The organism is Erythrobacter crassostreae, assembly GCF_019204045.1.
Classification (GTDB): Bacteria; Pseudomonadota; Alphaproteobacteria; order Sphingomonadales; family Sphingomonadaceae; genus Erythrobacter; species Erythrobacter crassostreae.
The window spans coordinates 845739-903409 of the sequence record NZ_JAGSPC010000001.1; the positions used below are offsets into that span (position 1 = coordinate 845739).

General features: G+C 57.2%; 50 protein-coding genes (2 of these 50 cut by a window edge). 23 read left to right on the forward strand and 27 right to left on the reverse strand.

Going from position 1 to position 57671, the window contains the following annotated elements:
- Positions 1–306 carry the 3' portion of an alkaline phosphatase gene (locus KCG46_RS04220; RefSeq protein WP_218404061.1) on the forward strand. 1137 nt of this gene lie to the left of the window's left edge, so the window shows 306 of its 1443 coding nt (coding positions 1138–1443); its start codon lies off the left edge, out of view; the stop codon is at positions 304–306.
- A 215-nt stretch (positions 307–521) separates the two neighbouring features.
- Here KCG46_RS04220 and KCG46_RS04225 read toward each other — a convergent pair whose 3' ends face one another.
- The 5 genes from KCG46_RS04225 to pabB form a co-directional block, all read right to left on the reverse strand.
- Entirely contained in the window at positions 522–1199 is a 678-nt protein-coding gene (locus KCG46_RS04225) for a LolA family protein (protein WP_218404062.1), read from the reverse strand.
- A 111-nt stretch (positions 1200–1310) separates the two neighbouring features.
- Positions 1311–1478 (reverse strand): 50S ribosomal protein L33, encoded by a 168-nt coding sequence (gene rpmG / locus KCG46_RS04230; protein WP_108789883.1) that lies wholly within the window; start codon positions 1476–1478, stop codon positions 1311–1313.
- 157 nt (positions 1479–1635) lie between these two features.
- On the reverse strand, positions 1636–2052 hold the full coding sequence (gene arfB / locus KCG46_RS04235; RefSeq protein WP_218404063.1) for an alternative ribosome rescue aminoacyl-tRNA hydrolase ArfB: 417 nt from the start codon (positions 2050–2052) through the stop codon (positions 1636–1638).
- Complete coding sequence (locus KCG46_RS04240) at positions 2045–2791, reverse strand: RluA family pseudouridine synthase (protein ID WP_218404064.1); 747 nt, start codon at positions 2789–2791, stop codon at positions 2045–2047. Before KCG46_RS04240 ends, arfB begins: the two co-directional genes overlap by 8 nt.
- Positions 2788–4593: an aminodeoxychorismate synthase component I gene (gene pabB, locus KCG46_RS04245; RefSeq protein ID WP_218404065.1), complete on the reverse strand. Its 1806-nt coding sequence runs from the start codon at positions 4591–4593 to the stop codon at positions 2788–2790. The genes KCG46_RS04240 and pabB overlap by 4 nt, the downstream gene beginning before the upstream one ends.
- A 107-nt stretch (positions 4594–4700) precedes the next feature.
- Between pabB and KCG46_RS04250 the strand changes: the two genes are divergently transcribed.
- Both KCG46_RS04250 and KCG46_RS04255 read left to right on the forward strand, forming a co-directional pair.
- Positions 4701–6275 (forward strand): helicase HerA-like domain-containing protein, encoded by a 1575-nt coding sequence (locus KCG46_RS04250; protein ID WP_218404066.1) that lies wholly within the window; start codon positions 4701–4703, stop codon positions 6273–6275.
- A 6-nt stretch (positions 6276–6281) separates the two neighbouring features.
- Positions 6282–6677, forward strand: coding sequence for a ribose-phosphate pyrophosphokinase (locus tag KCG46_RS04255; protein ID WP_255551757.1), 396 nt, complete (start codon positions 6282–6284; stop codon positions 6675–6677).
- 22 nt (positions 6678–6699) lie between these two features.
- Here KCG46_RS04255 and KCG46_RS04260 read toward each other — a convergent pair whose 3' ends face one another.
- The 7 genes from KCG46_RS04260 to KCG46_RS04290 all read right to left on the reverse strand — a co-directional run bounded on the left by KCG46_RS04260 (position 6700) and on the right by KCG46_RS04290 (position 13780).
- Complete coding sequence (locus tag KCG46_RS04260; protein ID WP_218404067.1) at positions 6700–7791, reverse strand: glutathione S-transferase family protein; 1092 nt, start codon at positions 7789–7791, stop codon at positions 6700–6702.
- 46 nt (positions 7792–7837) lie between these two features.
- The gene (locus KCG46_RS04265; protein ID WP_369410162.1) at positions 7838–9271 is read right to left on the reverse strand and encodes a sensor histidine kinase; all 1434 of its coding nucleotides are present in this window, start codon (positions 9269–9271) and stop codon (positions 7838–7840) included.
- Complete coding sequence (locus KCG46_RS04270) at positions 9268–10011, reverse strand: response regulator (protein WP_218404068.1); 744 nt, start codon at positions 10009–10011, stop codon at positions 9268–9270. Before KCG46_RS04270 ends, KCG46_RS04265 begins: the two co-directional genes overlap by 4 nt.
- A 97-nt stretch (positions 10012–10108) precedes the next feature.
- Entirely contained in the window at positions 10109–10813 is a 705-nt protein-coding gene (locus KCG46_RS04275; protein ID WP_218404069.1) for an EF-hand domain-containing protein, read from the reverse strand.
- Between the two features lie 288 nt (positions 10814–11101).
- Complete coding sequence (locus KCG46_RS04280; RefSeq protein WP_218404070.1) at positions 11102–11497, reverse strand: cupin; 396 nt, start codon at positions 11495–11497, stop codon at positions 11102–11104.
- Positions 11494–11877 carry a VOC family protein gene (locus KCG46_RS04285; protein ID WP_218404071.1) on the reverse strand — a complete coding sequence of 128 codons (384 nt, stop codon included), beginning with the start codon at positions 11875–11877 and terminating at the stop codon, positions 11494–11496. Before KCG46_RS04285 ends, KCG46_RS04280 begins: the two co-directional genes overlap by 4 nt.
- An 85-nt stretch (positions 11878–11962) precedes the next feature.
- Complete coding sequence (locus KCG46_RS04290; RefSeq protein WP_218404072.1) at positions 11963–13780, reverse strand: aminopeptidase P family protein; 1818 nt, start codon at positions 13778–13780, stop codon at positions 11963–11965.
- A gap of 133 nt (positions 13781–13913) precedes the next feature.
- Here KCG46_RS04290 and KCG46_RS04295 point away from each other — a divergent pair, with 133 nt between their 5' ends.
- From KCG46_RS04295 to KCG46_RS04310, 4 genes are all read left to right on the forward strand, one after another.
- Complete coding sequence (locus KCG46_RS04295) at positions 13914–16124, forward strand: S9 family peptidase (protein ID WP_218405297.1); 2211 nt, start codon at positions 13914–13916, stop codon at positions 16122–16124.
- The gene (locus KCG46_RS04300) at positions 16121–16516 is read left to right on the forward strand and encodes an acyl-CoA thioesterase (RefSeq protein ID WP_218404073.1); all 396 of its coding nucleotides are present in this window, start codon (positions 16121–16123) and stop codon (positions 16514–16516) included. Before KCG46_RS04295 ends, KCG46_RS04300 begins: the two co-directional genes overlap by 4 nt.
- Before the next feature lie 124 nt (positions 16517–16640).
- A complete protein-coding gene (locus tag KCG46_RS04305) occupies positions 16641–17993 on the forward strand; it encodes a porin (RefSeq protein ID WP_218404074.1) in 1353 nt (450 codons plus the stop codon).
- An 83-nt stretch (positions 17994–18076) separates the two neighbouring features.
- Complete coding sequence (locus KCG46_RS04310) at positions 18077–19144, forward strand: substrate-binding domain-containing protein (RefSeq protein WP_218404075.1); 1068 nt, start codon at positions 18077–18079, stop codon at positions 19142–19144.
- 17 nt (positions 19145–19161) lie between these two features.
- On the opposite strand, the gene KCG46_RS04315 is transcribed toward KCG46_RS04310, so the two are convergent.
- The 5 genes from KCG46_RS04315 to KCG46_RS04335 all read right to left on the reverse strand — a co-directional run bounded on the left by KCG46_RS04315 (position 19162) and on the right by KCG46_RS04335 (position 25327).
- Positions 19162–20106 (reverse strand): sugar-transfer associated ATP-grasp domain-containing protein, encoded by a 945-nt coding sequence (locus KCG46_RS04315; RefSeq protein WP_218404076.1) that lies wholly within the window; start codon positions 20104–20106, stop codon positions 19162–19164.
- Positions 20099–21037: a 7TM domain-containing protein gene (locus KCG46_RS04320; RefSeq protein ID WP_218404077.1), complete on the reverse strand. Its 939-nt coding sequence runs from the start codon at positions 21035–21037 to the stop codon at positions 20099–20101. Before KCG46_RS04320 ends, KCG46_RS04315 begins: the two co-directional genes overlap by 8 nt.
- 139 nt (positions 21038–21176) lie before the next feature.
- Complete coding sequence (locus KCG46_RS04325) at positions 21177–22112, reverse strand: BamA/TamA family outer membrane protein (protein ID WP_218404078.1); 936 nt, start codon at positions 22110–22112, stop codon at positions 21177–21179.
- A gap of 181 nt (positions 22113–22293) precedes the next feature.
- Complete coding sequence (locus KCG46_RS04330; protein WP_218404079.1) at positions 22294–24690, reverse strand: DNA translocase FtsK; 2397 nt, start codon at positions 24688–24690, stop codon at positions 22294–22296.
- A gap of 61 nt (positions 24691–24751) precedes the next feature.
- The gene (locus tag KCG46_RS04335; protein WP_369410163.1) at positions 24752–25327 is read right to left on the reverse strand and encodes a thiamine phosphate synthase; all 576 of its coding nucleotides are present in this window, start codon (positions 25325–25327) and stop codon (positions 24752–24754) included.
- Between KCG46_RS04335 and KCG46_RS04340 the strand changes: the two genes are divergently transcribed.
- Positions 25311–25976 (forward strand): YggS family pyridoxal phosphate-dependent enzyme, encoded by a 666-nt coding sequence (locus tag KCG46_RS04340; RefSeq protein WP_218404080.1) that lies wholly within the window; start codon positions 25311–25313, stop codon positions 25974–25976. The genes KCG46_RS04335 and KCG46_RS04340 overlap by 17 nt on opposite strands.
- Positions 25969–26424: a hypothetical protein gene (locus KCG46_RS04345; protein WP_218404081.1), complete on the forward strand. Its 456-nt coding sequence runs from the start codon at positions 25969–25971 to the stop codon at positions 26422–26424. The genes KCG46_RS04340 and KCG46_RS04345 overlap by 8 nt, the downstream gene beginning before the upstream one ends.
- 57 nt (positions 26425–26481) lie before the next feature.
- Here KCG46_RS04345 and KCG46_RS04350 read toward each other — a convergent pair whose 3' ends face one another.
- The 3 genes from KCG46_RS04350 to KCG46_RS04360 form a co-directional block, all read right to left on the reverse strand.
- Positions 26482–28806 carry a TonB-dependent receptor gene (locus tag KCG46_RS04350; RefSeq protein ID WP_218404082.1) on the reverse strand — a complete coding sequence of 775 codons (2325 nt, stop codon included), beginning with the start codon at positions 28804–28806 and terminating at the stop codon, positions 26482–26484.
- 115 nt (positions 28807–28921) lie between these two features.
- Positions 28922–31696, reverse strand: coding sequence for a [protein-PII] uridylyltransferase (locus KCG46_RS04355; protein WP_218404083.1), 2775 nt, complete (start codon positions 31694–31696; stop codon positions 28922–28924).
- Between the two features lie 68 nt (positions 31697–31764).
- The gene (locus KCG46_RS04360) at positions 31765–33471 is read right to left on the reverse strand and encodes a class I adenylate-forming enzyme family protein (protein ID WP_218404084.1); all 1707 of its coding nucleotides are present in this window, start codon (positions 33469–33471) and stop codon (positions 31765–31767) included.
- Positions 33472–33670: 199 nt separating this feature from the next.
- On the opposite strand from KCG46_RS04360, the gene lgt reads away from it, so the two are divergent.
- Positions 33671–34534, forward strand: a complete 864-nt coding sequence (lgt, locus tag KCG46_RS04365; RefSeq protein ID WP_218404085.1) for a prolipoprotein diacylglyceryl transferase — start codon at positions 33671–33673, stop codon at positions 34532–34534.
- On the forward strand, positions 34435–36201 hold the full coding sequence (locus KCG46_RS12715) for a class I SAM-dependent methyltransferase (RefSeq protein WP_369410164.1): 1767 nt from the start codon (positions 34435–34437) through the stop codon (positions 36199–36201). Before lgt ends, KCG46_RS12715 begins: the two co-directional genes overlap by 100 nt.
- 37 nt (positions 36202–36238) lie before the next feature.
- Here KCG46_RS12715 and KCG46_RS04375 read toward each other — a convergent pair whose 3' ends face one another.
- The 3 genes from KCG46_RS04375 to KCG46_RS04385 are packed head-to-tail and all read right to left on the reverse strand — an operon-like array spanning position 36239 to position 40054.
- Positions 36239–37804 carry an ABC transporter permease/substrate-binding protein gene (locus tag KCG46_RS04375; RefSeq protein WP_218404086.1) on the reverse strand — a complete coding sequence of 522 codons (1566 nt, stop codon included), beginning with the start codon at positions 37802–37804 and terminating at the stop codon, positions 36239–36241.
- Positions 37804–38595 carry an ATP-binding cassette domain-containing protein gene (locus KCG46_RS04380; protein WP_218404087.1) on the reverse strand — a complete coding sequence of 264 codons (792 nt, stop codon included), beginning with the start codon at positions 38593–38595 and terminating at the stop codon, positions 37804–37806. The genes KCG46_RS04375 and KCG46_RS04380 overlap by 1 nt, the downstream gene beginning before the upstream one ends.
- Before the next feature lie 28 nt (positions 38596–38623).
- Positions 38624–40054 (reverse strand): sensor histidine kinase, encoded by a 1431-nt coding sequence (locus KCG46_RS04385; RefSeq protein WP_369410165.1) that lies wholly within the window; start codon positions 40052–40054, stop codon positions 38624–38626.
- A gap of 278 nt (positions 40055–40332) precedes the next feature.
- Between KCG46_RS04385 and KCG46_RS04390 the strand changes: the two genes are divergently transcribed.
- The 5 genes from KCG46_RS04390 to KCG46_RS04410 all read left to right on the forward strand — a co-directional run bounded on the left by KCG46_RS04390 (position 40333) and on the right by KCG46_RS04410 (position 45095).
- Entirely contained in the window at positions 40333–41502 is a 1170-nt protein-coding gene (locus KCG46_RS04390; RefSeq protein ID WP_218404088.1) for an acyl-CoA dehydrogenase family protein, read from the forward strand.
- Entirely contained in the window at positions 41502–41798 is a 297-nt protein-coding gene (locus KCG46_RS04395; protein WP_218404089.1) for a DUF1330 domain-containing protein, read from the forward strand. Before KCG46_RS04390 ends, KCG46_RS04395 begins: the two co-directional genes overlap by 1 nt.
- 1 nt (position 41799) lies before the next feature.
- A complete protein-coding gene (locus KCG46_RS04400; RefSeq protein ID WP_218404090.1) occupies positions 41800–43407 on the forward strand; it encodes a carboxyl transferase domain-containing protein in 1608 nt (535 codons plus the stop codon).
- A gap of 323 nt (positions 43408–43730) precedes the next feature.
- On the forward strand, positions 43731–44363 hold the full coding sequence (locus KCG46_RS04405) for a lysophospholipid acyltransferase family protein (RefSeq protein WP_218404091.1): 633 nt from the start codon (positions 43731–43733) through the stop codon (positions 44361–44363).
- Positions 44364–44456: 93 nt separating this feature from the next.
- Positions 44457–45095: a TetR/AcrR family transcriptional regulator gene (locus tag KCG46_RS04410; RefSeq protein WP_218404092.1), complete on the forward strand. Its 639-nt coding sequence runs from the start codon at positions 44457–44459 to the stop codon at positions 45093–45095.
- On the opposite strand, the gene KCG46_RS04415 is transcribed toward KCG46_RS04410, so the two are convergent.
- The 4 genes from KCG46_RS04415 to KCG46_RS04430 form a co-directional block, all read right to left on the reverse strand.
- On the reverse strand, positions 45096–45863 hold the full coding sequence (locus KCG46_RS04415; protein ID WP_255551759.1) for a M50 family metallopeptidase: 768 nt from the start codon (positions 45861–45863) through the stop codon (positions 45096–45098).
- Between the two features lie 12 nt (positions 45864–45875).
- The gene (locus KCG46_RS04420) at positions 45876–47051 is read right to left on the reverse strand and encodes an AI-2E family transporter (RefSeq protein ID WP_255551760.1); all 1176 of its coding nucleotides are present in this window, start codon (positions 47049–47051) and stop codon (positions 45876–45878) included.
- A gap of 53 nt (positions 47052–47104) precedes the next feature.
- The gene (gyrB, locus tag KCG46_RS04425) at positions 47105–49648 is read right to left on the reverse strand and encodes a DNA topoisomerase (ATP-hydrolyzing) subunit B (RefSeq protein ID WP_218404094.1); all 2544 of its coding nucleotides are present in this window, start codon (positions 49646–49648) and stop codon (positions 47105–47107) included.
- A gap of 95 nt (positions 49649–49743) precedes the next feature.
- Positions 49744–50682 (reverse strand): PIG-L deacetylase family protein, encoded by a 939-nt coding sequence (locus KCG46_RS04430; RefSeq protein ID WP_218404095.1) that lies wholly within the window; start codon positions 50680–50682, stop codon positions 49744–49746.
- A gap of 114 nt (positions 50683–50796) precedes the next feature.
- Between KCG46_RS04430 and KCG46_RS04435 the strand changes: the two genes are divergently transcribed.
- The 7 genes from KCG46_RS04435 to KCG46_RS04465 form a co-directional block, all read left to right on the forward strand.
- Positions 50797–52344 carry a class I adenylate-forming enzyme family protein gene (locus tag KCG46_RS04435; protein ID WP_255551761.1) on the forward strand — a complete coding sequence of 516 codons (1548 nt, stop codon included), beginning with the start codon at positions 50797–50799 and terminating at the stop codon, positions 52342–52344.
- A gap of 816 nt (positions 52345–53160) precedes the next feature.
- The gene (gene guaA / locus KCG46_RS04440) at positions 53161–54750 is read left to right on the forward strand and encodes a glutamine-hydrolyzing GMP synthase (RefSeq protein ID WP_218404096.1); all 1590 of its coding nucleotides are present in this window, start codon (positions 53161–53163) and stop codon (positions 54748–54750) included.
- A gap of 63 nt (positions 54751–54813) precedes the next feature.
- The gene (locus tag KCG46_RS04445) at positions 54814–55092 is read left to right on the forward strand and encodes a hypothetical protein (RefSeq protein WP_218404097.1); all 279 of its coding nucleotides are present in this window, start codon (positions 54814–54816) and stop codon (positions 55090–55092) included.
- A 47-nt stretch (positions 55093–55139) separates the two neighbouring features.
- Positions 55140–55673, forward strand: a complete 534-nt coding sequence (locus tag KCG46_RS04450) for a metal-dependent hydrolase (RefSeq protein ID WP_218404098.1) — start codon at positions 55140–55142, stop codon at positions 55671–55673.
- 33 nt (positions 55674–55706) lie between these two features.
- A complete protein-coding gene (locus KCG46_RS04455) occupies positions 55707–56576 on the forward strand; it encodes a hypothetical protein (protein WP_218404099.1) in 870 nt (289 codons plus the stop codon).
- An 18-nt stretch (positions 56577–56594) separates the two neighbouring features.
- Positions 56595–57299 carry an endonuclease III domain-containing protein gene (locus KCG46_RS04460; protein ID WP_218404100.1) on the forward strand — a complete coding sequence of 235 codons (705 nt, stop codon included), beginning with the start codon at positions 56595–56597 and terminating at the stop codon, positions 57297–57299.
- A protein-coding gene (locus KCG46_RS04465) for a hypothetical protein (RefSeq protein ID WP_255551762.1) crosses the window boundary here: on the forward strand, positions 57280–57671 show its start. 448 nt of this gene lie beyond the right edge of the window; 392 of the gene's 840 nt are visible here — the first part of the coding sequence; the start codon lies at positions 57280–57282; the stop codon falls past the right edge of the window. The genes KCG46_RS04460 and KCG46_RS04465 overlap by 20 nt, the downstream gene beginning before the upstream one ends.

A 57671-nucleotide genomic window follows, 5' to 3' on the forward strand; every position in this document is an offset into this window, starting at 1 on the left:
ATTTTGGGCCTGGTTGTCCCGCCAGAAGGCGGCGGCGATGAGGTTGCCAAGGCAGCAGACGGCAAACCTTACACCACGCTCGGCTATGCCAATGGTCCAGGCGCAATCGCAAATCAGGCCGAGCGTCCGGTGCCCGAGACCGGCATCAACGCCAAGCAGCAATCAGCCATTCCGACCCGTAGTGAGACCCATGCTGGTGAAGATGTCGCGCTCTATGCCACTGGCCCGGGATCGGAAAAGGCGCGCGGCGTGATCGAGCAGAACAAAATCTACGACATCATCCGCAAAGCGTTTGGCTGGGAGTAGATACAAAAAACCCCTGTCTCGGGGGCGGTGAGACAGGGGTTCCATTTAGCGTTCGTCACGCTTGTACAAGGCAACATTCCCGAAGGGCTGGGCAACAGGGGGGAAACCCGCCTTTCCGCTACCTTGTGATGTATAATTACGCGAAATTGGCTTTCAGGTATATGAATAACACCCTAGTTTTGTCGCATACGTACAACTTTTCGCAGTCAAACCGTTCAGCGCGGGCGACGGGATGATCGGCGCGGATCACGGAACTTAAAAGTGCTCTCCGCGACGGAAACTCCGTAGCGGTGATTCGTCAGTCGCACTGTGGTGCGGTGATTCTGTGCGTCCAACGCGACCCAATGGGTAAGCCGCATTCCGCCTGGCGCGCCGGGGTCGCTCACGAAAATCAGATTCATAACGCCAAATTCTGGTCGTTTCGGATCGCGCACCTCGATACTCAGAACCTCCGATGAATTCGTGGGCATGAGTTTGCCGTACTTTTTCACATCACGATTGGGATCAAGCAATGCGCCCAAGGGCGAATTTCTGATCGGCCAGCGTTCAACCTGATTCACCTCGTAATCGACCATATAGAGCGATTTGCCGTTAGAGATCACAAGCAGATCGGCATCCTTGCCGTAATCAAACCGGATTTTACCCGGACGTTTCAGCGTCATGGTGCCGCGTGCGACATTGCCCGCGCGGTCTGTCTGCGTGAAATCAGCGCGCATTGTCGAAATCGCGCGCAAGGCTGTGACTGCGCGGTCCAGCTTTGCACCGTTCGATTGCGCTTGAGCGGATGGAACAGCGGTGAATGGAGCGGCAGCGGGCATAGCAAGAGCCGCTGCACCGACGCAGGCTGCGGTAACAATCCGCATCGCGCGGTTCTTTAGAAATGAGGTCAGCATAATCATGCTCCGGCCATTAAAGACGAAGCGTTGAACTGCGGCTGAACTGTCAGAAAAGCAAGCGGTAAGGTTGGCGCGTTACCAATCCGGCAAACGCGCCTGCATAAGATCTTACTTGATCTTCGCTTCCTTGAATTCGACGTGCTTACGCGCGACCGGATCGTACTTACGGAACACCATCTTTTCGGTGATGTTACGCGGGTTCTTTTTGGTCGTGTAGTAAAAGCCCGTGCCCTCGGTCGAGACGAGCTTGATCTTGACGGTTGCGGGCTTCGCCATGGCGGTATCCTAAGTCTGTTCTGGTGGGCCGGAGATCGGCCAGAAAATATAAAGCGGCGCGCCCATTTGCGTGGGGCACCGCCGATAGAAGGGCGCCATTCGCCGATTCCCGTGGAAAAGTCAAGCGCTCTGCGCCCTATGAAGTGCCAAATGTGACTCACCAATCAGAGCGGCTGACCTTGCCCCGATTTGCCTTCACTGCGCCTCGCGCTTTCTTTGTTTTAAGTCGCTTGGTTTTCCCCACGCGATTCACGCGCGATTTTTTGCGTGTCTTTGGCTGGCGGTGCGCCTCTTCCAGAAATTCTTGCAACTTCTCGCGTGCCGCCTGCCGGTTAGCATCTTGGGTCCGGTGCTGGCGCGCCGTGATGAGCAGGTCGCCGGCTGCGGTCAGCTTTGACCCAGCAAGATCGCGAAGCCGAGCAAATACTGGCGGGGGCAAACGCAGCGCGTAGATATTCACGCGAAGTTGAACTTCGGTCGCGACTTTGTTGGCATTCTGCCCACCTGGACCTGACCCGGCGAGGAAGCTTTCTTCCGCAAGCGCATGAGCGCGGTCGATAAGCGTGTTATCCATAGTCCGATGCAGCATCGGGAGCAGCGTCCAATTTGGGCGCCCGCTCGGGCGAGGCTGGCGGTTCGGGCGCGGTTAGACCGGCGCGTTCGAAATCTTCCGGGAAAGGCGCGAATGCGCTGATCGGGTTCTTGCCCTCGCGGGTAATGTGGATCGCCTCGGCATGCAACATCGTGCGCGGCGCGCCTTTATTCTGCCCACGAACAGGCCCGTAGACCGGATCGCCGAGCAGCGGCGCACCCAGACCTTGAAGTGCGTGAACCCGTAGCTGGTGCGTGCGGCCCGTTTCTGGACGGAAGCGGATCAGCGAGCGTTTTTTGCCGCCTTCGCCAATCACCTGCAGCAGTTCCCAATGCGAAACGGCGGGCTTGCCCTTTTTCGCCGCGATCATGCGCCAGCCTTTTTCAGCCGAGCTGATTTTGGAAAGGTTGAGCGAAATCGTGCCAGATTGCTCGGCCGGTTCAAAATCGACAATCGCGAGGTAGGTTTTTCCGACCAAACGATCTTCGAATGCCTTGTTGAAACGTTTCAAGGCCTTCGGATTGCGCGCCATTAGCAAGCAGCCACTGGTATCGGTATCGAGCCGGTGAACGGCAACCGGTGGGCGCTGAAAACCCATTTTCAATTGCTCGATATGATCAAACAAAGCCGGGCCACCGCGTTTGGGCCGATCAACGGGGAGGCCTGCAGGCTTGTTGATCACAAGCGCTTCACCGTCTTCAAACAGGATCGGGATATTCATATCAGCGTGCCTTTAAACAGGCCGCGCACAGCATTGCCGAGCATAAAGCCATTGGTAAGATCATCGAGTGTCAGGTCCGCTTCGCGCGCCTGCTCTTTCTCGATCAGAAATTCGCGCAAGACACCCGGCAAGAGGCCGGATGATGCGCGCGGGGTAAGGTAAATGCCATCCCGCTCCACAAAGATGTTGGTGTAGCTGCCCTCGGTTACAAGCCCGTCATTGCCAACCAACACCGCTTCATCTCCGCCCATACTCTTGGCTGCAGAAAGCGCATCTTCGTAAAAGCTGCGATCCGATGTCTTATGCGCGAGCCGCCAATCGGACGGATCAAGCGGGTTGGGCAGCGCTATCACTTTAACAGGGCCATCCAGAGGTTCTGGCATCGGCCCCGTTTCGAGTGCGGTCGCACCGCTGCGAGCCGAGAGCAGCCGCAATTTGGCAGGCTGTTCAAGTTCAAAACAGAGCGCATGAATCTGATTGCGGGCGGCATGGCGGTCAAACTCAAAACCCAATTCAGCCGCGCTTTTTTTCATTCGCGAAAGATGCAGCTCCAGCAGCGCAATCCCGTTTTCGGGGTCAAACGCCATGGTTTCAATCAGGTCGAATGCAGGTGCGGTATGGTCCGGTGATGATCGGCGCGCAAAGCCTGCTTTGACCTCACATTCGCGCCGCTCAGCCAGCGGATCGCTGTCAGCAACGATGGCTGAACCCACGCCAAGCACGGCGCTGCCCTGGTCGTTTTCTATCGGGGTTAGGCGAAGGGTCCGGATTGCTACATTGAATGCCGCATTTCCGCCTTCATCAATCCGCCCGATTGCGCCGCAATAGGGACCGCGTGCATCGCGCTCATATTCATTGATCAATTCCATCGCACGGATTTTGGGCGCGCCTGTAATTGATCCGCACGGGAACAGGGCGCGCACCAAGTCTATCGCGCCGGTATCAGGGGTAAGTTGCGCACGAACGCTGGAAACCATCTGATGCACGGTGGGATAGCTTTCGATAGCAAAGGGCGCATCGACGCGAACGCTACCCGGCACCGCCACCCGGCTGAGATCGTTGCGCATCAGATCGACAATCATCAGGTTCTCGGCCTTGTCCTTTACCGAACCTGCCAGTTCTTCAGCCAGTGCAATATCGCTCGTTTCGTCGCTGCCTCTGGGGCGCGTGCCCTTCATCGGCTTTGCCTTGGCCGAGTTGCCTTCCAAAGCGACAAACAGTTCAGGCGAAAAGCTGAGCAGCCAATGCGAACCGTCATACATGACACCGCCGTATCCGGCGCTGGCGGCACTGCGGAGAGATGCATAGAGCGCGACTGGATCACCTCGATATGAACCCGAGAGCGGATAGGTCAGGTTCGCCTGATAGATGTCGCCTGCGTGGATCGCTTCGCGCAGGGCAGCGAAGACAGTGTCATAGCCGCCGGGTGACAATTGCGGGCTGAGCGGCCCGATTGACGCGGTTCCTTCGGCACGTGCGCCAAGCCATGCGGGGACATCCTTTGCGGCAACCCGCTCTGGATCATCGAACAGTCCAAGCCACACAAGCGGCCCAGCAGCGCCGGTTCGGCCATCGGCCAGAGCCGCCAGTTTAGGCTCTAGCGACAAACCAGCTTCGTAAGCGATATAGCCCGCAAGATGGCCACCAACGCGCCGTGCGGCTTCGGCTTTGGCCAGCACTTCTTCGACCTGATCGCTGCGATAGGCGACAAAGATTTCGCGCGGCGCTTCGTAAAAAAGCGTATCCGCCGCACCTTCATCGCGGGCATCGTCGAGCAGGAGAAAAGGCGTAGTCTGACCCATTCCCTCTGCCTTAGCCAATTGCGCTCTCAAGTCGAGTGCTTGACCGCTCCGCTTTGGCTATGCAGAGCTTTGGACGGACAAATTTTACCTCGGGGACCAGCAGGCACATGAGCGATATCTTTCTTGGACTTGGCGGCAATGGCGAAAACCAAAGTCTCGCGCTGAGCCGTGCAAACCGCCACGGATTGATCGCAGGAGCGACCGGCACTGGTAAAACAGTAACGCTGCAAGGCCTCGCCGAAAGCTTCTCTGCCAATGGTGTCCCCGTGTTTGTTGCCGATGTGAAGGGCGATCTGTCCGGTATCGCAATGCCGGGTTCGCCAACCTTCAAACATGCTGACAAGCTGGAAGGCCGCGCCAAAGAGCTCGGCATGGATGATTATGCCTATTCCGATAATCCTGTCGTGTTTTGGGATTTGTTTGGCGAGCAAGGTCACCCGATCCGTACCACGATCACTGAAATGGGTCCGTTGCTGCTCGCGCGCCTGCTCGACCTCAACGACACGCAGGAAGGCGTGCTCCAGATCGTGTTCAAGCATGCCGACGAAAATGGACTGCTGCTGCTCGATTTCGGCGACCTGCAGTCGCTGCTGCAATGGGCATATGAAAACTCAAAAGAACTTTCCGGCGTGTATGGCAATGTGTCCAAACAATCCGTTGGCGCGATCCAGCGGCAATTGCTGAGTTTTGAAGCGCAAGGTGCCGACCATTTCTTTGGCGAACCGGCGCTCGAAATCGACGATTTTCTCCAAACCGATGAAAATGGGCGCGGATATGTGAATGTCCTTGCTGCGGATACGCTGATGCGCAGTCCAAAACTGTATGCGACGTTCCTTTTGTGGCTGCTCGCCGAATTGTTCGAAACGCTGCCCGAAGTGGGTGATCCCGAAAAGCCTAAGCTCGTCTTCTTTTTTGATGAGGCGCACTTGCTTTTCGATGATGCACCAAAGGCTCTGCAGGACAAGATTGAGCAAGTCGTTCGCTTGATCCGTTCAAAAGGCGTGGGCGTGTTCTTTGTGACGCAGAACCCGATCGATATTCCAGAGGAAGTCGCGGGCCAGTTGGGCAACCGTGTCCAGCATGCCCTCCGCGCTTTTACCAAGCGCGATCAACGCGCCATCAAGGCGGCGGCGGAAACATTCCGGATCAATGAAGATCTCGACACAGAAGAAGTCATCACGGAGCTCAAAGTGGGTGAGGCGCTCGTTTCGACGCTAGACGAAGAAGGGGCGCCGACTGTGGTCCAGCGGACCCTGATCAAGCCGCCGCGTTCACGTCTCGGCCCGCTTACGAAAAAAGAACGCGCGATCATGCAATCGATCAGCCCGTTCGACGGCAAGTATGACGAGGTTGTCGACCGGGAAAGCGCCGAAGAGGTTCTGTCGCAGAAGGCGCAGGATGCTGTCGAAACTGCCGCCGAAGTCGAGGAGAAAGGCGTCGAGGAAGTCGCCAAGCGCCCTCGCAAGACCAAATCTATGTGGGAAAAAGCACTCTCACGCGGCACCAAGGTCGCCGCAGGCGGCATGGCCGGTGCAGCCGCCGCCGCGGTGCTGGGCAAAAAGAGCCGCTCCAACCCGATGAAGTCAGGGATAAAATCGGCAGCCGGATCAATCGCGACCGATCTCGCAGGACCGATCGCCGGCCGGTTTGTGCGCAACCTTATCGGCGGCTTGATGCGATAAAACCCGATGGACCGGGCGCTCGCCGATTTCCTTGCTGAAAACGAGCTTGCCGATCCGGAGGATTGGAGCGCGCTTTACGATGTTCCCAGAATTCGCGCACTCCTGATCGAGGCAGCGCGCGAGGAACGGGCGCTGAGCTATTCCGAAATTCTTGCACGGCTAGGCTTTCGTTTTACCCGGCCCAAGATGCGTGCGCTTTGCAGAACGCTTGATACGATCGATGGCGAAACCCGCACGAAAGGAGAGCCGGAGCTTGCGGTTTTGGTCGTGCGCGAAAGTGACGGCCTGCCGGGTCAAGGCTGGTGGACCGGAAGGCGCGACTACAAAGGCGAATGGACTGGCAAGCAGGCAAAGCAATTTGTGCGGCAATTGCAGCGTGAGGCCTTTTCTTTTTGGGCTTAGAATGCCGCTGTCTTGGCTGCCCTCATCCGTCTGCGACGACGAGCGTGTGGTTCTCGTAAGCGAGCCGCGCAGGCATCGAAAAATCAATCAACGCCGTTCCGCCGCATTCTTGCAGCAGATCAAGGCAAACATCGCGATCAGCGCCTTCGAGCGAACTCATGTAATCCAGCGCGCGCTGTAGCATCCATAAACTGAATGTTCGCGCGATGCCTTCGCCTTTCACGCCTTCGATTTCGAAGGAAGCCATACGGACGCCGCGGGGAATATCTCCAGTCGGATTTTGTTTCAGCCAATCGCTAAACAAGGCTGCGGTTTGAGCCAGAAACGGCACATGCTCGCGCATCATCCGTTCAAGCACCGGTATCAAGGTGGGCGGAATCTCATCATTCGGCAGAAACTCGCCTGATAGCGGTTCGCTCGGAGCAACCATACGCTCAACCCATTCGGCAACACGCGGCGCGAGGCGTTTCATGATCTCACCCGAAGCGGGGTCTCGGTAGAGGTGGGCATAAAGCGGTCCGATCAGACCAAAATCACCGATTGAAGGACGGCTGCCCAGAAGGAAATCGTGCTTGGCGAAATGCGCGTCCAGATCGGCGAGCAAAGCCTCGTAACTGGCTTCGATACCGGGAATAGTCTCTTCGTTGATACCCAGTATCGGCACGAATCCGCGGAACTGCTTACCGATCATTGTACCCGCCGCGATTTGTTGATCACGGGGCGCATCGGGCATCATGTTCCGACCGAATTCTTCCAGTATCCAGTCCTCGTTATAATTCCAGCGATAGTGCATCGCAGGCAGCACAAGCCATTCATCGCCAAAGCATTCCAGCAACCTTGCAGCAAAATGCTGGCGCGGCGTGTCAGGATAGATCGAGGGGCTGCCAAGCGTGCTCTCGAAATGATCGATGATCAGCGAGGTGTCTTGCAGCATCGTCCCGTCGCTTAGCTCGACCACTGGAATGATCATACGGCCGATTGCCGGAACAATCACTTCATTGCGGATTTGCAGATTGGGCGCGATTTCGGTGTAGTCGGCGCCTTTCCAGTCGAGATATGCGCGTGCCTTGCCAGAGAAAAGCGACGCGGGTGAGCCGTACATTGTGGTGGTCATAAAGGGCCTTTCGCCGGATTTAATCCCGACGTTACGCGAACAATGCTCAGCTTTGCAGAGGTATCTTCAATTCAGCGCGCAGGCCTCCTTCCGGCCGGTTGGTCAGCGTGAGTGTACCGCCATGCTGTTCGGCAATGGCCCGGGCCAGTGTTAGGCCGAGGCCTGCCCCGCCAGTCGCCCGATTGCGCGAACCCTCGCCGCGTGTAAATGGCTCCAGCATGTCAGACAGTTGGTCTGCTGGAATGCCAGGGCCGCGATCAATGATCGTGATCACTGCCGTATCGTCTGACTGCAGTACGGAAACATCCGCCGCTTCTCCGTAACGCACTGCATTGCTCACGAGGTTGCGCAGCGCGCGTTTCAGCCACGTGACTTGCACTGTTGCGACAACGCGCGGCGGATCAGCGATCGTGACCGGCTCGCCCAGATCCTCGAATTCCTCGACCACTGCGATGGCGAGCGCGCCGAGATCAACGGCTTCCGCGCCCGATTGGGATCGGCCAACGCGGGCGAGAGTGAGAATATCGTCAAGCGTAGCGGTGATGTCCTCGATACTATCGGCCATCCGTTGCCGCTGGGTATCGTCGGGAACGCTTTCGATCCGGACGCGCAAAGCAGCGAGCGGGGTCTTGAGGTCATGCCCGATCGCCCCAAGCATCACGTCCTTTTCATCCAGCATGGCAGCGATGCGGGCTTCCATGGTGTTATGCGCGGCGATCAACCGGCGCGTATCAGACGGGCCTGTCTCAGGCAGCATCACAGATTGGTCAGGGCGTTTGGAGAAATCTGCAACCCGCTCCGTAAGGCGTGCCAACGGATGGGTAATGCGGCGGAGAACCAAATAAAGAAGCAGCACCAGCACAACAAAAATCACAAGTGTCTGAAGCACGATTGTAGTAAGTGATCCGCGCGCGCGCTCTGGTTCAAGCACTCGGATCGTCAGCCATCCGGATCTGTCTGCTCGCTCGACCGAAGCGACGAGAATTCTGCGCTGTTCCCATTCCGGCGTTCGCATGCGCGGGCGCCGGTCAATCACGCCGCGAACAAAGTCATCCTGACCGGCAAGCCTGCGGGTGACTGCCACCGTCCCCACAACCAGATCTTGAGCCCCCAGAACCTCCTTGAGCGTGCTTTCATAGCTTTCAAGACGTAGCTCATCTGGCTTGATTGGACTTGCTTCGCTCCGTTCAATTCCGATTCGAAGACGGCGTGAAAAAGTGGCCCCCTGGCCATTTCGGAGTGCCCGGTTCCCCTCGCGCCGCAAAGCCTCTAGCCGCGCACGGCGTTCGCTGCGCGGCCCCGCAGCGCTTGCTCCATCAGCGATCAGGCGGAATGCTATTGAGCTGACGATGGCGGTTTCGCGGCGATCTTCGGATGCGCGATAGAGCAGAACAGCCGAAACAGTCTGCGCGGCAAGCAGTCCGATTGCGAGCACGAACATAACCTGCCCTAGCAGGCTTGAAGGCAGAAACCTTTTCACGTTTCTAGCTGGTGCGCGGCGCGTTTGACCTGCGCTGCAAAGCGATATCCGCCCCCGCGCACGGTCAGGATAAATTGCGGGTTGCGGGTGTCGGTTTCAATCTTGCGTCGGAGCCTGCTGATCTGATTGTCCACGGCGCGGTCGAATAGGTGCGCCGTGCGCCCTTGCACCATATCCAGCAGCTGGTCGCGATCCAGAACATTGCGCGGGTTGTCGAGAAATGCCCGCAACAGACGAAATTCTGCTGTCGAGATCGGGACCATGACTCCTTCGGGGTCGATCAGTTTCCGCTTAAGTGGATCGAGTTGCCATCCTTCGAAAACATACAGCCAGTCATCCGATTGACCAGCGGGAGCCGCAGAACGGCCCACTCTTCGCAAGACGGTCCGAATACGTGCCACCAGTTCGCGTGGCTCAAAGGGTTTGACTATGTAATCGTCGGCCCCAAGCTCAAGACCGATAATCCGGTCGGTCGGTTCGCTGCGGGCTGTAATGAAAATCACCGGAAGACTGCGCGTTTCAACCAGATGGCGGCACAGCGATAGGCCGTCCTCTCCCGGCATCATAATATCGAGAAGGACAATGTCGGGCTGGCTATCGGAGAGCTTTGATCGGGCGGTCGCTGCGCTTTCGGCTTCGGTAACGACAAAGCCCTGACCTGTTAGGTACTCCGCCAGAGGCTCACGCAAAGTCGCTTCGTCATCGACAAGCAGGATCGAAACGGGACTATCTTCGGTCATCGAATACTCGCGCTGTGAGGATATCTCATGAATGCAAAACGGCCCGGCTTGCAACCCGTGAGGGGTTTCGAGCCGGGCCGGATCATATGATAGTGGTTTACGACTGACCGCGCTTGCCGCGTCGCTCGCCGCGCTTTCCGCGACGCTCTTTCTTTGCGGCTTTGGCTGCTTCACGCTCTTCTGCGGTGATTGTGCCCGATCCGTCTGTATCGACCTTTGCGAAGCGCGCTTCAATTGCCGCATCGAATTCAGCGCGACTTACACTTTTGTCGCCATTTGCGTCAGCCCGGCGCAGCATGCGCATCGCACCTTTGCCGCCGCGGCCACCACGGCGCATCTCGCCGCGCTTTCCGCGTCGCTCACCGCGAGCTTGATTGCGCTTTTCTTTACCAGCGTCGAGTTCTGCCTGTGACAACGCACCGTTGCCGTCAGTGTCGAGACGCTCCATGCGTTTTGCCTGACGCTGCGCGCGGCGTTCTTCTCGTTTTGCGTCACGTGCCTCGCGAGCGGCAGTCATTTCGGCTGAGCTAAGTTCGCCATCGCCATTGGTATCGGCGACTGCGAAACGCTCAGCGCGCTTTGCTTCGCGGTCTTCGCGGTTGATCACGCCGTCGGCGTTGGCGTCCATCTTCGTGAAGCGCTCGCCTGCATGGGCTTTGGTTTCGGCAAGGGTGATGATGCCGTCAGCGTTAGCATCCGCTGCCATCGGGCCGCGCTTACCGCCGTGGTGATCGGCCAAAGCAGCGCCCGCGCCGCCAACGGCTAAAACAACTGCTGCTATCCCAAGAGTAATCTTTTTCATTATCGTTCTCCAAAATCGTGTTCTCATTGCGAGAGCTGCGATGAGCCGCTGGCGTGATGCGGCAACCTAGGGGAAAGTCGCCGGCACATCAGAGGTTCAGGGGAGAGTGCCGCCTTGGCGAACTCACCGCAACTCATGAAACCTGTTCTAGAGGGTCAGTGTCGCAGGATTATCCCGGATCAGCAGGAAAGTGTCGCGCATTGTATCAGGCAAGGCCGCCCATTCAGGTGGGCGCAATTTACGGCGCTACTTCATTCATTTAGGTGCAAGAATATGGCCGACTGCGTGCTATCGTGGGCGGTGCTCTGTCCCTTCGCCAGCCGTGATGAAAATTCCAGTGGCGCTCTCTTCGACATCCGCAATATGCCAAACACCGGGCGGGTTGATTGCATATTCGCCCGCGGAAAGCGCGATCTGTGCGCGCGAACCATCCGGGTATTCCTGTGTCAAAACCATCGCACCATGGGTGCAGATGACGACTTCTGCCCCCCTTGGATGCATCTCCCAACTGTCCCATCCTTCGGTGAAAGTGTGCTGTGAGACCAGGCGCCCTTCCGGACCGTCATTTCCATGGCGTGCGCCATAGCCTGCATACCAGCCCATTCCGTCAAAAGGAGGCTGGGGTTCGGCAGTGGCGCCGAGCCCCAGATGTATAAAGGCATCGCTTAACTTATGAGCCGTCATGATGAAGGCTGAACCATGCAGAATACGTTGAGTTTGTTGCCATCCGGATCGCGGAAATAACCTGCATAGAAACCATCATCGCCGCGCGGGCCGGGTGCGCCTTCATCGGCTCCCCCATGCGCTATGGCTGTGTCGTAAACGGCTTGGACTTTCTCGGGGCCGTCAACTTGCAGTGCGACCATCGTGCCGTTGCCGACCGTGGCCTCTTTTTCGTCAAAGGGCTGTGTCGCGGCAACGCCGGGCGCACCGCCCATTTCGCCCCACGCGATGAAGGTATCGAACTCCATCATCCGCCCGACGCCGAATTGCTCGGCAATCGCATCATAAAACTTCGCCGCGCGCGGCAAGTCATTGGTTCCAAGGGTTACATAGCCGATCATGTGCGTGTTCTCCCGCTGCGAGGCACCCGATTGCGACTCGCGAAAAAAGAACATTAATAGAACAAAGGTCGGGCGGCAAGCGCGCTTAAAGTGGAGCACACTCCTGATCGAGCCACGCGAGATCATCGCCTGAGAGCTGCGGCGCGACGATTTCATGCACGCGGGTGTGATAGGCATTGAGCCACGCGATCTCGCTTTCGGTCAGCAGGCTCTTATCGATCAATGCCCGGTCTAGCGGCACAAAGGTAAGCGTTTCAAAACCGAGATATGTGCCCTCTTGGCCCGCAATTTGCTGCTCGACGGTCAGAACCAGATTTTCGATCCGGATGCCGAACTCGCCGGCTTTGTAATAGCCAGGCTCATTCGACAGGATCATGCCAGCGAACAATTCCTGACCGGTGCCGGCTTGTCCGCCACTTGGCTTGGCAATGCGCTGCGGGCCCTCGTGCACGCCTAGGAAGCTTCCAACACCGTGACCGGTGCCGTGTGCGTAATCAACACCCGCTTCCCAAAGATACTGCCGCGCGAGAGCATCGATTTGTCCACCATTTGTCCCCTGAGGGAAGCACGCACGGTCGATCTGAATGTGGCCTTTTAGGACGCGGGTGAAGCGGTCTTTCATTTCGGCGCTTGGCGCAGCCGAGTGATCGGGTGAGTTGATCCAGACGGTGCGGGTTATGTCTGTCGTACCTGCCGGATATTGTCCGCCGCTGTCGACCAGATAAATCGAGCCTGCGGGGATAGGGATGTTGGTCTCTTCATCCACTTTGTAATGAGGCAGTGCGGCGTGGCCGGATGCAGCGCTGATCGTGTCGAACGACGTGTCGCGCAAATCGCCATGCTCTCGGCGGAACCCTTCGAGTTTTGCCGCAGCGGTCAGCTCGTCAATCTCGCCCGATGGCGCATTCACCTCCAACCAGCGCAGGAACCGGCTGACGGCTGCGCCATCGCGTTCCTGCGCGTCGCGGTGGCCCTGCTGTTCGGCAGGGTTCTTGATCGCTTTGGCAAGGATGGTCGGGTCTTGCTTGAAGACAAAATTGGCCCCGCCTGCGCGCAAGCCCTGCGCAATGCCGACCACACCGAAATCTGGATCGACGCTGACACGTTTGCTCGAGAATTCACCGAGCGCGGTTGTAAATTGATCGCGGTCACGGATTGAAACCGCATTGCCCAGATGCTGGGACAGTTCGGGAGTTATCTTCTCCGGTGCCAAAAACAGCTCTGCGCGGCCATCCTTATGCGCAATGACATAAGAATGCGCGACCGGCGTGTGTTCGACATCGCTGCCGCGAATGTTGAGGAGCCAAGCGATGGAATCGAGCGCCGGGACGACGACTGCGTCGAGGTCATTCTCCGTCAGCCAGTCGGCCACAGCGGAGCGCTTATCCGACGATGAACGGCCCGAAAGCGCATCATCATGGATGATCGCGACTGCATCGGAAGGCGCAGGCTGGTCGGCCCAAACGGCGTCAATCGGATTGCTGTCTGCTGGAACAAGGCTCACACCTTTTGGCTCGACCTCAGCCTCCAGCGCCTCAACCCAGTTCCACGTATGGAGCCACGGATCATAAGCAATCTTCGCGCCGTCGCCCGCTTTTTCGGCGAGCCATTCGCCAAGGCTGTCGTCAGGAATGCTGCGATACTCAAACAGGTTCTTATCGACCTGATCCTGCACCTGCACGGTATAACGCCCATCGACGAAGATCGCCGCGTGATCGAGCGTGACTGCTGCAAATCCAGCCGATCCGCCAAAGCCTGTCAGCCAGTTCAGCCGCTGCGCATAATCGCCGACATATTCGCTCATATGCTCATCGGAAATCGGGATGACGAAACCGTTCAGCTCACGGCGTTTGAGCTCTTCGCGAAGGGCTTTCAATCGGGCTTCGTGGGTCTGCATCAGCATGGCGGCTTTATCCTTAGGTCAGTGCGCCTGCGCAGTGCTTGCCGCGCGGCTTTGTTTGTATATGACACGCAACATAGAGAGGAACGGCCGCGCTTTCCAGCAAAGCGGCAGTTTCAAAGGAGCAACCACCCCGATGAACACTCCCCTGATCGCTTCCGCATCGCTCGCCGCGCTTATCGCGCTCGGCTCTGTGGGCGCCGCCAACGCAACCGAGAACACATCCAATCAAGAGGAAAACAGCCCAGTGACACAAGAGGCACCCACCTCTCCGCCAACCGCTGAAAAGCGCCCGCATACATACACCCATCATGGTATTACGATCTCTGACCCGTATGATTGGCTGTACGACAAATCTTATCCCGTCGTGGATGACGAGGATGTTCTCGATTACGTAAAAGCGGAAAATGCGTGGTTCGAAGCGCAAATGGCCCCTCAGGCCGAGCTGACCGAAGCGCTGTTTCAGGAAATGCGCGCCCGGATAAAGGAAGACGACAGCTCTGTGCCTCAGCGTATGGGCGAATACGTGTACTGGTCCGAGTTCGAAGAGGGCTCGCAATACCGCAAGCATTATCGCAGACCGGTTGATGCTCTTGAAACGGATAAGCCGGAATTGATCCTTGATCAAAACACGCTGGCCGAAGGACTTGAGTATTTCCGCCTCGGCGCGCTGTCGATCAGCAAGAACGGCCGCTTCATGGCCTATGCGACCGACACGAACGGATCAGAGCGTTACACGGCGCGGATCAAGGATCTGCAGACCGGTGAGCTTCTCGCTGATGAGCTGACAAACCTGCGCGGCGGCCTTACATGGGTCGCGAATGACACCGCGATTGTTTACGGTCCCTCGACCGAGGAATGGCGCACGCTTGAGGCGAAATTGCACGTGATTGGCACTGCTCAGGCCGATGATGTTTCGCTTTATAAGGAAGATGACGAAAGCTTCAGCGTCGGTGCCGGACTATCCGTGCAAGACGACTATCTCATCATTGCAACCGGCGATAATGAGACGAGCGAAGTCCGCTTTGTATCGGCGGACAATCCAACTGGCGAACTGACGCTGGTGAAAGCCCGCCAAAAGGGTGTCGAATACAGCGTCGATATCCGCACCGGGTCCAATGGGGCAGAAATGTTCGTCTGGACGAATGACGATCACATCAATTTCCGCCTTGCCAAATCTTCGCTTGATGCGCCCGGCAATTGGGAAACTGTGCTTGCGGGCTCGGACGAGTTTTATCTCACCAGTTTTGACCTGTTCAAAGATTTCTTCGTAACCGAAGGACGTCTGAACGGCCTCGATCAGGTGCAGATCCGCCAATATGACGCGCCAAGCGCGGTCAGCTCAATCGAGTTTCCTGAAGCGAGCTATGATGCGGGCCTTTCCAACAATCCCGAATATGATCAGACCAAACTGCGCCTGTCATACGAGAGTATGATCACGCCCGACACGGTGTTCGATTATGACGTCGCATCGCGCTCGCTTGAGACGCTGAAGCAACAGGAAATCCCAAGCGGCTATGACGCGTCGCTTTACACGACCGAGCGCACTGAAATTCAGGCGCGCGATGGAACCATGGTTCCTGTCAGCATCGTTATGCGGAAAGACCGCCCCGCTGGCGGCCCGCTGCATCTCTATGCCTACGGCGCGTACGGCTACGCCGTGCCTCCGGGCTTTTCGACCACGCGCCTTAGCCTAGTTGATCGCGGCTTTGCCTATGCTATCGCGCATATTCGCGGCGGTGATGATCTGGGTCGGCGTTGGTATCTACAGGGCAAAATGTATGAGCGTACCAACACGTTCAACGATTTCGTCGATGTCGGACGCGGCCTGATTGCCAAAGGCTACACCGCAGAAGGTAAAGTGACCGCAAGCGGCGGCTCTGCTGGCGGCGAATTGATGGGGGCGATCGTCAACGAAGACCCCTCGCAATACGGCGCCATCGTTAGCCACGTTCCGTTCGTCGATGTGCTCAACACGATGCTCAACGATAAATTGCCGCTGACACCCGGCGAATGGCAGGAATGGGGGAACCCTATCGAGAGCAAGCAGGCGTTCGCTTATATCCTCTCTTATTCGCCATACGATCAGGTCAGTGCACAGGATTACCCGCCAATGCTGGTCACCGCCGGTCTCAACGATCCGCGTGTGACCTATTGGGAGCCTGCCAAATGGGTCGCGAAGCTGCGCGAGTACAAGACCGACGACAATGTGCTGCTGATGAAGACGAATATGGGCGCAGGACACGGCGGCAAATCCGGGCGGTGGAACTCGCTTTATGAAACCGCCGAGGAATTCGCTTTTATCCTGTGGCAGATGGGGATGACCGAGGAAGCAGATAGCGAGTGAGCAACCGCTTCACCAAACCCTTCACCGCCGCGCCGGAGCACATTGACGAGCTTGGCCACGTCAACAATTCTGTCTGGGTGCAATGGATTCAAGATTTGGCGACCGCGCATTGGGACACGGTTGCCGATCCTGCGCACCGCGAACAGTTCTTTTGGGTCGTGATCCGGCACGAGATTGACTATCGTGGCAATATTGCAGCGGGCGAAGTGGCTCATGGTGAGACGTGGATTCCCGATGCCGCTCGAGGGGCAAAATCTGTGCGGCATGTCGAGTTTACAGACGCTGAAGGCAAGCGGTTGGTATCTGCGCAAACCACATGGGCGATGTTGGATCGGGCAACCGGGCGGCTGGCGCGGGTAAGGCCCGAAGTGCTCGCGCCGTTTCAGGCGTAACGGATGCGATTACGCGTCGTGTGACAATTACTTTTCCACTGTCACAGAAACGAAACGCTCCAGTCACCTAGGTGTAGCAATACTGTCATAAAGGCATGCCGTTCGGCTATGAATGGGACGGAAAATGACACGCAAAGTTTCATATTTGTTATCGGCGGGGCTGCTCGCTGCGGCCGCGGTACCGGCGACTGCGCAAGAGGAAGACGCACTCTTGCAAGAGCTTGCCAAGATGCGGGCAGAGATGGCGCAGATGGCCGCGCGTGTGGAGACACTCGAAAGCGAATTGGCCGAGACGAAGGCGCAGGCAGAGACAAATGCCGCAAATGTGCAGACAGTCGCCGTGGCTGAGCCAGCCAGTGATACCTCGATCGAGTTCAAAGGCACCCCGCAGATTACAAGCGAAGGTGGCTGGAGCTTCAAGCCGCGCGGCCGTCTGCAATATGATGCCGGTGTGGTCGATGCGCCCGATTCAACAGGGCGCGAAGATGGTTTCGGCAATGATGTCCGCCGCGCCCGTCTTGGCGTGTCGGGCGACATTCCTGGCGGCTTTGGCTACAAATTCGAAGTCGATGTTGCGAACAGCGATCTTATTGTCACAGACGCGATCATCTCTTACGAAACCGGCAACGTCGATGTTCAGGTCGGCCAATTCAACAATTTCCAGGGGCTAGAAGAGCTGACCAGCAGCTTGCACACCTCCTTTATCGAGCGGGCGGCATTTACCGATGCGTTCGGCTTCATCCGCCGGGTCGGCGTTGGCGTAACTTACGGCGAAGGTGATGTCCTCGTCCAAGGCGGCGTGTTCACCGATAATATGGACCGGCTATCGAACCAGAATTGGAGCGCCAATGGGCGCGCCGTGTACATGCCAAAATTCGGCGATACACAACTGCACCTTGGCGGATCGGTTCACTACCGTTCGTACGAAGACGGGAACACCGTCCGCTATCGTCAGCGCCCTCTGGTGGGCTTCACCAGTGAACGGTTCATCAACACAGGCAATCTGGGCGCGGAAAGCGAAACCGGTTTTGGTGTTGAAGGTGCGATGATCGCTGGCCCATTCCATGCGGCAGTCGAAGGTCGCTGGCAGAATCTCGATATGCCTCTTGGCATGGACACTTCCAACTTCTTCGGCGGCTATGCCGAGGTCGGCTATTTCCTGACCAAAGGCGATACGCGCGGGTACAAGGGCGGCAAATTTGACCGTACAAAGCCTGCCAATCCGGTTGGCGAAGGCGGTATGGGCTCGCTCCAGCTGAACCTGCGTTATGATCGGCTCGATCTGAATGATGGTACTATTATCGGCGGAACTCAGGATGGCTATTTCGCCTCGCTGGTGTGGAAGCCGACTGACTACACGATGCTGCTCGCGAATTACGGGCGGCTTGAATACGGGGACGCCGTGTTCCCGACAGCGACGGGCAGCCGCGATTACGGTGCCGATGTCTTTGCTGTGCGCGCGCAAATCGACTTCTGATCGGCCGCGAATAGCGCTCTGTCACTACAACGTCACATGATCGACATACTCGCTCGATCAGACCAATCCTGAAGGATGAAATCATGAAATCGACTACCACTATCGCAATGGCCCTGATGGCATCTGTTTCGCTCGTCGCTTGCGATTCCGCGTCAGGCGGCGGCTCGCGCGACTCGATCCGGGCTGTCGGCTCTTCGACTGTTTTCCCATTTGCGAAACAGGTTGCTGAAAGCTTCGCCCGCTCGAACCCTGAGTTCAATTCACCGCTGATCGAATCGACCGGCACCGGCGGCGGCATCCAGTTGTTCTGCAGCAAAGAAGGTGCGGATTCGCCTGACATGGCGAACGCATCGCGCCGCATGAAGGTCTCTGAATTTGAAAGCTGCCTTGAAAACGGCGTTCAGGATGTGATCGAACTTCAAGTTGGCCTGGACGGTATCGCTTTCGCCTCGGCCCAAGAAGGTATCCAGCTGAACCTGACGCCGAAGATCGTTTACGAGGCGCTGGCCGCCAATCCTTACGGCGGTGAGCAAACCAACAAAACGTGGGCCGATGTTGATCCGTCGCTGCCTGCTGAACCGATCCTCGTTTACGGTCCGCCGAGCACTTCGGGTACACGTGACGCTTTGAAAGAGCTCGTCCTCGAAGCCGGTTGTGACAGCAACCCAGACATGAAAGCTCTTAAAGAGCAGGATGAAGACAAGCATCAGGCGGTCTGCACCGAAGTTCGTTCGGACGGCGCATATGTGGACCAAGGCGAGCAGGATAACCTGATCGTTCAGAAAATTCAGGGCAACCCACTGTCTATTGGCGTGTTCGGGTTCTCTTACCTCGAGGAAAACTCGGACAAGGTAAAAGGTCTGCCGATGAACAATGTTCAGCCCACCTATGAGAACATCTCGAACTTCTCATATCCGGGTGCCCGTCCGCTGTATGTCTATGTGAAGAAAGCGCATATGGGCGCGATCCCGGGCCTCGATCTTTACCTGCAAGAATGGGTGAAGAACTGGAACCCTGACGGTTCGCTCGCTGGCATCGGACTTGTCGCATCGCCGGAAGACGAGCGCGCCATGAACGAAAAGCGTGTGAATGATCAGATCACTCTCACTATGGCTGATCTCACCGGCGAAGCAGTTGCCGAGAGCGAATAACCGGATTGAGGCGAGGGCTACTTAAAGTCTTCGCCCAGCCGCGCCATCTGGGCCTTTAGCCCTAGCTGGCAGATGTTCTGGATCTCGATCCCCGGGTGGGCGTTCACTTCGATGATCAACGGTCCGTCATTCTTGTCGAGCACAATGTCGGACCCGCTATAGCCAAGGCCAATAGCGGGTCCGCATTTGCCGGCCAGTTCCAGAACACGGTCCCAGCCGGGGACCTGATATCCGATTAACTTGGTACCTGTATCAGGGTGATGCGTGATGACTTCGCCTCTAACCAATGCACGCGTGATCTGTCCGGTGACCAGATCAACACCGGCGCCGATCGCGCGTTGGTGCAGGTTTGCTTTACCGTCAGATGCGTTCGTCGGCAGCCGCAGCATGGCCATGATTGGTTCGTCATGCAGGCAGATGACCCTGAGATCGGGAAGGCCTTCGGGCACGAGATCGGCCAGTGTGGGGTCGGCGATAATCAGCGGTTCGATCAAAGCCGCATCCTCGCTGACCGTGTCGCCTGAAAATCCGCCGTCTACGACTTTTTGAATGTGGTGCATCACGTCCGTTTCGGTAAGCGGAGAGCCGGACCCTTTGTACCAGGTGTCCCCCTCTCGCCGGACAGAAAGCACAATGCCATCGCCTTGCGACCCACGGGCAGGCTTGATCGCCCAAGCATCAGGCATATCGCGCAGCGGTTTGAATGCGTTCAGCTTTTGGTGATCATCGATCACCGCAATTGTGCCAGTGCAGGCAATTCCGGCTGCTTCCAAAGCGACCTTTGCGGCGACCTTGTCCCGAGCACGCTCAATGGCGCTGCGCGGATTGTATTTCGCGATCAGCGCATTGCGCATGTTGATGCCAAGGATCTCATCGAGCGAACCGAACGGCGCGGGCTCCATGCCGTGCCCTACTTTGCGCCCGTCACCCTTGCGCCAGATGCTGCTTAGATTTTCAAACATCTTCGGGTGACCCGATTACCCATGTCTTGTTCACTGGCAGCTTTGCAGATGTGCCGAAACGAGCCGCAAACTGCGCCTCGCTATTCGGTACTGTCGGTGGTTCGGACTGCGCGCTGTTGGCCTGTGCCCCGCCGGGCGGAGGCGCTCGCTCATTCATTGCGATCGGTATGCTTTCGGGCACGCCCTCTGGCTGTTCGGGGACATCCGGCTCTGCTGAAATCCGCCGTGTATCAGGAGCTCCCGAGCGCCTGTCTTCCTCCACCCCTTCGGGCAGTTCGGCATTCTTCGCGACCCGCCGCCGCTCAAGCCAGATCGGTGCAAACCGGTGAATCTCTGACAGGCGAAGCCCTCGGTATCGGCCAAGAATGGCAATCGCGAGACCGGTGAAGGCTGGCATAAGCAGCGGTGACCACTCGATCAGCATCAGCGCAATGTGCGAAACCATTACAAACTGGATCACAACAGAGATCATGAATGTATTGAACGCCTGCCACGCCGCTTCTTTTGCGCCGTCCTTTTCCCATTGGCGCCACCAGCGTTCCACGACGAGCGCACAAACGATCACGGGGAATGCATCGACCTGCAATTTGGTGTCCAAGAGGCCTTGCAACGCGACAAGGACCAGCACGATGGCAGAGATAAGGGTGCCGAGAAAGCCGACCCGCGTCATGCGCAGTTTCAGCAAAGTCGGGGTCATAAGCATTCCGGCCAGCACCGATGACCCTAGCACGACAGGCCCCATGATCGGGCCGATCTGGAGGAACGCCAACGCGATCAACATTGGTGTGAACAGACCAAATGCTTTCACGCCGACAAAGCTACGGGCGAGCACCACCAGAAACGCGCCCAGCGGCAGAACCATCAGCAAGTTTGATGGCTTCAGACCCCAGATAGCCTGAGAGGTTGCCTGATCGCCGAATGACGAAGGCATAGCAAAAAAGGTCTCTGTATTAGAGAGACCGAGTGCAACCAGCACCGCGAGCGCAAGGCCCACGCCCAGACCGATATAAAAGGGGCGCCTGACCTGAGGGGTCGCGCGATCCCGTATCCGCCTGATTTTAGTGATCAGATCAGAATACATACCCTACCGATAGAGTTAGCCTGTACCCCTCGCGTTCGCGAACGGGTTCATTGCTGTCAGAGAAAATATACTTGGCTTCCGCCTCGACACGCCATTTGTCGGGCCACCAAAGAAGCTCGACTTCGGGCACGAACAGCGTGTCATTGCGCTGCGTGCCGGTGTCTGTGAGCCGGCCATCAAACCGTGTGTTCAGGAACTGGATTGCCGGGCGAACACGCAAATCGGGCGTGATCGGTTGGGTGTAGGAAACGCTCGCTGATTGCCGCTCATAGCCGCGCTGCGGATCATCGGAATTGATGGATTCCGCTCGCAGGTCGAATGTCAGATAATTGTAACGGCCGAACCGGTGGCGGTATTGCGCATCGAAACGCGGACCTTCGCCGCGCGTATCCTCATCGAGGCCATTGTCATAGCTGCGATCCCGCCATGTGCCCCGAACGCGAAAACGGTGAGTGCGTTCTGGCTCGTAAGTGAGCGCGACTGAGCCTTGAAGCTCATCAGTGTTGCTGGATTCAGCGGTTACAAAGTCATCGTAGTGACGGGCGCGAGCCTCGATTTCCCATTCTTTGTTGAGATCTTGCTGCACGCGCGCCGTGAAACGGTCACGCGCGCTATCACTGCGACCTTCGCCGAGGCGGAGAACCTCGATCCGGTCCGCTTCGATACGAAAGCGTGTGTTGTCATCTTCCAGACCGACGCCAACTTGTGCGCGCAAAGTGAATGCATCGCCGTCCACGACCAATTGCTCGTCGCGGGTCGTGCTTTCCGCGCTGATGAAAGAGAACTCGACACGGGCATACGGATCAAGCTGCCAATCATCTTTATCCTGTGCACTCGCCGGCGCGTGAGCAAGCCCGGCGCTCATCATAGCGATCACGCTGATCACCGCAGCGCAGATACGATTCAAGGCATTCCAATATGTCATATGCGTGTGAATACGCAGGGAGAATTTAGAAATTCCTAACCTTGATCTTAAACCACGAAAAACGTTGTAACGGGCCAAGTCTGCCCTTTGTGAGAACGCGACAGCGCGCCGAGGTCGTTAACTTCGAATTCGTGGAAATTGCATGGCGCGGAAAGTCAAATTTAAACGCTATTTCAATGTGTTAAAGCGGATTTCCGTCCTGATCACGGAAAATCTCGCGCCGGCCGACATGGTTTGCGGGGCCGACGAGCCCTTCGCTTTCCATCCGTTCGATCCATTTCGCTGCGGTGTTGTAACCGACGCCCATTTGGCGCTGGAGCCATGAACCAGACGCTTTCTGGTTCTCGATCACGATCTGGCAGGCCTGACGATATTTACGCTCATCCGGGTTATCCGATGCGGTCAGATCATCTTCAAAATTGAGGCCCCCGCCATCGGCTGGCTCCTCGGTAACGGCCTCGATATATTCAGGCGATCCCTGCGCACGCCAGAAATCGGCGACTGCTTCAACTTCTTCATCGCTGACAAACGGGCCGTGCACACGCACCATCGCGCCGGTGTTCGGCTTGTACAGCATGTCACCTTTTCCCAGCAGCTGCTCGGCGCCTTGCTCACCCAGAATGGTGCGGCTGTCGATCCGGCTGGTAACCTTAAAGCTGATCCGCGTTGGCAGGTTGGCTTTGATCACGCCGGTAATAACATCGACCGAAGGGCGCTGTGTCGCCATAATCAAGTGGATGCCGGCCGCACGCGATTTCTGGCTGAGCCGCTGGATCAGGACTTCGATTTCCTTGCCTACAGTTACCATCAAATCGGCGAGTTCATCGACGATCAGGACAATCTGCGGCAGCGGCTGATAATCGAGCTGCTCTTCTTCATACAATTGTTCGCCGGTATCAGGGTCAAAACCGGTCTGGACACGGCGACCGAGCGGCTTGCCTTTGGCAGCAGCAGTGCGAATTTTCTCGTTAAAACTGTGAATGTTACGCGAATTGATCGAGCTCATCATGCGGTAACGACGTTCCATCTCCTCAACCGCCCATTTTAGCGCCCGAACAGATTTATGCGGCTCCGTCACCACCGGTGAAAGAAGGTGCGGAATATCATCGTAGCTCTTCAGCTCGAGCACCTTGGGATCGATCAGGATCAAACGGCATTCTGCAGGTGTGAAATGATACAGCAGCGAAAGCAGGATGCAGTTGAGACCAACCGACTTACCCGAACCGGTTGTACCCGCCACAAGCAGGTGAGGCATGGCGGCCAGATCGGCGATGATCGGTTCGCCTGCAATGTCCTTACCCAAGATGATCGGCAGGCTGCCTTTGTTTTCGGCAAAATCGGCACACGCGGCGAGCTCTTTGAGCATGACCATTTGGCGGTCGGTGTTCGGAAGCTCGATCCCCATCACTGTTTTGCCGGGAATGGGCGACACACGGGCGGAAATGGCCGACATGTTGCGTGCGATATCTTCGGCAAGTCCGACCACGCGGCTGGCTTTGATACCCGGTGCCGGTTCCAGCTCATACATAGTCACAACCGGACCAGTGCGAACGGCGGTGATTTCACCCTTTACGTTGAAATCATCGAGCACATTCTCGAGCAGTCGCGCGTTGCGTTCCAACGCCAGTTTATCCAGTTTTGGCCCCAAATCTTCCGGCGGTTCGGCCAGCAAGTCCAAGCTTGGCAAATTGTAGGTCGCGAACATGTCGCCCTGATTTTGCTTTGCCGGGGCTGCCTTTTTGGGCGGAGCAGAGGGATCGGTAATTTCAGGGGCGCGGCGCGGAGCCGGCTCTGGTCGCTCAGGCGCGATGACCTTGGCCGTCCTGCGCGCTTTGGTTGCGGGGGCCTCCGTTTCTTCTTCTTCGACGAATGTCAGGCGCGGCTCTCCGCTCCCACGAAGAAACGGGATACGCGACAGAATTGAGCTCCCAATCGTGCTCTCACTGATGAATTTCGGCAGTGTAAGGAGCGCGCGCCAGTCGATCGCGAAAACCCGCGTGATCAGAATGACACCGCCTGCGAGGCAGGCAACCAAAGCACCGAGCGTGATCCAGCCCGAAGCGCCGCCGCCAAAGCGGCCGGAAACCGCCTCAATTGCAGAGGAGCCAAGCAGGCCGGAAACACCGCCGAGCTGCGCCGGAAGCGTACCGCCCGGCGCGTCGAATGTCAGCGACAGGAATGTCGAGAGAAGCACCATTGCGATCAAAAGCAAGCCCACTGGAAACCACCAGCGGGTTGTTTCCGGTTCATCGCCATTCTCGACATCGCGCCACAATTTGCGGGCGGAGATGTAGAGCAATGGCAGCAGCAATACCGCGGGAAGGCCAAATACAAACAGCACCCTATCAGCGAGCCATGCCCCTGTCAGACCCATCCAGTTGCCGACCTGATCAGCAGAAGCGGCGGTCGACGGGCTTGGGTCAGTCTGCGTGTAGCTGGCGAGTGACAACGCGAGGAAAACCATCGTGCCAATCAGCACAGCAGCGCCAGTCATCTGCGCCGCGCGGCGGAAGCTGCGGCGCAATCCTGCGCGCCAGTCTGCGGTGGTTTTTCGTGTGTTGATAGCGCGGCTCGCCATGGGTTGCTCCTACTGGAACACACCATGAATCCTTGGCGAGTCCGGGTCAAGCCGCGTGCGACTAACTGAGGCCGTCAATTGCGGCCCAATGCGGCCAATCAAGGGCCAACGCCCGCTGCGAATCCATGCCGCCTAGAGCGATCACAGGCGCTTTGGAATGCTTCGCTAGCAGTCGAAACCGAGCAGCGCCGAGTACTTTGCCGCCATGATGCGAGTTTGTACGGAATATTGGTGAGATCAAAACTGCATCTGAACCAAATTGGTTCGACAGAGCTATTTCTCGCATACTGTGAGCTGTGGCCAGATGCAGAAGCCCGCGGCGCCTTGGATACAGTGTGCGCGGTGCTCCATAGATACCGTCTGCGCGCCACTCTGTCGCTGTCAGCGCGCTGTCAGCCAAGACTACGGTGTGGCCGCAAGCGCGCGCAATCCGACGCAGCGCGACATATCTGGCGAACCTGTCACGTTCCGCCAAGTGATAATGCCGATAGATAAAGCCTGATCCACGCGGAAGCCGCCGCAACGCGGCTTCAAGCACCGCATCGTTGCGGGCATCGGAAATCAACCATATTGCAGGGAGGGATTGGTCTTGCGGCACGAGGGCCTTATAGCGCGCAACCATGGAAAGTGCAGCCACCCGTCTCGCCGAAGTCGAAGCCAATATCGCGCGCATGTGCAAACCTGCGCGCCGCGAGTTCGAAGACATCACTCTGATCGCAGTCAGCAAAACGCATCCTGTGAAAAAAATAACACCGTTGCTGGAGGCCGGGCACCGTGTTTTTGGCGAGAACCGCGTTCAGGAAGCGCAGGAGAAATGGCCGACTCTTCGCGAACAATATCCGGACACGCAATTGCACCTGATCGGGCAATTGCAGTCCAATAAGGCCGAAGAAGCGGTTGAATTGTTCGACTATATCCATGCCCTCGACCGGCCTAGCCTTCTGAAAGCGCTGGCAAAGGCAATGGACAAGACGGGCAAGCGAGTGCCGTGCTTCGTACAGGTGAATATCGGGGATGAGGATCAGAAGGGCGGCTGCCCAATCAAAGAACTGCCCGAATTCCTTGGCAAAGTTTGCGAGGTGAACATTCCGATCGCAGGGCTTATGTGCCTGCCCCCGGCAGGTATTGAACCCGCGCCTTTCTTCGCATTTCTGGAGAAGCTGGCGCTCGACAACGGTGTTGAGGGCCTCTCAATGGGTATGAGCGGGGATTATGAAACCGCTGTCCGGCTTGGCGCGACACACATCCGGGTTGGCACAGCTTTGTTCGGCGCACGCGGTGACTGAACCACTCGATAGATTTGAAAGCGACTGGATTCCGCGCCTGAATTCCGGTGCAAAGACCATGTTCAAGCACGCATCACCGCCACCTGCGATGGGTCTGCATTCCGCAATCGCGGACACGTTTGTCGCGGAGCTCGGCTATGACAGCATCGGGTTCAATTGGGAGTTGCTCGATGCGGCGGCAGGTTCCGCCAGTTCTCGCGCGGCAATTGGCGAAATTACGTCTGCGATAGCTAAGGACATCTCGAACCCGTCAAAGGACTGGCTCGGCGAAGCGGCAGGTCGGCAATGCGCAGCGGACCTCCTAAACGCTTTTGATGCGAACAGCCTGACCGTCGTATCGAACCGCTACGACGGTCTCTGGAACCCTATCTCTGGCGCTTTGGTCGAGTGGGGTTTCGTGTGTTTTGATGATGCCAACATTGCGCTCTTACTGATCACAGAGGCATAAAAAGGGGCGCGCCCAAGCCGGACGCGCCCCTTTTTAAATTCACTTCGCTTGCCCGAATTAGAACTCAAACAGAGCTTCGATACCGACCTGACGGCCTTTGCTGAGCGGCGAGAATGTGCCCGCTGCTGGCGCTGGATCGAACGGACGGTTTACACCGTTGCTGAGCGGACCACCGAACGGGATCTGGGTGTCACCGCCGACCTGAACCTGGTCCAACAGGTTGCGACCGTAAACGGAGAACGACAGGCCATCCATCGGGGTATTCCAAGTGACGTTTGCTTCGAGGTTGCTGACATCCTGAACAAAACCGAAGTTGTTGTCGGTGTACGCGAATTCGTCGCGGTACTGATAGTTGATCCGGGTCAGGATTTCGCTGTCACCCAGGAACAGTTCGTGGATAATGCCCATGCCCCAAGTCACTTCCGGCACACGCGGCAGACGCAGCGCCAGATCGGTGTCATTGATGACGCCGTCGCCAGAAATGTCGAACAGGATCTCGTCGTAGCTGTCATCGATGAAGCCGATGTTGGCCGTAACGAGGAACGTGTCCGTAACGCGCATGCGCGCTTCGGCTTCTACGCCGAAGATCGACGCGTCGGCTGTGTTGAAGATAGACTGAGCAACACCGGCAGTTGCCGATGACTGGTTCACTTCACGCTGCATGTCCTGAATTTCAGTGATATATGCAGCAACGTTCAGAGTAAGCGCGCCGTCAACGGTCTGGAATTTACCGCCGATTTCATAGTTGTCGACTTGCTCTTCGCCGAACGACAATGAACCACCCGGAGCAAACGCAATCGCTTCGAACGCGTTCGCGTTGGTGATGCGGAAGTTGTATCCGCCCGAACGGTAACCACGGGTCCAGTGGGCATACACTTGGCTGTCGTTGAATTCGTACTGAAGGCCGGCTTTTGGCGACCAGTTTGTGAAACGAACACTGTCGGTAAAGCCGTTGTTCTCGGTCGGGATGAGCGAGTTCACTCCGGTGGTCGGGCAGGTACCATCAACAACCGAACACGCTACGCGCGGACGAATGTAAGTGATCTCTGCATCCTTGGTCTCTTGGCTCCAGCGGATGCCGCCGATGATCGACAGGCTATCAGTCAGGTTGAACTGACCGCTAGCAAACGCGCCGAGAACTTCATGATCCTGACGACCGCCACCATAGAATGTCAGAGGCGAGAGCGGAGGAAGGTTGCGCACTTCGGTGTAGGCCAGCGACTGGTCGAAGTAGAAGCCGCCGACAGTCAGATCGAAGGCATCGGTCGAAATCGCATAACGCAGCTCGTTCGAAATTTGATCCTGCTCGGTTTCGGTGTTCGAGTGGAACAGGAATAGCGTGGTTGCATCGATATCGGCATCTGTGGTCGCCGAATATTCGCGGTAGCCAAAGATGTTGGTCAGCGTGCCCGGGCCGATATCAAATTCGGCAGTCAATGAAGCGTTGATCGTTTCGTTGGCGTAGGCGCCGCGATTATCGATGGCGAGATCGAACGTGTCACGCTCGAAAATACCGCGGTTTTGCGCGGCAGGGCCGTCACCTTCACTGTCGAAATAGTCGATCTTACCGGTGAGGGTCAGATCGCCGAGACGCGCTTCGAGTGCGCCGCGAAGAATATATGTTTCCGCCGCGCCTTGGTTCGAACCGTCGAACAGGTTGGTGAAGTAACCCTGGTCATTGTTGTAGTAAGCGCCAACTTTGAAAAGCAGCGTGTCTTCGATGATTGGGCCGGAAACCACGCCGCTGGCGGTGTAGTTTGCGCCACCGCGTCCGCCATCAATCGGGCCATCGACAGCAGCGCGGAATTTGCCGCGGAAATCTTCGGTCGGGTTGCCGGTGTTGATGAGCACCGCGCCGCCGGTTACGTTACGACCGAACAGCACACCCTGTGGCCCGCGAAGGATTTCGACGCTATCGAGGTCAAACAGGTCGAACACGACGCCGCCATTGGTGCCGAGGTAAACGCCATCGACGAATACGCCGACGGTCGGATCAATCGATGGAATCGACGAGTTGATGCCGAGACCGCGAATCGAGAAGTTGGCTTGACCGCGACTGGTGCCGATCTGGTCGAGCGAAACGTTTGGTGCCGAATAGGTCAGACCTTGGACATCGCGAACCTTGAGAGCTTCGAGCGTATCAGCGTTGAATGCGGTGACTGCGAGTGGCACGTCTTGCACATTTTCAGCGTTCTGGGTTTTGGTGCCGGTCACAACGATATTGCCAATATTGGCAAGGGTTCCGCGTTCTTCGGTGGTCTCTTCGTCGCTCTCGGCAGTGTCTTGTGCCTGAGCTGCGACAGGAAATGCGGCTGCGGTGCAAAGCAGAAGGGCTGCTTTGGTAAGCGCGGGAACGCGCTTTACGGGGGTACGGAAGTTCATGTTACATCTCTCCATGACGTAGGGGCCGCCGCGTTTACCGATCAGTTCGCAAATTGCAACCTATATCGCGCCCATTTTCTGCGAGCGGCGATTGCATATCGGCCAAACGGACGGGTCAGGCCTTTTCGAGCTGGCGCTGTTTACGGTCGGATGCGGCTTCGAGCAGCTCTTCTTCAATTTCGGCAAGGCGTTCTGGCACCGTCACTTTGGCACCGGTCAGATCGGTAACATAAAACGTGTCTACCGCTGTCTCACCATAGGCTGTGATATGGGCCGACTGCACGATCAGATTGGCTTTGTACAAAGCATGGGCGAGCCGGTTCAGTAGAGCCGGCCGATCGCGCGCGGTGACTTCGACAACGGTGAAATTGTTCGAAGCCATATTGTCGAAATTGACGCCTGGGGCGACTTTGAATGCCTTGGCGCGCGAATGCGAGAGTGGCCGCGCTGCGAGTTTCGGCACAAGTTCGCCTTCGCCCATCAATGCCTTGCGAATGCCTTCTTTAAGGCGCGCGATCTGCGGTGCTTCACGGAACGGCATCGCATGCAGGTCCTGCACAAGGAAATTGTCGATCGCGTAACCATTGAGCGCTGTATGAATGCGCGCATCGATGATGTTCGCGCCTGCCAGATGCATCCCGCCGGCCATGCGGTAAAACAGGCCGGGATGGTCAGGTGCGATCACACTGACAAGTGTAGCGCCGCGCTCTTCGTCCGGCTCACAATGGATCGACAAATGATCCTCGATCCGCCGGGCTTCTTCATACTGGATAAGGTTTTTGGCGATGATGTCTTCTGGTTCGGCAATCCAATAGGCATCCGCAAGCATCTCTCCCACGTCGGCGACGAGGTAGCCCTTGTCGCCAAGCAATTCGGTTGTTGCTTCTTTCTTGGCATTGACCCGTTCGACGCGGCCATGGCGTTTGTGGCCTAGACGCATCCGTTCCTGCGCTGCATCGTAAAGTTCGCCGAGCAATTGCCCTTTCCAGCTGTTCCACGTTCCTGGGCCAACGGCGCGGATATCGACCGCGGTCAGGATGGCAAGATTGCGCAGCCGCTCTACGCTGCGAACTTCGCCGACGAAGTCTTCGATGGTCTTTGGATCTGTCAGATCGCGTTTTTGCGCGGTGGAACTCATCAGCAGATGTTGCAGCACCAGCCATGCGACAAGATCGGTCTCTTTCTGATCAAGTCCGAAGCGCGGGCAAAGTTTCTGCGCAACTTCAGCGCCAAGTACCGAGTGATCGCCACCTCGACCTTTGGCGATATCGTGCAGCAAAACCGCGACATAAAGGGCGCGGCGAGAGGCGAGCTTGTGAATGACCCGCGTGGCGCGGGGGTGGTCTTTTTTAAGCAGGCCTCGCTCGATCTGGCTGAGCAAGCCGATCGCGCGGATCGTGTGCTCATCGACGGTGTAGTGATGATACATGTCGAACTGCATCTGCGCGTTGACCCGGCCAAAATCCGGCACAAACCGGCCAAAAACACCCGCTTCATTCATCCAGCGCAAGGCAGTTTCGGGATCATTGCGCCCGCCGAGCAGATCGAGGAACAGCGCATTCGCTCGCGCATCTTTGCGCACAGCGGCGGTGATCAGTTTCGTGTCCCGGCCCGCTTGCCGCATGGTTTCCGGGTGAACTTCCACGCCTTCCGCCTCGGCAAGCTGAAATATTTCGATCAGGCGAACCGGATCTTTTTTGAACCAGTCGTCCGATGGTGCACGAATACGCCCGCCTTCGATGACATATCCTTTGAGTTCGCGTTTTTTCTGGCCCCAGCCAGCGAAAAAGCCGCTGCGAACCTTTGCCTTCGAGGTTTCTTCCTCAAGGTGGGAAAGGAACACGCCAGTCAGGCTGCCTACGCGCTTTGCCTGCATAAAATAGTATTGCATGAAGCGTTCGACCGCGCTTTTGCCCGGGCGGTCGGCGAAATTCATGCGCTCGGCCACTTGCCGCTGAAGGTCAAATGTCAGCCGGTCCTCTGCTCTCTCTGTGAGCACATGCATATGGCACCGTACCGCGAGTAAGAACCCTTCTGCCCTTCGGAAGCTGCGATATTCCTGCGTTGTGAACAGCCCGATATCGACCAGCTGAGCGGCTGTATCAACCCGGTGGGTGTATTTGCCGATCCAGTAAAGCGTCTGAAGATCGCGCAGGCCGCCTTTGCCCTCTTTGACATTGGGTTCAACAACATAGCGGCTATCGCCCATCCGTTTATGGCGTTGGTTACGCTCTTCGAGCTTTTGCGTGAGGAACAGTTTTTCGCTGCCCTTGACCACATCGTTCCAGAAGGTCGCGCGCAGCTCCTCATAGGTGTCCTGATCACCCCAGACCAAGCGGCCTTCAAGCAGCGCGGTGCGGATCGTCAAATCCTCGCGGGCCATCTTCATGGTGTCGCTTACCGTGCGGCTGGAATGGCCGACTTTCAGGCCAAGATCCCATAAGACGTAGAGCATCGCCTCGATCACCTGCTCGCACCAAGGGGCGCGTTTCATCGGCGTGATAAACGCAATATCGACGTCAGAATGCGGGGCCATTTCGGCGCGCCCGTATCCGCCCACAGCCATAATCGCGAGACGTTCTGCCTTGGTGCGATTGTGCACTGGATAGACGTGCGCGACGACATAATCGTGGATCACACGGACAAGCTGATCAATCAGAAAAGCGTGACCGGCAGTGCAATCATGCCCGGCAGAAGGCTTTTCCGATAGCCGTTTCGCCAGTTCACTTCGGCCCGCATCAAGACTTTCGCGTAAGGCCTCTACAATGGGTTGGCGAGCCTTCTCACCAAGCTCATCGGCCAGTTCGTTGACACGTTCGCCCAGAGCGCGTCGATCGATGATCGCGCGTTGTTTTGGAATGCGGCGGCTGGGGAGGGTCCAGTCAGTCATTGCGCCGCTTTAGCAGGTAAAGCGGCGCAATGAACTGGCGTTTTCGTGAAAACGTATCCTGGTTCGCCTTACGCGAACTTCGCAGTGTATTCTGCGCGAAGTGTCTTTTTATCGATTTTCTGGGTGCCGAGACGCGGAAGCACTTCGGTAACCGGGAAGATGTGCTCTTCGAGCGGAACCTTGAACGGTGCAGTGTTGCTGAGCAGGAATTCGCGCATTTGCGCCGCATTCATCGTGTCGCGGCCCGATTTCACGCGAATGACAGCCGCTGGGACTTCGCCCATACGCTCGTCTGGAAGCCCGAAGACAGAGCATTCGGCAATGTCATCATGCGCATAGATCGCGTCTTCCACTTCGATGCACGAAATGTTCTCGCCGCCGCGGATGATAATGTCTTTCTTCCGGTCGACGATGTAGAGATAGTCGTCTTCATCGAGATAGCCGAGATCGCCTGTGCGGAAATACCGGTCGTCGGTGAAGGCTTCTTTGGTTGCCTCATCATTGTTCCAGTATCCGCGGAAGTTCGCGACAGAACGGATGCAAACTTCGCCAACATCACCTTGAGCCAGTTTGTTGCCGTCATCATCAAGAATGGCGAGGTCAACCATCGGTACAGACGGTTTCCCGGTGGAACCGGGCTTTGCCATGTAGTTCTCGTTGAAATTGCCGCAGCCAACCGCATTGGTTTCTGTGAGGCCGTACCCAAGTAGTGGGAAGCCTTTTGGAAAAGCATCCTTGATCTTGGTGACATGTTCGACCGGTCGCGGCGCGCCGCCCGCAGCAAAGCTGCGGCAGGCTGAAAGGTCATATTTTTCCCGATTGGCATGCGTCGCCATTTCGTAGCTCATCAAAGGCACGCCGACGAAGTAAGTAACCTTTTCCGCGTCCATCAAACGAAGCGCTTCTTCGGCGTCCCACTTGGGCATCAGCACCAGCTTGCGAGCAATCGCATAGCTTTGCAGGAACAGCGGCACTTCGCCGGTTACGTGGAACAGTGGAACAGCGATCAGCGCGCTCGGCTGAGAGCTGACATCTTCGCCCTGACTTTCCAGCAGGATTTTCGCCATCGCGCTTTGCGCGACATAGTTCATCACGCCGTGGACCACGCCTCTGTGATCAGACCACGCGCCTTTGGAGTTGCCGGTAGAACCAGAAGTATAGAGGATCGTCGCAATATCATCAGGGCCAAGCGCGCCGAGCATCTGCATGGCGATACTGGTGCCCTCTGGTGCCGCCCAAACGCTCGAAAGGCCTTCTGAAGGCACGTTGTGGTCGATCAATACGATCTTGGCTGAATGATCGGTCCCATCAAGGCGTTTCGCACGTCCCGCATCAGCCAGCACAAGCTTGCATTCTGCAAGACGCACGCCGTAGGCAAGCTCCTCACCCGCCCAAAATCCATTGAGCAGCGTCGCGCAGCCGCCTGCCATGATAATCCCCATATAGGCGATCATCCAGTTGGCTGAATTGCGCGCGGCAATCCCGATACGGTCGCCTTTTTGAACATTGTGGTGTTTCGCCAGACCTTCGGCAACACAAACGGCTGCGGCATAGGTCTCGCCAAAGGTCATGCGCAAATCGCCATCGACCAAAAACGGCACGTCTTTATGCTGATTGCAGAAATGGGCGAAATAATGCGCCATTGTCGGCGGGGCACCGACAAATGCGGGCATTTCGACTCCGTCGCGATCAAACGGGGCGGTTGCAAAAGGCTGACCGTCTTTGGTCAGCTCGCCGATGATCGCTTCGAGCGCAGTGTCCAGCTGTGTGGGCATGCGAATATCTCTCCTTAAGGTCTCTCTTCAACTTACAAGGCTGACGCTCTGCGGCGCCTAACCGTCTGCTGTGACCAAAGCCGGACTGTCCGAAGAACCCTTCCCATCAGGCTCTTTCCCCAAACGCCCGGCTGTGCCACAAGCCGCGCGAACACAGTCGTAATCGCGGCTTTGAAAAAGCTATTAAGAGGTTCCTTTGGTGCTGTCACTACTTGCCGCAAGCGGCGCCGCTGCCGATCCGCTTTACTGGTCAGATTTGGGCCTCTTTCCTGGCTTTGATTTGGGCTTTTTTACGCTACGGTTCTATTCGCTTGCGTACCTGATCGGCATCATTTTCGCATACTGGCATTTGTCCAAAACGCTTAAGCAGCCTGGCGCCCCTATGGCGCAACGTCATGCTGACGATTTGTTCTTTTATTGCACACTCGGGGTCATTTTGGGCGGTCGGCTTGGTTATGCGATTTTCTACAACCCGAATCTATGGTCGAATCCGCTTGATGTTCTGAAGTTGTGGGAAGGCGGAATGAGCTTCCACGGCGGCCTGATCGGTGTGTTGCTCGCAATTGCATGGGTCACCCGCAGTGCCAATCTCTCTTTCCTGCGCGTCTGTGACTATATCGCGATCACATACCCTCTCGGCCATTTCCTGGGACGGTTGGCGAATTTCAACAATGGCGAATTGTGGGGCCGCGCCAGCGATGTGTCTTGGGCGATGGTCTTTCCTGGCGGCGGCGACGTTGCCCGGCATCCAAGCCAGCTGTATCAGGCCGGGTTGGAAGGCTTCGTGCCGTTCGTGGTCCTGATGTTCCTTTTCTGGAAGACGCGTGCACGGTATCGTCCGGGTCTGCTGGTCGGCATATTCACGATTTTGATGGGAATGGCCCGCTTTGTTAACGAATTCTTCCGTGAACCTGATTCACAATTGGCAGAGTTTGCAGTGCGAACCGGACTATCGATGGGGCAATGGCTAACAATACCGCTGATCTTGATTGGGTTGATTGTAACGCTTTACGCGGTGACGCGGAAACCGGTGGGAACCGGGAGCGTAAGCGCGCCAGCTTAGCCGATGATGGCGCGTGGCGCCCGCGCGGCCTGCAACTGATTGATCCCGAGAGTGATGCAGAGGTTCGCGCCAAAGTAGAGGCTGATGCGAAAGCCGCGCGCGATGCCGAGCTTAAGGCGAAAGCGGCGGCAGAAGCAGAGGCGGCGCTCGAAGCCCAAAAGCAAGCCGATAAGAAAGCGCAAGCGCAGCGAGAAGCCAAAGAAAAGGCTGCGCAAAAAGCCAAGGAAGCCGCGAAGGCCAAGGCCGAAACAGAGAAACAGGCGGCTGCCAAAGCAGAGGCGGCGCTAGAAGAAAAGAAGAAGGCCGACGCTGAAGCGAAGGCCGAGGCAAAAGCTGCCGCTGAAAAGGCCAAGCAAGACGCAAAAGCTCAAGCGGAGGCTGACGCCAAAGCCCGAAAAGAAGCCGAAGCCGCTGCCAAGAAGGCAAAGCAAGCGGCAGAAGCTCTTGCGCGCAAGGAAGCAGAGGCCAAAGCGCAGGCAGAAGCAAAGGCAATCGCCAAGGCTAAGGCCGAAGCAAAGGTTCAAGCTGAAGCAGAGGCCAAAGCAAAAGCCAAGGAACAGGCACTCAAAGACGCTGCCGCAAAAGAACAGGCCGCCGAAGAGGCAAAGGCGAAAGAGCTTGCGTCTCTTGATCTGGGTCAGAGTTTCCGCCGCTTGATCCGCGAAAATGGCCCGATCAGCCTCGCGCAGTACATGGGCGATAGCAACGCGCGGTATTATGCCAGCCGTGATCCCCTGGGCGATGAAGGGGATTTCATAACTGCGCCGGAAATCAGCCAGATGTTTGGCGAGCTGGTTGGTCTTTGGATCGCTGATCTTTGGGTCAAAATGGGCGCGTCAAAAAACATCCACTATGTCGAGCTTGGCCCCGGTCGCGGTACTCTCGCGAAAGACGTGCTCAAAACGGCGGGCAAATACGGGTTTGACCCGCAAATTCATTTTGTCGAAGGTTCGCTGGAGCTGCGCAAAATCCAGCGACAGGCCGTTCCCACGGTTCGTTTTCATAATGATCTTTCAACGCTTCCTGATGATCGTCCTCTCTTGATCGTGGCCAACGAATTTTTTGATGCACTGCCGGTGCATCAACTTGTCCGCTCCGCCGATGGCTGGCGCGAAAGAATGGTAGGTTTGGAGGGCGATAAATTTGCCTTTGTCGCAGGTGACAAGCCGATGGATTCGATCGTACCGAAAAGCTGGAAAAGCGCATCGCAAGGTGCCTTGATTGAGACCAGCCCGGCGGCTTCTACGGTTATGGCAGAGATTGCGCAGCGGCTCACCAATCAGGGCGGGGCCGCGCTAATTGCGGATTACGGTCCGCCGGAATTGCGAGAGGGTTCCACGTTGCAAGCGCTCAAGGATCACAAAAAGGTCGATCCGCTCGAACATCCGGGTGAGGCAGACCTGACGACGCATGTTGATTTCGAAATGCTGCAAGACATCGCGACCAAAAACGGTGCGGAGGTTATGGGCCTACAGCAGCAGGGCGAATGGCTGCGCCAACTGCATATCGATACGCGGCTTGAGGCGCTTCAACGGAAATCTCCCCAGAATGCGGATCAATTGAAGCGTCAGCGTGACCGCTTGGTCGAGGATGATCAAATGGGCGTGCTGTTTAAGATGCTCGGCGTGTGCGGCAGGCGCTGGCCGATTGGCGAAGGTTTCGAATAAAGCACTGTAATCAAAGGCTCTCTGCGCGCCAAGTAAGTTAGAGGCCGATTTCTTCGGCCAACGCGGCAGCGGCATCCTTGGGGCTGAGTTTGCCTTCCCCTTCGCGGTCCACTGCGAAGTTTGCCTTTCGCATAGCCTCGACGCTGATTGCATCCAGCAGCGGGCGCAAGGCGTTGGCTATTTCTTCTTCACCGGCGATGCGCGGCGACATCATCAACATCGCATCATAGCTCGGCAAAGCCTCTTGTGGATCGTCGAGCACAATGAGCCTGTCGGCTGCGATGCGACCATCAGAAGTGTAGGCACTGATCACATCTGCTTCGCCTGACCGCAGGGCATTGTACATGAATGTCGGCGAGAAATTTCGGTTTCCCCCGAACTCCAAGCCATAAGCATCGCGCACTGCAATCCATTCCGGGCGTTCAAAGAATTCCGGATCGCCGCCAACGGTGAGGTCACCGGCGACTGGTACGAGATCGCCGAGCGAGGTTACCCCCAATTCTGCAGCGCGGTCTTCGCGCATGGCAAACGCGTATGCGTTTTCGAAGCCCAACCGTCCCAGAACGCGAACGCCGTTTTCCTCCTGCTCCCAATTGCGGATCGTTTCGTACATCACCTCGCGTCCGGGATTGTCGGTGCGCTTGAGGTTGTTGGTCCAGATCGTGCCGGTGTAATCGACCGAGACATCAATGTTGGACGAGGCAACGGCACTGTGTACCACTGCCGATCCTAACCCGTCGCGATATTCAACCTCGTATCCGGCTTTCTCAAGCTGCGCGCCGATAAGCTGCGCCAAAATATATTGCTCTGAGAATTGCTTGGACGCGATGATGATCGGGCCAAGATCGCCTTCCTCGCGCTCCTCTCCGAACCAGTCATCGCCGAACTGGAAGGCGAGTGCAGCGAGAATGCCCAAAGCAACTGCGAGCATTCCGCCGCCCCATTGTTTGAACTTACGAGCAGCCAAACCGCGCTCGATCAGGCCGAGCAGCATATCGACAATCAGTGCAAGCGCTGCGCTGGCAAAGCATCCCGCGAGCACCAGCGCCCAGTTCTGTGTCTGAAGACCGGCAAAAATCGGATCGCCTAGGCTGGGTTGGCCAATCGTAGTCGATAGCGTCGCGGCACCTATGGTCCAGACGCTTGCGGTGCGGATGCCCGCCATCACGAATGGAGCGGATAAGGGCGCTTCGACAAGGCGCAGCTTTTGCCAGCTTGTCATGCCCACACCATCAGCCGCCTCAAGCACACCGGGATCAAGATTGGCCTGAGCCGTGACCGCGTTCCGCAGGATCGGCAGGAGGGCATAAAGTGCCAGCGCCAGCAGAGCGGGCAGGAAGCCGAGGGTCGGAAGTCCCTCACCGAAAACGCCGCGTAGAGAAAGCAGGATCGGGAAAAACAGCGCGAGCAATGCCAGCGCAGGGATCGTCTGCACAAGGCTCGCAAAACCGAGCGCAATGCGGTTCACCGTCTGCGAACGGCTTGCCCACACAGCCAAAGGCAGTGCGACTGCGATACCGAGCCCGATAGCGCTCGCCGCGAGCACAATGTGTGCGGTCAGTTTGTCGCCCAGCCCAAAGAGGATCTCTACGAAGTTCTCCATCAGGCCAGACGCCCTTCCATCGCGGCCAGCTTTTCAGCTTGCTGACGCGGTACGGATACAAGGCTTTGAGCAATCTCGCCGCCTTCGCCCATCAACAATTGGCGCGGCGTGCAATCAGCCAGCAGCTCGCCTGCATCCATCACCAAGACACGGTCGGCCAGCAACAAAGCCTCTGCCATGTCATGCGTGACCATGATCGTCGTCAGGCCAAGGCGTTCGTGCAATTCGCGCACTTTCTCTCCCAGTGCGTCACGCGTAATCGGGTCGAGCGCGCCAAACGGTTCGTCCATCAAAAGCAGCTCCGGATCACCGGCCAGCGCGCGCGCGACACCAACCCGCTGGCGTTGACCGCCGGAAAGCTCATCCGGCATACGCGTGGCCATTTCAGGCCCAAGCTCGACCAGCGTAAGCAGTTCCTCAATACGTTCGGCGGGCAAGGCTTCCCCTGCTAAGCGCGGACCAATGCCAATATTTTCGCCCACGCTGAAATGCGGAAAAAGGCCGATGCCCTGAAATACGTAACCGACCCGTCGGCGCAGCTGCGATTGGTTTAGTGTGATGACATCCTCGCCGCCAAACAGCACGCGTCCGCCGCTGGGCATGACCAGTGTGTTGACCATTTTGAGCAATGTCGATTTGCCTGAACCCGACGCCCCGACCAGCGCGACGAAGCTTCCCTTCGCGATGGCACAATCGACCCCGCCAACGGCAACGACTTCGCCCGCGTCGCCATAACGGCGCTCCACTTGTTCAAATGCAAGCACGGTGGCTGATGGATCTGGTGATGTCATGTTGGATACAGTGGTAGCTGGCACGTGCCTATTGGGCCAGCCGCTCTAGAGGCAGCACCAGTTCGGCGTGCAAGCCTTCGCTCCGCCAATCGTGTTCGATGCTGCCGCCCAGCTGGTTCTGGATCGACATCCGGATCAATCGTGACCCAAAACCGGTATCCTCTGGCGCTTTGGTTTGTGGGCCGCCGCTTTCGCGCCAGACGATCGTGACTGCGTCGGCGCTACGTTTGATTGAAATCGAAAGCTTGCCGTTTGCCACACTAAGTGCACCGTATTTGGCGGAATTGGTCGCAAGCTCATGGAATGTCAGCGCCAGCGGGGTCGCAGCGCGTCTGCCGGTCGGTACATCATCGCCGGAAATGGTCACTGCGCTGCTGCCAGGAATGCCGTAAGGTGCCATCAGGATGGCCAGCAGGCTCTGCAGGTTCTCTTCCGACTGATCGCCGATATGCAAGGCAAAATCCTGCGCGCGAGACAGGGCACGCACATTGTCGGCCAGTATCTCACCAAAGGCCTTCTGCGTGGCATCGCCCTGCGAATGCAGCGTGATCAATCCGATGATGACGGAAAAGATGTTCTTGATGCGGTGCGCCAGCTCCCCTGCAAGGAGTTCGCGTTCTTGCGATATACGATAAGTATCATCGATGTCGGTGAGTGTGCCGTACCAGCGCGCCGTTTCGGGGTCATGCGTAGAGGGAACAGCGCGCGACAGAACATAGCGATAGCCGCCGTCGGCCTGTTTCATTCGCCATTCGTCTTCGAAGGGCTCTGATTTCTCCACCGCAGCCATAAATTTGGCGCGAGTCCGCTCATACTCATCAGGGTGGATCACATTGCGCCAGTCTTCAACGTTCTGCGGGCGGGGCAGGCCTGTTGTTTTTTCCCAGCGCGCATTGAAGTAATCGAAATACCCACCCGGAGCCGCCGACCATGCAATGTCCGGCACGCTATCGAGCACGAATTGCACGCGTGCGGCGCTTAGCTTGATTTCGGCCATCGTCCGGCCCGCTTCGCGGTGGGTTTCGATCCGGCGCATCACCGCCTCTGCCAAGACTCGAAGACCTTCCCGCTGGACGTCCGTCAGCGGTTCTGAATGCGCCTTAGTATCTGTTACACACAAAGCGCCCAGCGATGCCCCTTCACGAGAGATCAGAGGTGCGCCGACATAATAGCGCAGATGGCTGGCGCCCGTTACCAGCGCGTAATCGCGAAACCTTTGATCCACGCTTGCATCTAGAACCTCGAAGATTTCCGAACCAAGCATGGTGGTCGCACAAAAACTGGTCGATCGGGGGGTCTCGGTTTCTTCAAAGCCCTCCGACGCGATGAAGCGTTGCCGCGCGGCCTCGACCAAGCTGACAGAGGCGCTAGGCGCGTCGCATAGATGCGCCGCAAAACGGGCGATGCGCGCCAGTTCCTCATCGCCCTGAAGCGAGTCCGGATCAAAGCTTGCAAGCACTTCTAACCGCTCTACCTCGCCGCTGTATTCGGGCGCGGGAGCGGTGCCTGTCGGCCAAAGGGTTAGCTCTGAATAAGTCAGTGTTTTATCCTGCCTGACGAACGAAAAATTGGCATACAGTCTTATCGATCCCCGTCAAATTTCACGTCGGCCGGCGGATCGTGATGCTCGCTGTCATTGGCCTTTGCGAGAGGCGTTGCTAAGGCGCGGGCAGCACAAACGACTTCCCGCTGAGCCAAGGCGCGATGCGGAGTAAGCAGATAACGGATAGACTTGATATGCGAGCCACCCCCGATTTCGATTTTCAGCTGGGCGAAAGCGCGGAAATGATCCGCGACAGCGTTGGCCGGTTTGCAGATGAGCAGATCATGCCGCTGGCAGATAAGATCGACCGCGAAGACTACTTTCCGCGCGCCGAGCTTTGGGCGCAAATGGGCGAGCTAGGGCTGCACGGGATCACCGTTGAAGAGGCCGATGGCGGGCTGGGCCTTGGCTATCTTGAACATGTGATCGCCGTTGAAGAGGTCAGCCGCGCCAGCGCATCGCTTGGCCTGTCATACGGCGCGCACTCAAACCTGTGCCTCAATCAAATCCGCCGCTGGGGCAATGACGAACAGAAGGCGAAATATCTGCCCGGTCTGATCTCGGGCGAACATGTCGGATCGCTCGCCATGAGCGAGGTTTCGGCCGGTTCTGACGTGGTTTCGATGAAGCTGAAAGCAGAAGCAGCTCAGGGCGGATATGTCCTCAACGGCACCAAATTCTGGATCACCAACGCAACGGAAGCGGACACGCTGGTCGTCTATGCCAAAACAGATGGCCACGCCGGATCGCGTGGGATCACGGCGTTCCTGATTGAAAAGGGCGATGCAGGCTTCTCCATCGGCCAGAAGATTGAGAAAGTTGGCATGAAGGGCTCGCCCACAGCCGAGCTGGTGTTTGACGATTGCCACATCCCCGAAGACCGCATCATGGGGCCATTAAACGGCGGCGTCGGTGTGCTGATGAGCGGTTTGGATTACGAGCGCGTAGTGCTCGCCGGATTGCAGCTTGGCATTATGCAGGCGTGTCTGGACACGGTGATTCCGTATCTGCGCGAGCGCAAGCAGTTCGGAAAACCGATCGGCAGCTTCCAACTGATGCAGGCCAAAGTCGCCGACATGTATGTCGCGCTGCAATCTGCGCGCGCGTATACTTATGCGGTGGCGAAGGCGTGCGATGCGGGCAACACAACGCGCTTTGATGCGGCTGGCGTGATCCTGCTTTCCAGTGAAAACGCATTCCGCGTGGCCGCCGAAAGCGTTCAGGCGCTGGGCGGCGCAGGCTATACACTCGATTGGCCGGTAGAGCGGTACATGCGCGATGCAAAACTGCTGGATATCGGCGCGGGCACCAACGAAATCCGCCGAATGCTGATTGGTCGCGAACTGATCGGAGCAGCGGGCTGATGGCTGTTTATATGATCTCGCGCCTGACGATCCATGACCGCGCACAATACGACAAATACGAAGAGCGTTTCATGGACATTTTCGAAAAGTTTGACGGCAAGATGCTAAGCGTTGACGAAGAGCCGCAGGACTTGAGCGGCAAATGGAACGCCACGCGATCCGTTCTGATCGAGTTCCCTGACAAACCAAAGCTGGTCGCCTGGCTGACCTCGCCTGAATATCAGGAAATCGGCAAATTCCGCGATGCGGGCAGCACTGCGGAAGCGATCATCGTGAAGGGTTTGGAGGACGATTGATATGACCGCACCTGTTCTCACAACGAAACTCGACAACGAAGCGCCTGAGGCGAAAACCCGCTCTGCGCATAACAGGGCGCTCGCTGAAGACCTTCGCAGCACCGTTGCTGAGGCCGCTCTTGGAGGGTCGGAGCGCAGCCGTGAACGCCATGTGTCGCGCGGCAAATTGCTCCCTCGTGAGCGGGTTGAGCGGTTGCTTGATCCCGGTTCGCCGTTTCTCGAAGTTGGTCAGCTGGCCGCCAATGATATGTACGAAGGCCACATCAACGGCGCTTCGCTGATTTGCGGGATTGGCCGCGTGTCGGGCCGTCAGGTGATGATCGTGTGCAACGATGCCACTGTCAAAGGCGGCACCTATTATCCAATGACGGTGAAGAAGCACCTTCGCGCGCAGGAAATTGCGCAGGAAAATCGCCTGCCGTGCATCTATCTGGTCGATAGCGGCGGAGCGAACCTGCCGCATCAGGCAGAAGTATTCCCCGACCGCGATCACTTTGGCCGCATCTTCTTCAATCAAGCCAATATGTCTGCGTTGGGCATTCCGCAGATCGCCTGCGTCATGGGCAGCTGCACCGCTGGCGGGGCCTATGTTCCGGCGATGTCAGACGAGACAGTGATTGTCCGCAACCAAGGCACAATCTTCCTTGCCGGGCCTCCTTTGGTGAAGGCCGCAACCGGTGAAGAGATCACCGCTGAAGACCTTGGCGGCGGCGATCTTCATGCCAAGAAATCGGGCGTGGTCGATCACTTGGCCGAGAATGACGAACACGCGCTGACTATTGTGCGCGATATCGTCAGCCATCTGGGTGAAAATACCGCTGCGGCCAAAGACATCAGCCTGAAAGACCCGCGCCCGCCAAAGTTTGACGCGGATGACCTGTACTCGATTATCCCGGATGACGTCCGTGCGCCCTATGACGTGAAAGAGGTGATCGCGCGGCTCGTTGATGGCAGCGAGTTTCACGAGTTCAAGGCGAATTACGGATCAACGCTGGTGTGCGGTTTCGCCCATATCTGGGGCATGCCCGTCGCTATTCTGGCCAATAACGGCGTGCTGTTCAGCGAGTCTGCGCAAAAGGGAGCTCACTTTATCGAACTCGCTTGTCAGCGCCGCATTCCGCTGCTGTTCTTGCAGAATATCAGCGGCTTTATGGTAGGCGGCAAATACGAAGCTGAAGGCATCGCCAAACACGGGGCCAAACTCGTCACCGCCGTCGCCACCGCCAGCGTGCCAAAGATTACCGTGGTGATCGGCGGCAGTTTTGGCGCAGGGAACTACGGCATGGCAGGCCGTGCATATTCCCCGCGATTCCTGTTCACTTGGCCCAATGCGCGGATCAGCGTGATGGGCGGAGAACAAGCCGCCAGCGTGCTCGCCACCGTTCACCGCGACGCAGACAAATGGAACGAAGAAGAGGCCGAGGCTTTCAAAGCCCCGATCCGCCAGAAATATGAAGACGAGGGCAACCCGTATTACGCCACCGCGCGGCTATGGGATGACGGTGTGATCGACCCCGCGCAAACGCGCGATGTGCTGGGTCTGGCATTTGCTGCCACGCTGGAGGCTCCGATTGCAGAGCGGCCGAGCTTCGGCGTGTTCAGGATGTAAAGAGAAGTTGGCATGTTCGAAGCATGATCAACATTGGAGCTAGTGCAGATCGCGAATGCCGGAGGCGGATTTGAGATTCGTGTTGGAGCAAGATCAACTCTGGACTTAGTTCAAATTGCGTCCGCAGCAGCCAAGGGCGGAGGGATCATCTACATGCGCGGACTGGCGGCAAGGAATACGTTGGAACTTGTCCAAATCTCCTCTGCCGGGAAAGGGCACGTCGTTTTCGCAGACCCAATTCCAGAATTTGACTAGCTGCCGAAACCCCCTCGCATTCCCCCGCGTAACTGCTAATCAAAGCACCTCTGGGGAGAGAATACACTTTGCAACACAACGAAACTCGCAACGTCACGCTGCTGTCACGCCTCGTGAACCGGACCATCCTGTTCTTTTATAAGTGGATGCGCTGGCGGGTGGTTGAACACTTTCCGCGCGATGTGAAAAAGTGCGTGATTGCGGGCGCGCCGCATACCTCGAATTGGGATTTCGTCTTCTTCGCTGGCGCCACTCACGAAGAAAAAGTGCAGCCCAACTTCATGGGCAAGCACACTCTGTTTGAAGGGATGATGCGCAATTTCATGCTGGACATGGGCGGCATCGGCGTTGACCGTTCACAAAAGGGCGGCACGACCCAGCAGCTTAAGAACGAATATGACAGCCGCGAAGAGCTTAACCTGGTCATCGCCTGCGAAGGCACCCGAAAATCGGATGGCAAATGGAAATCGGGCTTTTACAACATTGCAAAGGCCGCTGGTGTGCCGATCGTCCTGGCCTATGCAGACAATGAAAAACGAACCATCGGGTTCAGCCCCCCGATCATGCCAAGCGGCAATTACGGCGAAGACCTGCTCAAAATTGCCGAATGGTTCCGCTCCAAAATACCCGATCTTGAACGTTACAAAGTGCTGGAGCAGCAAGCGCGCGATATTATCTCAGGCAAAAACGACGTCCGATAGCTGCGTTGCATGGCGTGCAACCAATAATTCGAACTTGCGTCTTTAAGAGGCTGCCTCCCGCCACTATGTAGCCAGTGAGGAGGCCCCCCGCTCATGGCTCTATCGCCCGAAGTCCGCAGTAACGAACGTGATCGCATCGCCCAGATGGTGCTCGATCTGGTGAAAGAGCGCGGGGCGGAAATCCCCTATCAGCTTGCGATCACCGAAAGCGGACTTTCGCGCGCGCGTTTTGATCAGCTGTTCGATGACTATGACGATATGTTTGATGCCATCGCTCAGCTGTGGCTGAAGCCGCACATGGTCGCGATGGAAGAAGCTCTGGCCGCCGATTTGCCGCCGCAACGCAAGATGTATGAATTTTTCCGCCGCCGGTTCGTGATCTCGCGTGATCGTTTTCGCGAGGATCCGGAATACTTCACCATCCTGTGTGAAATGGGCGCCGCCAATTTTGAGCGCGTACGGTCCTATGTCGACCTCGCCGATCATTATCAGTGCGAAGTGATCGTTCAGGCTCAGGCTGAAGGATATTTGGCCGGTCTGGAAATTGATGAGGCGCTGTCTCTGATCAACCAGATGGTGTCGAATTACACGTTGCCGGATTCGCTGATCTATCTGGGTGACAAGCTGACCGAGCAGAAGCTTGCCCGGATCATCGATACAATCTTTATCGGCCTTTCTGGTGAATCCGGTAATGACGCTGCGGGGCTTAACTCGCTGCGGATCGCAACCTGATCAATCCCGCTTGAATTGCAACACATTCGCTGGCCGCTTTGGAGGCGGCGGGCGCAGCCGGTCTTCATTCAGCGCGTATTTCAGGCTCGCGCCGATCATCACGGCAGAAACCATCAGCAGCAATATCGCCCAGACCCAATGAGGCAGCATCAGCGCTTCTTCCATCTGACCCGTGTCAGAGCGGATCTCCTCACCGCCGATCACTGCGATTTCGGTGAAGAGATAGTTGAAGTCCGCGATCATGCTCATCGCGGCAATTACACCCAGAAACTGCAGCATAAACCGCGCAAGGCCATCTGGTGCCTTCCACGCGACAACGGCCAGCGTCGCCGCAACCAGTGGCAGCACTGCGAAACCAACCGGCGATCGGACATAGATAATAACCGAAATCAGGATCGCGGCGGCCACGCCCCATAACGTTGGTCGCCACAGCTTTCGATGTGCGCTGGCCATGATTAGACCTGCGCCGGCGACGGTAGGGGCAAGTGGTCCGCCTGCCGCAATCGCAGCGGGGACAAAGGCCGAAGCATCCCGATCAATCGCGTTGACCGCAACGCCGGAGCCGGATGGGTAAATCATCAATTGCTGGAAGTGTTGGCCCATCAACAAAGCGGTCAGACCGTGCCCCATTTCGTGAAACCATGTTGTCAAGATCACAAACGGATAGAGCAGGTAATTTCCAAAAGGCAGCGAAGGCAGGGCAACCACTATGATTCCCGCGAGCAGCAGCCTTCCTACCTGTTCGGCTTGGCTACCCGGGGCGACCATTGGCTGCATGGATCAGACGTCCTCGGTTGTGGCAGCCAAGTCGTCCCGCGCCTTGCCATCCACATCAACGCGGGTGCGATACTTTGCCGCAGCGTCTTCGTCTTCCGCACGCTGCTCTTGAAGAATCGACCAACTGGCAAGGAAGAGGCCCGCGACCAGAGGGCCGAGCACAATGCCAGAGAAGCCCGCAATCGACAGGCCGCCCAATGTTGTCACTAAGATGATCCAGTCAGGAATTCCGGTATCGCGGCCCACCAAAATGGGGCGCAGGACATTGTCGGCAGAACTGATGATGATGAAACCGGACGCAAGCACGAACACGCCTTGCCAAACAGATCCCGTCATCAGCAGCCAGACACCAACAGGTGCCCAGACCAGCGCGGTGCCCACCGCTGGGATCAGCGCAAGGATAGCCATCATCACCGCCAGCAGCAGCGCAGATGGCACGCCCGCAATCGCCATAGTGATACCGCCCAATGTGCCTTGCACCAATCCGACGACGCCCGATCCCTTGATCGTCGCGCGGACGATGCCGAGGAAACGCTCTGCCAAGCGGTCGGCGATTTCACGCTCGACAGGGGCAGAGTGGAGGATCGTCTCACCGATGCGCGAACCATCGCGCAGCAGGAAGTAGGTAACGTATAAACCAAGGCCGAAGCTTAGAATGAAGCTAAGTGCGCCGCTGCCGATAGAGACTGCGGAACTGGCTAGCATGCCGGCACTTTCACCGAGCAAATCCTGAAGGCGCCCTTGCGCCTCGGACATGTCATTCCAGCCGCTTTCATCAACCATATCCTGAACGGTGGTCGGCAGCATTCCGTAAATTTGGTTGGCCCATGCGGCGAGATCAATTGGGTCATCTTGAAAGGCTGCGATGGTCGAAAGCGCTTGGCCGACCACCATTGTGCCGATCCAAAGTGCCGGTAGGACGACGGCCAAAAAGATGATCGACAAAGTGATAATCGCGGCCGGATTGCGCCGACCGCGCACTTTGATCAGCACCCATTTGTACAAAGGCTGGAACATGATAGCCGCCAGCGCCGACCAAAGCAGCGGTGTGGCAAATGGCCATGCAATCCAGACAAGCAAGAATGTGACAGCCCCGACCACAGCAAGAAAGCTAACCTGCTGGATTTCGGTCGTATGGTGTTGTTCACCCGTCATCTTGTCCAGTTTGTTATCGGCCAATCATTACACCTTTAACTACAGCGCTCAGGCGATCCCGTTCCTGAACAGATTGATTAAACGTCTAGGTTCGCGACGTTCAATGCGTTTTCTTGAATAAACTCGCGGCGCGGTTCGACCACATCACCCATCAGGCGGGTGAAAATTTCGTCGGTCACGTCGGCGTCTTCAACTTTTACCTGCAGCAGCGCGCGGTTTTCCGGGTCAAGCGTGGTTTCCCACAATTGCTCCGCGTTCATTTCGCCCAGCCCTTTGTAACGTTGGACCGAGAGACCTTTGCGGCCCGCAGCGAACACCGTGTCCAGCAATTGTGTCGGGCTGCTGATCGCGTCATCACCCGAAATTGCGGACGTATCGTCAGCTTCGGTGTCGGAGCTTGGCACTTCGTCGGCATCCGCTGCTGTGCTGCGGATCAGGCGCACGGGCGAGGCATATGCCTCCGCCTGATTGACGGCGAGACTGTGCAGTTTTTGCGCTTCGCTGCTGGTCAGGAAACGCGCATCGATTTCGTGTGCGTCGGTTACACCGCGCCATAGGCGGGCAAACATAACCGATCCATCATCGCGGATGTTTGCAGTCCATGTCGCGTCGCCATCGCCAAGCTGCAAGCGTTTGGCTGTTTCATCGAGAGCTTTGGCGCGCTGAGCGTTGGAGAGAGACGGATCGAGCGCTCCCGAAAGCGCCATCTGTTCGACCAAACCACTCTCGTATTTGCGCGGAATGAAAGCCAGCAGGTTGCGCAAACGCAGGGCCTGTTCGATTAGGTCGTGCAAATCCGCACCGGAACGGGCACCGCCTGCGGTTTCGAGGATGCGATTGTTCAATCCAGCATCGACCAGATAGCGATCAAGCGCGGGCTGATCTTTCAGATACACCTCGCTGCGGCCTTTGCCGACTTTGAAAAGAGGCGGCTGAGCGATGAACAAGTGACCGGCTTTCACAATCTCCGGCATCTGGCGATGGAAGAATGTGAGCAGCAGGGTGCGGATATGCGCTCCGTCGACATCAGCGTCAGTCATGATCACAATCTTGTGATACCGCAGCTTCTCGAGATTGAACTCGTCGCGGATACCGGTGCCCATCGCCTGGATCAGCGTGCCGACTTCTTTGGACGAGATGATCCGGTCAAACCGCGCGCGTTCGACGTTCAAAATCTTACCTTTGAGCGGAAGGATCGCTTGCGTCTTGCGGTCGCGGCCCTGCTTGGCAGATCCACCAGCGGAATCGCCCTCGACCAGGAACAGTTCGGATTTGGCAGGATCGCGTTCCTGACAATCGGCGAGCTTGCCAGGCAGGCTGGCGACGCTCATCGCGCCTTTACGGCTCATCTCGCGGGCGCGTTTTGCGGCTTCGCGCGCTGCAGCCGCGTCAATGATCTTTTGAACGATGGACTTCGCATCGGCCGGATTTTCTTCCAGCCACTCGGTCATCTTCTCGCCCATAAGGCTCTCCAGCGGAGATCGGACTTCGGAGGAAACCAGCTTGTCTTTGGTCTGCGAGGAAAACTTGGGATCAGGCAGTTTGACGCTGACAATCGCAGAAAGGCCTTCGCGCATGTCTTCGCCGGTCAGGCTGACCTTCTCTTTCTTGAGTAAGCCTTCGCGGTCGGCATAGCCGTTAAGCGTACGGGTCAGAGCCGCGCGGAATGCGGCCAAATGCGTGCCACCATCGCGCTGCGGAATGTTGTTGGTGAAGCACAGGACGTTTTCGTAGTAACTGTCGTTCCACTGCAGCGAAACATCGATCCCGATGCCGTCCTTGTTCGCGGAAACCGCGATTGGCTCTTCAAACAATTCTTGTTTGTTGCGGTCGAGGTATTTCACGAACGCCGCGATGCCGCCTTCGTAATATAGGTCGTGCTCTTTCACTTCCTCGTGCCGCTTGTCGCGCAAAAGAATGCGCACGCCCGAATTGAGGAAGGCGAGCTCGCGATAGCGATGCTCAAGCTTGTCGAAATCGTATTCGGTGACATTCTTGAACGTATCGTTCGAATGGTGGAACGTGACCCGCGTGCCCTTTTTGAACCCGTTATCGTCAGGGTTCTGCTCCACTTTGGGGGCATCACCGGTTATTTCGAGACTTTTGACCGCATCGCCGTTTTCGAAGCGCATCCAATGCTCTTTGCCGTCACGCCAGACTTTCAGCTCCAGCCATTCGGAAAGCGCGTTCACAACGGAAACGCCCACGCCGTGCAGACCGCCGGAAACTTTATAGGCGTTGTCGTCAGAGGTGTTTTCGAACTTACCGCCCGCATGCAGCTGGGTCATGATAACCTCGGCCGCAGAGACGCCCTCTTCCTTGTGCATCCCGACAGGAATGCCGCGGCCATTGTCTTCAACCGACACACTGCCGTCCGGGTTGAGTTCGATCAAAACGAGGTCACAGTGCCCCGCCAGCGCCTCATCAATGGCATTATCTGAAACCTCAAACACCATGTGGTGCAGGCCTGACCCGTCATCGGTGTCGCCGATATACATGCCAGGGCGCTTACGAACCGCGTCTAGGCCCTTGAGAACCTTGATCGAATCTGCGCCATATTCGCCCTGCATTTTCTCTTGCTTGGGCGGTGTGTTTTCCGTTTGGGGAGTGTTTTCTTCCATGCCGATTATATAGGCGCTGGCAGAGCGAATCCCAAGCTGACATGCGCAATTCGGCGCGCTTTTCCACCGCTTGAGTGGAGTCTGTTCAGTTCGCCCTATTCTGGCTCGACCGGTTCAGGAAAAGCGAGCCGGAAAAAGACCGTCCCGCGCCAGACGGTATTGTGCAGGAGATCCGGCAATCCTTCGCGTGCTTCCGCGCCAAATTGGCTCTTGTGACAGTCCATCGCTTCGCGCGCATTATACAGGTCGAGCGGCATGTAACGGATCCTGTCGGTGACCAAAGATGGGTGTACGGTGGACCAGCTGTCGAAAGCAGCAATTTGCGGGCGGCTGCCGTCAGGAATGACGGAATAGAGCAATTCGGGCCTCTCGATGCCCAATGTCTGGACAACTTGGGTTGCCGCCGCGCTCACCATCCGGTGGTCCGAATGGCCATATCCGCCATCCGGGCCCCACGTCATGATAACCTGAGGATTTTTCTCGGCGATCACTTCCCCTATTCGGCGGGCGAGTGTTGGGCCGAGTGACTGGTCGCCGCGGGCAAAGTCGGACAGCTTACCATCGCCAAGTTTCCAGAAAATCGGACTGCCCAGTTTGAGCGCCTTTGCCGCACATTCAGCCTCAGCCTGTCGCAGATCTCCCAGTTCGTCGCCTGGTTCCATCCCGCTCACACCCGGACCCGCATCTCCGCTCGTGGCGTAGACCAGCGTCACCTCCCCGCCTTCGCGGGCGATGCGTGAAAGCACCGGCGCAAACATGATCTCATCATCGGGATGCGCAAAAATAGCGAGCACCGAAGGCACTTCGCTGGTTTGTGTTGGCGGGGCTTCCGACTGCGTTGGAGCAGCACTTTGCGGACTCTTGGGCTCGGGCACTTTACCGCCTTGTGCCAGATACTCCTCCAAGGAAGGCCTAGGCTCCCCTCTCGGCAAAATTTCGCGGTAGTCGCTATCTTCGCTCTGCTCTTGAGCCGAAACCGGGCCGAACGGCAGAAAGGCGATTGCCGCCAAGGACAGTGATGAAATTGACCGCATTGCAAATTCTCCTGACGCCTTTTTTTTATCACAGCGCGCTTGAGCGCACGATGACATCGATACCTTAATGAAATTCCTTTTGCGTCGCGCCCTGCCTTGTCTACATCTTGCGCCATGACCCATGAAACCATGATCGGCAAACTCGCCGAACCCTTCGGCTCTTTCCATGAAATTCTGCGCGGCTGGGCGGTCCATCACCCTGACAAGATCGCTTTGATCGATGAAACCCGTGATTGCGCATGGGCCGAATTGATCGGCGAGGTTGAACGCTTGGCAGCGCGGCTGGTCGAAACCGGGTTGGAGCGCGGCCAATCGGTTGCGATTCTAGGGTATTCCAGTGTCAATTATGCCCTCGTATTCCTCGCTGCTGTTCGGGCAGGCGGAGTGGCAGCACCGCTGACGACCTCTGCCTCTCCCGATCAACTCGTCGGAATGGCAAAGGATTCCGGCGCCCGGCATCTGTTTATCGATAGTGCCAAAGCAGACGAGCTGGGGCCGGACTTCATGTCTGATCTGATCCGCATCCCGCTGGAGGAGATTGGTGGTTGGATGGCGCCTCCCGGCAGCGTGGCTCCGGTGTTTGAGCCCGCCCCTGGCGACCCCTTCAACATTATCTATTCAAGCGGGACGACCGGAATTCCGAAAGGGATCGTCCATTCGCACCAAATGCGTTGGAGGCAATTCGGCGCAACGGCGTTGTCCTACCTCGAAGCAGGCTTGCCGGTTCGTTCGCTCGCATCCACGCCGCTTTATTCCAACACAACAATGGTGGCGTTTCTGCCTCCGTTGATGGCGGGCGGAACGGTGCGGATCATGGCCAAGTTCGACAGCGCAAAATGGCTTGCAAATGCGCAGGCCGACAAAGCGACCGTGACGATGCTGGTTCCGGTTCAATATCAACGCCTGATGGATTTTACCGGATTCGATGATTTCGATCTTTCATCACTGGCGCTGAAATATTGTACGTCTGCGCCGTTCTCCGCTGAATTGAAGCGCGAAGTGCTGGACCGGATGCCAGGCGGACTGATTGAGATTTACTCGATGACGGAAGGCGGGGTTGTCTGCCTGCTGCCAGCCCATGAGTTTCCCGACAAGCTGCATACTGTTGGCCGGCCTGCTCCGGGCAGCGAGCTCAAAGTGCTGGATGATGATGATAAGCCTGTGCCAGCGGGGACTGCAGGCAATCTGATTGGCCGTTCGATGACGATGATGAGCGGCTACAAAAATCGCCCTGACAAAACCGCTGAGGCGCAATGGACCGATCCCGAAACTGGCGAAGCATGGATGCGGATGGGCGATATTGGGCGGGTGGACGAACAAGGTTTCGTCGAACTGGTCGGCCGCGCCAAGGACATGATAATTTCCGGCGGGTTTAACATCTATCCGAGCGATCTCGAGAACGAGCTGGAAAGGGAAGCGGACGTGGTCGAAGCTGCTGTTGTCGGCATTGCATCAAAACAATGGGGCGAAACGCCGGTTGGCTTCGCAGTCCTGAAAGAAAGTGCGCGCAGCAGCGCGGAGATTTGCGGTGCAGTAAATGCGCGGCTGGGTAAGACGCAGCGGCTGTCCGTGCTTCATCCGATCGATGAGATGCCGCGCAGCCATATTGGGAAATTGCTGAAGACCGATTTGCGCGATCTCGCAGAAAAACTTGGCTCTTGAACGAATTGGCGCGGCGTTCCGGTTTGTGCCGGGACGCCGCGCGCAATTCTCGGTTCGATCACACGATGAGTGTGTTGAACGAAACCGTGCTGATGCCGATCGCAATAACGATTGCGACCATTTTTTCAGTCAAAGCGGTCATAATTCATACTCCTGATAAGGCCGATATTTGGGCCTCTCGAAGCCGGGGTAGCCTCGAGGTTCTGGTCATAAATACGAAGCATCGAGAAACATTGTTACTGTGCTACGTATAATTATTTCTGCATGCATTGATCGAATTTCTCGATTGATAGAGAGGCAATGCTTGATGCGGGCGGGTTGCAGGGTGGAGACGCAGCCACCGTTTCGGGGGGGGGGGAGAGAATGGTGGCCGCGTCTCGCTCGCTGCATTTGCGTTACTTTAAACGACCTGGCGCGGGGGATTGCGCCGATACCATGCGAGGGGGGGAGGATACGGCGCAGCGCTGGAAGGCATCTGCGGCGATCGGTTCGCAAGGTTGGCCGCTTGCAGGTAACAAGCAGACAGGCAGCACGTCCTCGTATTGAATTCGCGCTGCGCATCGCAACGGACCGAGGTGGAGAGAGAGTACCGCGATGTCCGTTACGAGGGCCTATGTGATGTTCGATTGCATGAAACTCAAATGACAAAATGTGCAATTTGATTGCGCATTTTGCAACATATGAATTCTCGCTACGGCACCGCGCGGTTGCGAGCGCCGCTGCATCACATGACGCCCCGATATTAATTGTCGAAAGCCTTGCTGCCGCCGTGTTCGCGCGCTGGACAGCGCCGCCCTCGCTCCGTAACTCGGCCGAATGGATGCACAGCAACAATCAGATTCGATCCTGCCGGACTCAATCCTTATCGTGGATTTCGGCAGCCAAGTTACCCAGCTGATTGCGCGCCGCGTGCGGGAAGCTGGCGTTTATTCGGAAATTGCCCCGTTCGGCATGGCCGAAGCGGCGTTTGAGCGGATGAAGCCGAAGGGCATTATTCTGTCCGGATCGCCTGCCAGTGTCCCGGATGAAGGCAGCCCGCGTGCCCCGCAAAGCTTTTTCGAAGCGGGCATCCCGATCCTTGGCATTTGTTACGGGCAGCAGGTGATGAGCCAGCAGCTCGGCGGTGAAGTGCGCCCTGGTCATGAGACCGGTGAAGGCGGTGAATTTGGCAGAGCCTATCTCACGGTCACCAAAGATTGCGCCTTGTTCGACGGGCTCTGGAAAGAAGGCGAGCGCCATCAGGTTTGGATGAGCCACGGCGATAAAGTCACCCAGTTCGCACCCGGTTTTGAAATTGTCGCCACCAGCGATGGCGCACCGTTTGCGGTGATCGCCGATGAAGAGCGCCAGTTTTACGGCACCCAGTTCCACCCTGAAGTGGTTCACACGCCCGACGGCGGCAAACTGCTCGCAAACTTCGTCCACCGTGTGTGCGGATTGACTGGCGACTGGTCGATGGCGGCATACCGCGACACAAAAATTCGCGAAATCCGCGAGCAGGTGGGAGACGGCAAAGTTATTTGCGGCCTGTCCGGCGGTGTCGACAGCTCGGTCGCCGCGATCCTGATCCACGAAGCCATTGGTGACCAACTAACCTGCGTCTTTGTCGATCACGGCCTTTTGCGCCTGAACGAACGCGAACAGGTCGAGACGATGTTCCGCGATCACTACAACATCCCGCTGGTCGTGGTGGATGCCGAAGAACAGTTCATGAGCGGCCTTGCCGGTGTCACCGATCCGGAAGCCAAGCGCAAATTCATCGGAAAAACCTTCATCGATGTGTTTGATGCCGAAGCGAAGAAAATCGGCGGCGCAGACTTCCTTGCGCAGGGCACGCTTTATCCGGACGTGATTGAAAGCGTCAGTTTTACCGGCGGGCCAAGCGTAACAATCAAAAGCCACCACAATGTTGGCGGTCTGCCAGAACGCATGAACATGCAACTGGTCGAACCACTCCGTGAACTCTTCAAAGATGAAGTGCGGGCATTGGGCCGCGAGCTTGGTCTACCGGATCAATTTGTCGGGCGGCACCCGTTCCCCGGACCGGGCCTTGCGATCCGCATTCCCGGCGAAGTCACCAAAGAACGCTGCGATATCCTGCGCAAAGCCGACGCCATCTACCTCGAGGAGATCCGCAACGCCGGACTGTATGATGCGATCTGGCAGGCATTCGCCGTGCTGCTTCCGGTTAAAACCGTCGGCGTGATGGGCGACGGGCGCACATATGACAGCGTCTGCGGCCTACGCGCAGTAACCAGCACCGACGGAATGACCGCCGATGTCTACCCGTTCGACGCCAGCTTCCTAACCGGCTGCGCAACCCGCATCGTCAACGAAGTGCAAGGCGTCAACCGCGTGGTCTATGACTATACAAGCAAGCCGCCGGGTACCATTGAGTGGGAGTAGTAAAAGTCCAGCACTTGAATTAATACAGTCGAGAGCCATTTGAAATTCCGAAAGGAACTGAAAGTGGCTAAAAATAAACGCGGGATTCCCGATCTTCGTCAGAGAATAAGAGAAATAGCAGACGAAGAAAATTTAGATGAGTTGCATGATATTGCCGATGAAATGCACCGCAATTCTCCTATTAGACGAGCCAAAAACCAAAGTCAGACATTGACTCCAGAACTTGCGAAAAAAATCAGAGATTTTGCAAAAAAGCATCCCAATATGCATCAAAGAGACATCGCGCCAAAGTTCAATGTAAACCCTGGACGAGTATCGCAAGCGATGAACAACGAAGTCTAACCTCCTCCAGCCTCAATCAGAAGCGAAGTTCCTGTTTAGACCAACCCATGCCAACAATCTTCACCCACGCCATTGTTCCTCTGGCCATCGCCGCCGCAGCCGGGCGCGGGGTTGTTTCTCCTAAAGTTGCCATTGCTGGTGCGATCTTTGCGATTGCCCCTGATGCCGATGTTGCCGGGTTCAAGCTGGGCGTTGAATATGCCGATGCATGGGGGCACCGCGGCGCGACGCACTCGCTTGCCTTTGCGGCAATTTGCGCTGGCGTATTAAGCCTGGTTTGGCGTGAGGCTCGCAGCCTTGGCGCATTTGTTTTCCTGACAATGGCGATGGCCAGTCACGGGCTTCTCGATACGCTAACAAGCGGCGGGTTGGGCGCCGCTTTATGGTGGCCGTTTGATGATGCGCGCATCTTTGCGCCGATTACTCCGGTCCGCGTTTCACCCATCGGCATGGGCTTTTTCTCGGCGCGGGGGCTTGATACCTTGCTGTCTGAAATAAAGTGGATCTGGCTGCCTTGCTCAAGCATCGCGTTCGCCGGCTGGGGGCTGCGCCGTGCGAAAGGGGCCGTGCAAAAGGGGTAGCCAAACCGTACTGATCGTGCATAATTGACAACGATGACAATTTGCAAACTCACACTCGCCCTGACCGCCGCTTCCATTGCATTCGCGCCGGTCTCCCTAGCATTTGCTCATGAGGAACAGGCGCCAGACGCCGTCTCGTGCGATGAAGCGCCGATGATCGGCAAATTTGATCCGACGCGCGATCTGCTGATCGCGAACTATGACAGCAAGCCTGACGTGGACGACCTGCAAGCGGTCGCTGGCCTTGGCACGATGCTGGCCGATCCAGCCTTTGCCTGTGTCCGTTTTATTGCGACCGCCGGAGCATACGGGACGCAGGGTGGCGAGTTCATTCCGGCGGCCAAATTGTTCAACCTCGCCTTTGGCAAAAACTGGGTCGATGCACACGGAGACCGTGATGCGGCGGTTGCGCGTCTGACCAAGGAAGCGCGGGCCGCTTTGGAAGCAGGCGGCAGAGTCTGGATCACCGAAGCGGGTCAATCCGATGTTTCGGCAGCGGCCATTCGCGGTCTTCGCGAGGAGATGTGGGGCAACGTCCACCTCGTCCAACACTCCGACTGGAACGAGAAAACCACCAGTGAAGCCGACATCTATTTCGTCCGCCGCAAAGTCCGCTACCACCGCATCTCTGACGGGAATTTCGCGGGCAATGGCACGCCCAGCTTCGCCACGGATGAAGCGTATCACTGGCCCGCTTTGCTAAACGATCCCGTGATCGGGCCGATCTGGATTGAGGCAAAGCGCCTTTCCGATCTGCACAACCCCACCGCCGCCTATGTCAATCCGGCGGTGAGCGCGGGCGGGCTGGATTTCTCCGACACGGTCGAGCCTGCCTACGTCTTTGGCTATGAAGGCATGGCGGGTGTGGGTGATTTCGTAGAGCGGTTTGCGCGCCGCCCGTGATCATGCGATCCGACCGGTATGGAGCTGCCACTCGGACCTGATCCCCGTACCGAAATTCTGCGCAGGATGCAGGCCGCGCTGATCGCAGCGTTTGGGCGCATCGTAAGACCGCCCGAGAAACGCCGCGATCCTGTATGGGTGCTGGTTCACGGCGTGATCGGTGCGCAGACCAAAACCGCAGCCTCCAATGCTTCCACTGACGCTCTGCTTGCCGAGTTTGGGTCGTGGGAAGCCGTTGCCGAAGTGTCGCTCGAAGAACTCGAAGCGCGGCTCAAGCGGCAGACTTTTCCAAGCGTCGCAGCAAAGCGTTTGAAGGATTGCCTAACCTTCATCATTCAAGAGCGCGGCAGCGTCGATCTGCGACATCTCTCCAATCTCGAAACCGCAGAAGCGATGGCGTGGCTCGAAACGCTGCCGGGCGTGGCGCGTAAAAACAGCGCGGGCGTGATGAACGCATCGAACTTCAACCGCAAAGCCATGGTGATCGACGGGCATCACCGCCGGATTATGCAGCGTATGGGGATCGTCACTGCCAAAGCGGACAACGCGAAGACTTACAATGCGCTGATGCCGATTGTTCCGGTCGAATGGACGGCAGAGGATATGGACGAACATCATTTGCTCTTAAAGAAGCTGGGCCAGACCCATTGCCGCCCGCGCAAAGCCGATTGCGAGGATTGCCCTGTCCGCAGCGATTGCGAATTTGCGCGGCACGCGCCATGACAGTCGCGACAAGATTCAAGGGAATGCGATGATGAGCTGGGAAGATCAATTTGCCGAGGATGCCGATCAACGCGACGGCGAAGCGCGCGGAAAATCGCGCAGCGTAACGGTCGGCTGGACGGTCCGATTTCCGCAGGGCGGCGATGCCATCTGGTCTGCGCCAAAACCCTTCACACGGAAAGATCCAAAGCCTGCGTCAGCGAAATCTGTGCAGGTCTGCCCCGCAGCAATCGATTTTGACCGGCGGCATTTTGTCATTCCGTCCCCCATCGATCTGACGCTCTCGATCGCCCGTCAGCCCAATGGCCAGCTGCAGTTGATGGACGCGGACGGGGACAAATCGGCCATGCGGGCAAAAGGTCGCAATGGCAT

What these genes read in the sequence shown, in the direction of transcription:
- KCG46_RS04360 (WP_218404084.1), bottom strand. Translation starts at nt 33,471, where the DNA reads ATGCCCACACAGCTGGACACTGCGCTCGAAGCGATCATCGGCGAGCTG.
- KCG46_RS04310 (WP_218404075.1), top strand. Translation starts at nt 18,077, where the DNA reads ATGAAATCGACTACCACTATCGCAATGGCCCTGATGGCATCTGTTTCG.
- KCG46_RS04260 (WP_218404067.1), bottom strand. Translation starts at nt 7,791, where the DNA reads ATGACCACCACAATGTACGGCTCACCCGCGTCGCTTTTCTCTGGCAAG.
- pabB (WP_218404065.1), bottom strand. Translation starts at nt 4,593, where the DNA reads ATGGGTCAGACTACGCCTTTTCTCCTGCTCGACGATGCCCGCGATGAA.
- KCG46_RS04240 (WP_218404064.1), bottom strand. Translation starts at nt 2,791, where the DNA reads ATGAATATCCCGATCCTGTTTGAAGACGGTGAAGCGCTTGTGATCAAC.
- KCG46_RS04285 (WP_218404071.1), bottom strand. Translation starts at nt 11,877, where the DNA reads ATGATCGGCTATGTAACCCTTGGAACCAATGACTTGCCGCGCGCGGCG.
- gyrB (WP_218404094.1), bottom strand. Translation starts at nt 49,648, where the DNA reads ATGGAAGAAAACACTCCCCAAACGGAAAACACACCGCCCAAGCAAGAG.
- KCG46_RS04455 (WP_218404099.1), top strand. Translation starts at nt 55,707, where the DNA reads ATGACAATTTGCAAACTCACACTCGCCCTGACCGCCGCTTCCATTGCA.
- rpmG (WP_108789883.1), bottom strand. Translation starts at nt 1,478, where the DNA reads ATGGCGAAGCCCGCAACCGTCAAGATCAAGCTCGTCTCGACCGAGGGC.
- KCG46_RS04430 (WP_218404095.1), bottom strand. Translation starts at nt 50,682, where the DNA reads ATGCGGTCAATTTCATCACTGTCCTTGGCGGCAATCGCCTTTCTGCCG.
- KCG46_RS04380 (WP_218404087.1), bottom strand. Translation starts at nt 38,595, where the DNA reads ATGACATCACCAGATCCATCAGCCACCGTGCTTGCATTTGAACAAGTG.
- KCG46_RS04315 (WP_218404076.1), bottom strand. Translation starts at nt 20,106, where the DNA reads ATGTTTGAAAATCTAAGCAGCATCTGGCGCAAGGGTGACGGGCGCAAA.
- KCG46_RS12715 (WP_369410164.1), top strand. Translation starts at nt 34,435, where the DNA reads ATGGCTAACAATACCGCTGATCTTGATTGGGTTGATTGTAACGCTTTA.
- KCG46_RS04350 (WP_218404082.1), bottom strand. Translation starts at nt 28,806, where the DNA reads ATGAACTTCCGTACCCCCGTAAAGCGCGTTCCCGCGCTTACCAAAGCA.
- KCG46_RS04355 (WP_218404083.1), bottom strand. Translation starts at nt 31,696, where the DNA reads ATGACTGACTGGACCCTCCCCAGCCGCCGCATTCCAAAACAACGCGCG.
- KCG46_RS04305 (WP_218404074.1), top strand. Translation starts at nt 16,641, where the DNA reads ATGACACGCAAAGTTTCATATTTGTTATCGGCGGGGCTGCTCGCTGCG.
- KCG46_RS04250 (WP_218404066.1), top strand. Translation starts at nt 4,701, where the DNA reads ATGAGCGATATCTTTCTTGGACTTGGCGGCAATGGCGAAAACCAAAGT.
- KCG46_RS04415 (WP_255551759.1), bottom strand. Translation starts at nt 45,863, where the DNA reads ATGGTCGCCCCGGGTAGCCAAGCCGAACAGGTAGGAAGGCTGCTGCTC.
- KCG46_RS04325 (WP_218404078.1), bottom strand. Translation starts at nt 22,112, where the DNA reads ATGACATATTGGAATGCCTTGAATCGTATCTGCGCTGCGGTGATCAGC.
- KCG46_RS04320 (WP_218404077.1), bottom strand. Translation starts at nt 21,037, where the DNA reads ATGCCTTCGTCATTCGGCGATCAGGCAACCTCTCAGGCTATCTGGGGT.
- KCG46_RS04255 (WP_255551757.1), top strand. Translation starts at nt 6,282, where the DNA reads ATGGACCGGGCGCTCGCCGATTTCCTTGCTGAAAACGAGCTTGCCGAT.
- KCG46_RS04275 (WP_218404069.1), bottom strand. Translation starts at nt 10,813, where the DNA reads ATGAAAAAGATTACTCTTGGGATAGCAGCAGTTGTTTTAGCCGTTGGC.
- guaA (WP_218404096.1), top strand. Translation starts at nt 53,161, where the DNA reads ATGGATGCACAGCAACAATCAGATTCGATCCTGCCGGACTCAATCCTT.
- arfB (WP_218404063.1), bottom strand. Translation starts at nt 2,052, where the DNA reads ATGGATAACACGCTTATCGACCGCGCTCATGCGCTTGCGGAAGAAAGC.
- KCG46_RS04295 (WP_218405297.1), top strand. Translation starts at nt 13,914, where the DNA reads ATGAACACTCCCCTGATCGCTTCCGCATCGCTCGCCGCGCTTATCGCG.
- KCG46_RS04395 (WP_218404089.1), top strand. Translation starts at nt 41,502, where the DNA reads ATGGCTGTTTATATGATCTCGCGCCTGACGATCCATGACCGCGCACAA.
- KCG46_RS04225 (WP_218404062.1), bottom strand. Translation starts at nt 1,199, where the DNA reads ATGCTGACCTCATTTCTAAAGAACCGCGCGATGCGGATTGTTACCGCA.
- KCG46_RS04390 (WP_218404088.1), top strand. Translation starts at nt 40,333, where the DNA reads ATGCGAGCCACCCCCGATTTCGATTTTCAGCTGGGCGAAAGCGCGGAA.
- KCG46_RS04375 (WP_218404086.1), bottom strand. Translation starts at nt 37,804, where the DNA reads ATGGAGAACTTCGTAGAGATCCTCTTTGGGCTGGGCGACAAACTGACC.
- KCG46_RS04400 (WP_218404090.1), top strand. Translation starts at nt 41,800, where the DNA reads ATGACCGCACCTGTTCTCACAACGAAACTCGACAACGAAGCGCCTGAG.
- KCG46_RS04340 (WP_218404080.1), top strand. Translation starts at nt 25,311, where the DNA reads ATGGAAAGTGCAGCCACCCGTCTCGCCGAAGTCGAAGCCAATATCGCG.
- KCG46_RS04290 (WP_218404072.1), bottom strand. Translation starts at nt 13,780, where the DNA reads ATGCTGATGCAGACCCACGAAGCCCGATTGAAAGCCCTTCGCGAAGAG.
- KCG46_RS04280 (WP_218404070.1), bottom strand. Translation starts at nt 11,497, where the DNA reads ATGACGGCTCATAAGTTAAGCGATGCCTTTATACATCTGGGGCTCGGC.
- KCG46_RS04450 (WP_218404098.1), top strand. Translation starts at nt 55,140, where the DNA reads ATGCCAACAATCTTCACCCACGCCATTGTTCCTCTGGCCATCGCCGCC.
- KCG46_RS04410 (WP_218404092.1), top strand. Translation starts at nt 44,457, where the DNA reads ATGGCTCTATCGCCCGAAGTCCGCAGTAACGAACGTGATCGCATCGCC.
- KCG46_RS04435 (WP_255551761.1), top strand. Translation starts at nt 50,797, where the DNA reads ATGACCCATGAAACCATGATCGGCAAACTCGCCGAACCCTTCGGCTCT.
- KCG46_RS04270 (WP_218404068.1), bottom strand. Translation starts at nt 10,011, where the DNA reads ATGACCGAAGATAGTCCCGTTTCGATCCTGCTTGTCGATGACGAAGCG.
- KCG46_RS04330 (WP_218404079.1), bottom strand. Translation starts at nt 24,690, where the DNA reads ATGGCGAGCCGCGCTATCAACACACGAAAAACCACCGCAGACTGGCGC.
- KCG46_RS04460 (WP_218404100.1), top strand. Translation starts at nt 56,595, where the DNA reads ATGGAGCTGCCACTCGGACCTGATCCCCGTACCGAAATTCTGCGCAGG.